The organism is Micromonospora sp. WMMD754 (assembly GCF_049315235.1).
Lineage (GTDB): Bacteria > Actinomycetota > Actinomycetes > Mycobacteriales > Micromonosporaceae > Micromonospora > Micromonospora sediminicola.
Genome location: NZ_CP186058.1, coordinates 2,974,623 through 3,031,261 on the forward strand (window position 1 = coordinate 2,974,623; position 56,639 = coordinate 3,031,261).

Here is a 56,639-nt window from a genome sequence, read left to right on the forward strand (position 1 = left end):
GCCACGCTCAACTACGCCGAGAACGTGCTGCGCATGCCGGGCCTCGGCGACGACGACCCGGCGGTGATCGCGCACGGGCAGACCCGCGCCCCGGAGACGCTCACCGCGGCCGCGCTGCGCGAGCGGGTCCGTCGGGTGGCGGCCGGCCTGCGCCGGCTCGGCGTCGGCCCGGGCGACCGGGTGGCCGCGTACGCGCCGAACATCCCGGAGACGTACGTCCTGCTGCTCGCCACCGCCAGCCTGGGGGCGATCTTCTCCTCCTGCGCGCCCGAGTTCGGCACCCGCAGCGTCACCGACCGGTGGCAGCAGATCGAGCCCACGGTGCTGGTCGCGGTGGACGGCTACCGCTACGGCGACAAGCCGGTCGACCGGCGCGCCGAGGTGGCCGCGATCCGGGCCGCGCTGCCGTCGCTGCGGCACACCGTCGCCGTCCCGTACCTCGATCCGGCCGGCGAGATCCCGGCGGGCGCCCTGGCCTGGGCGGAGCTGGCGGCGGAGACCGACGAGCCGCTGACCTTCACCCCGGTCGCCTTCGACCACCCGCTCTACGTGCTCTACTCCTCCGGCACCACCGGCCTGCCCAAGCCGATCGTGCACGGCCACGGCGGCATCCTGCTCGAACACCTGAAGATGCTGGCGCTGCACCACGACCTGGGCCCGTCCGACCGGTTCCTCTGGTTCACCACCACCGGCTGGATGATGTGGAACTTCCTGGTCTCCGGGCCGGCGGTGGGCGCGGCGATCGTGCTCTTCGACGGCAACCCGGGCCACCCCGACCTGGGCGCGCTGTGGCGGATGGCGGCGGAGACCGGCACCACCTACTTCGGCACCTCGGCCCCGTTCCTGCTGGCCTGCCGCAAGGCGGGGCTGGTGCCCCGGGAGATCGCCGATCTGTCCGCGCTGCGCGGCCTCGGCTCGACCGGCGCGCCGCTGCCGGCCGAGGGCTTCACCTGGGTGTACGAGAACGTGGGCGACCGCCTCCAGCTCCAGTCGCTCTCCGGCGGCACCGACGTCTGCACCGGTTTCGTGGGCGGCGTGCCGCTGCTGCCGGTGCACGCGGGGGAGATCGCCTGCCGGGCGCTCGGCGCGAAGGTGGAGGCCCGCGCGGCCGACGGCTCTGCGGTGATCGGCCAGCTCGGCGAGCTGGTGATCACCGAGCCGATGCCGAGCATGCCGGTCGGGTTCTGGAACGATCCGGACGGCGCCCGCTACCGGGAGGCGTACTTCGAGGTCTATCCCGGCGTCTGGCGGCACGGCGACTGGATCACGGTGAACGAGCGCGGCGGCTGCGTGATCACCGGCCGCTCCGACGCCACCCTCAACCGGGGCGGGGTCCGCCTGGGCACGGCCGAGTTCTACTCCGTGGTGGAGGGGCTCGACGAGGTGGTCGACTCGGTGGTGGTGCACCTGGAGGACGACGAGGGCGGCGCCGGTGAGCTGCTGCTGTTCGTGGTGCTCGCCGACGGCCTGGAACTCGACGACGCGATGCGGAAGACGATCTGCCGGGAGCTGCGGACCGCGCTGTCACCCCGGCACGTGCCGGACGAGATCCACCAGGTCCGGGCCGTGCCGAGAACGTTGAGCGCGAAGAAGCTGGAGGTCCCGGTCAAGAAGATCCTGACCGGCACCCCGGTCGACTCGGCCGCGGCCAAGGGCGCCCTGGCCAACCCCGAGTCCCTGACCGCCTTCGCCACCCTGGCCCAACGCCGCGCCGGCTCCGACCACCCCACCCCAGCCTGACCCCGCCCCCGCCCCCGCCCCGCTGATCTTGCATTTTCCGCCCCGACGAAAGGGGTGAATGCCCCGAACCTGGGGCCGCAAGTGCAAGATCGCGGGGGTCAGGGGAGGGGGAGGGTGTGGGTGGTTCGTTCCGTTGTCGCGCGGTGGGCTTGGCGGGTGGGGTCGGGGTGGGCGCAGGCGACGACGGAGGCGCCGGCGGTCAGGGGGGCCAGCAGCCAGTCGACCGGGTCGGGGTGACGGGTCACGTCGACCAGGAGGCGGTCACCGGCGCGCAGGCCCAGCTCCGCGGCGCGTGCCTGTGCGCGGGCCAGCAGCGCCGCGTCCGCCTCGCCCCCGGAGGGGTACGGCGTGAAGTGGTCGCCGTGTCCGCGTACCGCGCCGACGAAGTCGGCGCAGCCCGGCGGCACCTGCCGCATCGGCAGCGCGAACGGGTCCAGGGCCAGGGCGTACCGCTCGCCGGCCGGCCACCGGGCTGCCTCGTCGACCCGGTCGACGGCGGTGAACAGCACGTCCACCGGGGTCGGCCGGTCGACCACCGTCGTCTTCGCCGACCAGCAGCCGAGCAGCACCGCGGCGGTCTGCCAGTGCGGCGGCAGCAACACGCCGACCGGGTCGCCGGGCGCGGCCCCGGCCTCGTCGACGAGCAGGTTGGCCGTCTTGGCCACCCAGTTCGCCAGCGTCGCGCCGGAGAGTTCGGTGCGCTCGCCGGTGGCGTCGTCATACCAGGTGAGCAACGGTCGGGCGGGGTCGGGAGCGATCGCGTCGGCGAAGACCCGGGCAATGTTGTCGGCCATCGGCGCGAACGATACGCGCCCCCGGCGCGTACTCGATGACAACGACAAGTCGGCGTACCGTCGGGTCGCAGTCAGCGTCGGGCACCCGGCCCGGCGTAGGCTTGCCGACAGTGTTCTTCCCCACAACCGCGCCACCTGAGGAGTCGCCCCGTGACCGCCGGTCGTCCGCCCCGCGTACTCATCGACGCCACGAGTGTCCCCGCCGACCGAGGCGGCGTCGGTAGGTACGTCGACGGCCTGCTCGGCGCGCTCGGCCGGGTCTGCGGCTCCGGCGTCGACCTGGCCGTGGTGAGCCTGCGCACCGACCTGGAGCGCTACACCCGGATGCTGCCCGGCGCCGAGGTGATCCCCGCCCCGGCCGCCGTGGCGCACCGCCCGGCCCGGCTCGCCTGGGAGCAGACCGGGCTGCCGCTGCTGGCCCAGCAGGTCAACGCGGAGGTCCTGCACTCGCCGTTCTACACCTGCCCGCTGCGGGCCGGCTGTCCGGTGACGGTCACCGTGCACGACGCGACCTTCTTCACCGAGCCGGAGCACTACGACAAGTCGCGCCGGACGTTCTTCCGCAGCGCGATCAAGACGTCGCTGCGCCGGGCCAACCGGGTGATCGTGCCCAGCAAGGCCACCCGGGACGAGCTGATCCGCCTGCTGGACGCCGACCCGACCCGGATCGACGTGGCCTACCACGGCGTCGACCAGGCCGCCTTCCACGCGCCGGGCGACGAGGAGAAGGCCCGGGTCCGGGCCCGGCTCGGGCTGGGCGACAGCAGCTACATCGCGTTCCTCGGCGCCAAGGAGCCGCGCAAGAACGTGCCCAACCTGATCCGGGGCTGGGCCCGGGCGGTGGCCGACCGACCCAACCCGCCCGTGCTGGTGGTGGCCGGCGGCCAGGGGCACGACGACGACATCGACCGCGCGGTGGCCGAGGTGCCGTCGCACCTGCGGCTGCTGCGCCCCGGCTACCTGCGCTACGCCGACCTGCCCGGCTTCCTCGGCGGCGCGCTGGTCGCCGCCTACCCGTCCTACGGCGAGGGTTTCGGGCTGCCGATCCTGGAGGCGATGGCGTGCGCGGCCCCGGTGCTCACCACGCCGCGGCTCTCCCTGCCCGAGGTGGGTGGCGACGCGGTGGCCTACACCAGCGAGGACCCGGACCAGATCGCCACCGACCTGGGCGCCCTGCTCGACGACGAGCAGCGACGGCTCTCCCTGGCCAAGGCCGGGTTCGACCGGGCCAAGGAGTTCACCTGGGAGTCCAGCGCGGAGGTGCACATCGCCGCCTGGCGCCGGGCGCGTTCCTGAGCGTCCGCTGCGGGTCGTCGACGACCGACCCTGGCGCTCGCCCGCTTCGGGCATGATGTGCTGATGTTCTACGCCGTCATCCCGGCGGGCGGCAGCGGCACAAGGTTGTGGCCGCTGTCCCGCGCCGGCCATCCCAAGTTCCTCCACCCGCTGACCGGCACCTCCGCCTCACTGTTGCAGGCCACGGTCGACCGGTTGTCGCCGCTGACCACACCCGAGCGCACGCTGGTGGTCACCGGGGCCGCGCACGCCGCGGCGGTGGCCCGGCAACTGGCCGGTGTGCCGGAGGAGAACATCCTGGTCGAGCCCTCCCCGCGGGACTCCTGCGCGGCCATCGCGCTGGCCGCGGCGGTGATCGCCGAGCGGGCGCCGGACGCGGTGATGGGCTCGTTCGCCGCCGACCACCTGATCGGCGACCCGGCCCGCCTGGCCGAGGTGGTGCGGCAGGCGATCGGCGGGGCCGAGCAGGGGTTGCTGATGACGGTGGGCATCACCCCGACGCGGCCGGAGACCGGCTACGGCTACCTGGAGACCGGCGACCCGCTGGGCGACGGGCCGCTGCGCCCGGTACGCGAGTTCAAGGAGAAGCCGGCCGCCGAGGTGGCCGAGGGCTACGTCCGGTCCGGGCGGCACCTCTGGAACGCCAGCATGTTCGTCTGGCGGGTGGACGTCTTCCTGGCCGAGCTGGCCCGCCAGCAGCCGGCGTTGCACGCCGGGATCACCGCCATCGCGGCGGCGTGGGGCACCCCGGAGCAGGACGACGTGCTCGGCACGGTCTGGCCGACGCTGCCGAAGATCTCGGTCGACTACGCGGTGATGGAGGGCGCGGCGACCGCCGGCCGGGTGGCGACCGTACCGGGTGACTTCGGGTGGAACGACGTCGGCGACTTCCACACCCTGGGCGAGGTGCTGCCCGGTGACGCCGACGGCAACGTGGTGCTCGGCGGTGACGCCAAGCCGGGTGTGCTGCTGCACGACACCACCGGGACCGTGGTGGTGCCGCACTCCGGCCGTTTCGTCGCCACCGTCGGGGTGCACGACCTGATCGTGGTGGACACCCCGGACGCGCTGCTGGTCTGCCCCCGCGACCGGGCGCAGGACGTGAAGAAGGTCGTCGACCAGCTCAAGGAGCGCGGCGAGGAGAGCCTGGTCTGATCCGGCGGGTCGGTCGGCCGCCGGCGTGGGTCACCCGGCGGCGCGACGGGCCAGCGCGGCCAGCGCCGGCGCCACCAGCTGGCGGGTCCCGCCGGCCAGCGGCGTGGGCAGCCGGTCCGGCGGGAACCAGCCCAGCGCGTCGGACTCGGCGCTGACCCGTTCGGTCGCACCCGCCGGCGCGAACACCGCGAACCGGACGTCGTAGTGCAGCGATCCGCCCTGGCACGCGACCGCGTGGACGTCCACGTCGATCGGCTCCGGGCCGACGGTCAGGCCGGTGATCCCGGACTCCTCGGTGGCTTCACGTAGCGCCGCGCCGACCAGGGTCCGGTCGCCGGGCTCGCAGTGTCCACCGAGCTGCACCCACTTGTGGAACTTGCCGTGCAGGCAGAGCAGCACCCGCTCGCCGGTCGGGTCGAGGACCAGCGCGCTGGCGGTGACGTGCCCCGGCCGGTGCGTCCGCGTCAGCGCGACCGGCCCGGCGGCCAGCAGCGCCAGGGTCCGGTCCCGGTTGGCGGCGGCGGCCGGGCTGGTCGCCGTCCAGCGGCGCAACGCCGCGACGGCGTCGGCGTGCAGCTCGGCGTACGCGGTGAGGTCGGTGGGGTCGGTGTCGGGCACCCGGACACTCTACGAGCGCCGCCTCCGTACCCTGGCCCGGTGACCCTGCGACTCGTCGAGTTCCTGGTGGCCGGCAACGAGGCCAGCGATCTGCTGCCGGTGCGCTCGCCCGCGTTGCTGCGGGCGCACGGCGCGCGGCGCGGCTTCTGGACCGTGCTGGACGAGGGGCCGGTGGAGCAGTGCCTGGCCCTGCTGCTGGAACGCGACGACGGCGAGTGGGTGGCGCACCACGTGCCCGCCGACGCGGGCCGGGAGAACGGCCGCACCGAGGACGGCGAGGCGCTCGCCCACCACGACGGCTGGGTCTACGTCTTCGGCTCGCACTTCGGCTCCAAGGGCGGCCCGCTGCGCCCCCGGCGCGCCTTCGTGGCCCGCTTCCGGGAGGACGACGCGGCGACCGGCACCCTTCCCGTGCACGTGGTGCGCAACCGTTTCCGGCTGCACCGGGCGGTCAACGACGCGCTCGCCGCCGCCCCGCTGGTCCCGCTGCCACCGGGCGAGCGGGTCCGGCAGCGGTTCATCGTGGAGACGGTGGCCCGGGGGACCGCCCGGGCCAAGAGCTGGGTGACCCGGCTGGCCGAGGACGACCTCCCGCTCAACGTCGAGGCGGCGGCGTTCACGCCGGACGGGACCGTGCTGCTCGGGCTGCGCTTCCCGGTGACCGCCGACGGTGAGCCGATCTACGTCGAGCTGGCCGGGGTGGCGGAGATGTTCGACGACGCGGCGCGCTGGCCGCGGGCGCTCGGCGCGTACGCGCTCACCGGGGTGAAGCCGGCCGGGGCGTTGGCCGGCTTCCGCGCGATCACGCCGACCGACGACGGCGGCTACGCGGCGGTGATCGGGTCGATCGACGCGCTGGGCAAGGGTTCGGTGCTGCTGGACGACCACCCGCACGGCGGCGACGTGACGTCCCGGCACGTGCGGTTCCGCCACGCGGCCGGTGCCGACGCCCGGGTGGCCGCCGAGCCGGTGGCGGAGCTGGCGCCGTTCCACCACGTGGAGGGCCTGGCCGAGGTGGCGGGACGCTGGTACTTCGTCACCGACGAGGACCACCGGGTGGCGCTCTGGATCGGATGAGCGAGGGCCGGACGGCACCCCTGCGGAGCAGATCCGCAGACCCTCGTGGTGCCGTCCGGCCACGCCCGTCGGCCGGCGACCGGGTCGACACTGCGCCCCGGCGTCGGCGGGCAAGGACGAGTCTGCCGAACCGGCCCGTTACGCGTCGAGGTTTTTCACGTCACGCTTAAAGATGGAGATTAGTACCGACGGGTAAAGTGCCAGGGGTGGCGTGCGCCCCCGCCGTCCGCCCAGGAGCGCTCCATGTTGAAGATCATTTTCTCGAGTGAGGACATTCTGCGGACCCGGGTCGCCCCGGCCGCGGACCCGCTCTGGGAGCTGGTCCTCAGTGTGCACCTGCTCCAGGGTCGCGGTCGTGACCCACTGATGACGACCTGGCGACGCACCGTGGCGCACGGGCTGCGGTCCGACACCGGCGCCGAGCGCTACCGCCTGCTTCTCGCGCTCAACCCGCCACGTGGCTACTTTCCCGACTTCCTCACGCCGTCCGCCAGCCGGGACGGCTTCGAGGCCGGGCTGGAAGCCGTCCGGGGCACGCCGGCCGACATGCTCCGCCGCGACCTGACCCTGCTCGCCAGCGAGAACCCGCTACCCCCCTCGGCGACGGCGCTCGCCCGGGGCGAGCCGGAGATGCTGCACCACCTCACCGAGGCCATGGCGCGCTACCAGTCGCTGGCGGTCACCCCGTACTGGACCCGGGTGCAGGCCGCGGTCGAGGCGGACCGGGCCCGGCGCGCCCGGGCCATGCTCGACGGCGGCGCCGAGGGGCTGCTGGCCAGCCTGCGACCCAGCATGCGCTGGGGCGGCGGGGTGCTCGAGGTGCTCGACTACCCGGACACCCGGGAGCTGCACCTGGACGGCCGGGGCCTGCTGCTCGTGCCGTCGTTCTTCTGCTCCCGCACGCCCGTGGCGCTGGTCGACCCGACCCTGCCCCCGGTGCTGGTCTACCCGGTCGACCGGCTCGGCGGCCTCACGCCTGGCGGTGGCGCCGCGCGGGACGGTGGCGCCGGCCAGAGCGAGGCGCTGGCCGCCCTGCTCGGCCGCACCCGCGCCTCGGTGCTCCAGGCCGCCGACGAGGGCTGCACCACCGGCGAGATGGCCCGCCGACTGCACATCTCCGCCGCCGCGGCCAGCCAGCACACCACCGTGCTGCGCAACGCCGGGCTGCTGGTCAGCCACCGCGACCGCAACACCGTCCTGCACACGCTGACCCCGCTCGGCCGAGCCGTCCTGGAGTCCTGACCGGGCCGTGGCCCGCGGGGGCGCCGGTCAGAGCGCCAACGTGGCGCTCGCCGTGCTGCCGGCCGGCGGGGGCAGCAGGGCGGACCCGATCCCCTCGGCGGCCAGCGCGGTGCGCAGGCGTTGCAGGTCGGCGCCGAACCGGACCAGGTCGGCCCGGCCGACCGGGGTCGGCGCCGCGCCGAGCACCAGGCCGGTGGCCGAGGCGGGCCAGCCGGGCACGGTGGCGGCGAGCCCGGCGCGTACCTCGTCGTCGGTGACGTGGGTGAAGACGGTGCCGGGGACGACCACCTCGGCCACCGCGGCGACCGCCCGCGCCACCGCGTCCGGGTCGGCCGGGATGGCGCCGGTCGTGTCGGGAAGCGTGGCCGCCGCCCGCAGCCCGTCCGCGCGCGCCTCGGCCGTGCCGAGCGAGAACAGGTCCATCGAGGCGTCCCGCACCAGGGCCCGGGCGCCCTCGTCGTCGTCGCCGGTCGCGGTGAGGTAGCCACGGACGACGGCGACCGGGACCTGGTCGCACTTGCCCTTGATCAGCTCGCCGGCGGCCGCCAGCTCGTCGACCACGGCCATCTGGGTGAGCTGGAGCTCGTTGCCGTACGGGTCGACCTCGCCCCGGTGGTCGCGGATCGCCGGCATGCCGGCCACCCCGAGCGCCACGTCGGTGAGCCCGTTGCGCCACGGGCGGCCCATGGTGTCGCTGACGACGACGGCCACGTCGAGACCGTGCCGGTCGCGCAGCGCGGCCCGCAGCGCCCGGGCGGAGGCGTCCGGGTCCACCGGCAGGAGCACCAGCCGGGTCTTGTCCACGTTGGAGGCGTCGATGCCGGCGGAGGCCATCACGAACCCGTGGTGGGTCTGCACGATCCGGGTCGCGCCCCGGGCGGCGACCACCCGGACGGTCTCCCCGGCCAGCACCCGGTCGCGCGCGGCGAGCCGTTCCGGGCCGTCGGCCGGCACGTCGACCAGCCGGCCCTCCGCCTTCGACACGATCTTGCTGGTGACCACCAGCACGTCGCCGTCGCGCAGCCAGGGCGCCGCGCCGGCGATCAGGGCGGCCAGGTCGTCGCCCTCGGTCACGTGGCCGATGCCCGGCACCGGCAGGATCTCCAGCCTCACATCAACTCCAGCGCGGCGCGCACCATCGCGGCGGTCGCCGCCTCGTCGGTCATCCGCAGCGGCGCCGAGCGGACCGTCACGCCCGGCACCGTGGTGCCCTCGTCCTCCGGGGCGACCAGCCAACCATCCAGCAGGCCCCCGTCGGAGCGGGCGCCGTAGAGACCGCCCACCCCGGCCGCGCTGCACTCGACGCCGAGCACGGCCAGGCAGCGGTCGGCCATGCCGCGCACCGGCGCGCCGCCGATGACCGGGGAGACCCCGACCACCGGGGCCGGCCCGTCGACCACCGCCGCCCGCAGGCCGGGCACGGCCAGCACCGGCGCGATGCTGACCACCGGGTTGCTCGGCGCGATCAACACCACGTCCGCGGCGGCGAGCGCCTCCACCACGCCGGGGGCGGGCTTCGCCGTCTCCGCGCCGACGAACACGAACCGGTGCGTGGGTACGTCCGCCCGGTAGCGCACCCACCACTCCTGGAAGTGGACCGCCCGCCGGCCCTGCTCGTCATCGATGACCACGTGGGTCTCCAGGCGGTCGTCGGTCGCCGGCAGCAGGCGTACGCCGGGCTGCCAGCGGGTCGCCAGCGCCTCGGTGACCTGCGACAGCGGGTAGCCGGCGTTGAGCATGGTGGTGCGCACCAGGTGGGTGGCGACGTCCTTGTCGCCGAGGCCGAACCAGCTGGGCTCCGCGCCGTACGCGGCCAGCTCCGTCTTGATCGTCCAGGTCTCGCCCGCCCGGCCCCAGCCGCGCTCCCGGTCGGCGCCGCCGCCGAGCGTGTAGAGCACGCTGTCCAGGTCGGGGCAGACCTTCAACCCGTGCAGCAGCAGATCGTCGCCGACGTTGACCACGGCGGTCACCTCGGCGTCCACCTCCCGGGCGTACGCCCGCACGCCGAGCAGGAAACGGGCGCCCCCGATGCCGCCGGTCAGAACCACGATGCGCATGCCGTCCATCCTTCCGCACGTGCCGCCGTGGGTCGCCGGGTGGCCGGAGAGACTACGCTCACGTCGGCAACTGTCCGCTTTCGTCCCCTGGGGGAGTCCGTGACCAGCCCCGCCGAGCCCGCGTCCGGTGACGCCGCGCAGGCCAGCCAGCTGACCAAGCCACTGCGCGAACTGGCCGCGCTCGTCCTGCTCGGCGCGAACGCCGTGCTGCTCTTCGTCGGCCTGCTGCGCCTGCTGGTGCCGGTCGACGACTACAGCACGTTCAGCGGTCGGGCCGGAAGCACGTTCTTCGCCTTCGTCGGGCTGGAGTCGACCGTCCTGCCGGTGCTGGCGGTGCTGCTCGCCACGCACGTCCGCCCGGTGCTGCCGAAGGCGAAACTGATCACCCTGGTGGCGTTGGTCGAGTACGGCGTCGCCGCCTTCTTCGGCGCGTTGACGTTCCTGATCTGGCTGGTCGGCCGGCTCGCCGACGGCGAGGTGCTGGACGCGTTCCTCGGGCTGCTCACCCGGGTGGCCTGGCTCGCCGTCTTCGCGGTCGCCGCGTACGTGGTGTTCACGGTCTGGCGCCGGCTCTATTACGTGCCGAAGCCCAAGCCGCAGCCCGGTGTCTACGGCCAGGCCCAGCCGGGCTGGCCGCAGCAGCCCGGCCAGCCGGGCGGCTACCCGGCGCCGGGCGGCTACCCGCCGGCCGGTGTGCCGCCGCAGCCGGGTCAGCCCCCGGCCGGCTACCCGCAGGCGGGCGGCCCGCCGCAGCCCGGTGGGCCGCAGGCCGGCCCGTACGGCCCGCCGCAGTCGGCGCCGCCGTTCAACACCGCCCCGCCGCACGCCCCGCAGTCGAGCCCGCCGTTCGGCCAGCCGCCGGCCGCCCCGCAGTCGAGCCCGCCGTTCGGTGGGCCGCAGTACGGCGCCCCGCAGCCGGCCCCGCCCTTCGGCCAGCCGCCGTCGGCGGACCCGACGCAGGCGATCCCGCGTCAGCCCGCCGAGCCGGGCCAGCCCGCCTCCCCGGCCGGGGACGAGCGCACCCAGCGTTTCGACCGCGAGGACCCGAACCAGCCCCGGTGACCGTGCCGCGGGCGGCGGCGGAACGCGCCGCCCGCCGGCGGCCCGGCGTCAAGAGGGGCCCCCGCCTCTACCGGAGGCGTTGAGCGGGGGCCCCTCCTTACACTCGAGTGAACCGCGAGCGGCACCGCATAGGCTGGGCCGATGGTTGATCGCAGTGAGCCCGTCCCGACCGAGGCGAGCGTCCGGCGGGCGCTCGGTCGCGCCGCCACCGGCCGGGCGTTGGACGCGGACGAGGCGGCGGCGCTGCTGACCGCGCGCGGCCCGGCGCTGGACGAACTGCTCCGCGTCGCCGGGGACATCCGCGACGCCGGCCTGCGCGAGGCCGGCCGACCGGGGGTGGTGACCTTCTCCAAGAAGGTCTTCGTCCCGCTGACCCGGCTCTGCCGGGACCGCTGCCACTACTGCACGTTCGCCACCGTGCCGCACCGACTGCCCGCCGCCTACCTGGAACGCGACGAGGTGCTGGCGATCGCCCGCGAGGGCGCCGCACAGGGCTGCAAGGAGGCGCTGTTCACGCTCGGCGACCGCCCGGAGGAGCGCTGGCCGGCGGCCCGGCGGTGGCTGGACGAGCGGGGCTACGACTCGACACTCGACTATCTGCGCGCCTGCGCGGTGGCGGTGCTGGAGGAGACCGGCCTGCTGCCGCACCTCAACCCGGGCGTGCTCTCCTGGTCGGAGTTGCAGCGGCTCAAGCCGGTCGCGCCCAGCATGGGCATGATGCTGGAGACCACCGCGACCCGGCTCTGGTCGGAGCCGGGCGGCCCGCACTTCGGCTCGCCGGACAAGGAGCCCGCGGTGCGGTTGCGGGTGCTCGACGACGCCGGCCGGGTCGGCGTGCCGTTCACCACCGGCATCCTGATCGGCATCGGCGAGAACCGGGCCGAGCGGGTGGACGCGTTGTTCGCCATCCGCCGCGCGATGCGGGAGTACGGCCACCTCCAGGAGGTGATCGTGCAGAACTTCCGCGCCAAGCCGGACACCGCGATGCGCGGCATGCCGGACGCCGAACTGCACGACCTGGCCGCGACCGTGGCGGTGGCCCGGGTGCTGCTCGGCCCGCGGGCCCGGATCCAGGCCCCGCCGAACCTCATCGCCGGCGAGTACGACCTGCTGCTGCGCGCCGGCATCGACGACTGGGGCGGCGTCTCGCCGGTCACGCCCGACCACGTCAACCCGGAGCGTCCCTGGCCGCAGTTGGACGAGCTGGCCCGGCGCACCGCGGGCGCGGGTTTCACGCTGCGCGAGCGGCTGACCGTCTACCCGGAGTACGTGCGGGCCGGCGCGCCGTGGCTGGACCCGCGCCTGCTGCCGCACGTCACCGCGCTCGTCGACCCGGAGACCGGGCTCGCGGTCGAGGCGGCCCGCCCGGTGGGACGGCCCTGGCAGGAGCCGGAGGAGGTCTTCGGCGGCCGGACCGACCTGCACGTCACGATCGACGTCACCGGCCGCACCGAGGACCGGCGGGGCGACTTCGACAGCGTCTACGGCGACTGGTCCGAGGTGGCGAGCAAGGTCACGCGCCCGGCCGGCGTACCCGGATCCGGCGGCGTGGACGCCGATCTGCGCGCGGGCCTGCGGCTGGCCGCGGACGACCCGGCCGCGCTGCTGGAGCCGGCGCACGAGGCCATGGCGCTGGCGTTGTTCGGCACGGACGGCGCGGCGCTGGACGCGTTGTGCCGGATCGCCGACGACGTGCGCCGGGACGCGGTCGGCGACGACGTGACCTACGTGGTCAACCGGAACATCAACTTCACCAACGTCTGCTACGTGGGCTGCCGGTTCTGCGCCTTCGCCCAGCGGGAGAGCGACGCCGACGCGTTCCGGCTGCCGCTGGAGCAGGTGGCCGACCGGGCCGAGGAGGCGTGGGCGGCCGGCGCCACCGAGGTGTGCCTCCAGGGCGGGATCGACCCGAAGATGCCGGTCACCGGCTACGCCGACATCGTCCGGGCGATCAAGGCGCGGGTGCCGGGCATGCACGTGCACGCGTTCTCCCCGATGGAGATCGTCACCGCCGCGGCGAAGGCCGGGGTGCCGGTGCGGGAGTGGCTCGGCATGCTGCGCGAGGCCGGGCTGGACACCATCCCGGGCACCGCCGCCGAGATCCTCGACGACGACGTGCGCTGGGTGCTCACCAAGGGCAAGCTGCCGGCCGCCGCCTGGGTCGACGTGGTGAGCACGGCCCACGAGCTGGGCATCCGGTCCAGCTCCACGATGATGTACGGCCACGTCGACCACCCGGGCCAGTGGCTGGCCCACTTCCGGGTGCTGGCCGGCATCCAGGACCGCACCGGCGGGTTCACCGAGTTCGTGGCGCTGCCGTTCGTGCACACCAACGCGCCGATCTACCTGGCCGGCATCGCCCGCCCGGGGCCGACCTGGCGGGAGAACCGGGCGGTGCACGCGATGGCCCGGCTGCTGCTGCACGGCCGGATCGGCAACATCCAGTGCTCCTGGGTGAAGCTCGGCGACGCGGGCACGGTGGAGATGCTGCGGGGCGGCTGCAACGACCTCGGCGGCACGCTGATGGAGGAGACCATCTCCCGGATGGCCGGGTCGGGCAACGGTTCGGCGCGTACCGAGGAGCAGTTGCGGGCGATCGCCTCGGCCGCCGGGCGACCGTTCCGCAAGCGGACGACCGCGTACGGTCACACCGGCGCCTGACGTCGAACCTTTCCCCGCCGCCGGCCGTACCTGTCGATGCCGGCGGCGGTTGCGGCGAGGACCGCCGCCGGTGACCCCCAGCCCGGGGACCCGGCGGCGTCCGGGTGCCCGGCCCCCGCGGCGCCGCGGCGCCGGCCCGGAAAGGTTGCCGATGAGCACTGACGAGACCACCGACGCCCCCAAGCGGCGGCCCTGGCCGCGGCTGACCCGGCGGCAGACGTTGACCGCCGCCGCGAGCGCCACCCTGGGCGCGGCCGCGCTCACCGTGCCGGGCCTGTCCGCCGCGCAGAACGCCCCGACCCCGAGCCGGCGCGACGAGCCGATCGTGGTCCATCTCCGCGACGCCGCCACCGGCGCGATGGACGTCTTCGTCGGTACGACCCGGGTCCAGGTGCGCGACCGGGGTCTGGCCGACCGCCTGGTGCGCGCCGCCGGCCGCCGCTGATCCCGCCCCTCCCGGCGCGGGCTCCCGCCGCCGGTCCCGACTTCCGTTCACCCGACGAAGGTGTGGTCCGCCATGTCCTCTCACCGTGAGGCCCCGGAGATCGCCAAGGATCCGGTCGCCGACAGCTCCGATCTCTACGCGTTCGTCAGTCCGAGCCAGCCGGACACGGTCACGTTGATCGCCAACTACGTGCCGGTGCAGCTCCCCTCCGGCGGCCCCAACTTCTTCGAGTTCGGCGACGACGTCCGGTACGAGATTCACGTCGACAACGACGGCGACGGTTATCCGGACGTCACCTATCGTTTCGAATTCACCACCGAGATCACGAACCAGAACAGTTTTCTCTACAACACCGGGCCGATCGAGTCGCTGGAGAGCAAGAACTGGAACCGGCGCCAGTTCTACCGGCTGACCCGGATCGCGGACGGGCGTGAGCACGTGCTGGCGCACAAGCTGCCCTGCCCGCCGTGCAACGTGGGCCCGCTGTCCACGCCGAATTATCAGAACCTGGTGAAGCAGGCGACGTTCAAGCTGTCCACCGGGGAGAAGGTCTTCGCCGGCCAGCGGGCCGACGGGTTCTTCGTGGACCTGGGCGCGGTGTTCGACCTGGGCACGCTGCGGCCGTTCCAGCAGCTGCACGTGGCCGGGAAGAAGCTGTTCAAGACCGAGGGCGAGCCGGTCAACGCGCTGGACCGGCTGAACGTGCACAGCATCGCGGTGCAGGTGCCGTTGAGCAAGGTGCGCCGCCGGGCCAGCCGGTACGGCTACGCCGACCGTGCGTCCACCATCGGCGTCTGGACCAGCGCGTCGCGCCAGCAGGTCCGGGTGCTGGGCGAGCGGGTGGCCGCGGACACGGCCGCCGGCCCCTTCACCCAGGTGTCACGACTCGGCAACCCGTTGTTCAACGAGGTCATCGTGCCGATGTCCAAGAAGGACCTGTGGAACACGCTGCCGCCGTCGGAGGACAAGCGGTTCGCCGGCTTCGTCGAGCGCCCCGAGCTGGCCGCCCTGCTGCCGACGCTCTACCCGGGCGTCTTCCCCAACCTGGACGCGCTGAACAAGGCCAAGAAGCCGCGCGCCGACCTGGTGGCGATCCTGCTCACCGGCGTACCGGCCGGGCTGATCGACGGCTTCGCCAACACCACCGGCGACGTGCAGGCCGACATGCTGCGCCTGAACACGGCGATCCGGCCCAGCCGCAAGCCGGACCGGTTCGGCGTGCTCGGCGGCGACCTGGCCGGCTTCCCGAACGGCCGCCGGGTGGGCGACGACGTGGTGACCATCGCGCTGCGGGCGATCGCCGGGCTCACCGTCCCGCTGGTGGACAAGACGTTCAAGCCGGACGCCGCCGCGGCGGCGGTCAGCCCGGGGCTGGACGCGGGCGACGTGACCGCGCCGTTCCTCGGCGACTTCCCGTTCCTCGGCACGCCGTACGACGGGTTCAACAACCCGCCGGCGAAGAAGTCCTGACGGGAGCGCGGGCATGCCGCACCAGCACCACGACATGGGACCGTCGTTCAGCGGCACGGTCGTGCTCGACCTCGGCGGCGACTCCGGCGCGCTGATCATCCACACCGGCCGGGAGCTGCACGGGCGGGAGATCGAGATCAGCCGCGCGGACCGGGACGGACCCCGTACCCACTCCGCCGTCCGGGAGCGGCACGTGCGCGACGGCGTCTTCCACAGTGCCGTCTACCCAGACCTGGAGGCCGGCCCTTATACCGTCTGGTGGGACGATGTCACGCCCGCCGGCGCGATCTCCGTCACCGGTGGAGCGATCACCGAATTCGCCTGGCCGAGCAGTTCACCGCCCCGGTTGGACTGACCGACCGCCGCGCCGGCCCCCCGCGCCCCGTCCACATGATGGACGGGGCGCGGTCGGCGTTGACCGGCTCGACGGGCGGTACCGCGACGGGCGCGTTACCCTTTGGCCCACCAATTCTGATCTTGGAACGGCGGCCGGCGGGGGCGTCCGGCCGGCCCACCCGAGGGCGCGCCACGGCAGAAAACTTGGGGCAACTCGCCGGGGAGGGCGTTACTCGTCCGGGGTCTGAATCGATAGGGCAGGTTGCGAGGCTACGGGCGGCCGCAGCGGTCGTCCCGGTCGTGTCGGGAGGGCGACTCCATTATCAAGTTTGGCTTGACGGCGCACGCATTACACGCGTGTAATTTGAATGGGGTTGTTCGCACGGAACGCAACAAAACAGGTCCGTACGGACAGGCACGCCTTTCGCGTGGGGGGTTGCAGCGGCGAATGACGCCGGTGCGCGACAAGGAGGCAATCGATGGACGGCCAGCTCGAGGTGGCCGACCTGCTCGGGAACGCGCCGGAGTGGCAGGAGCGGGCGCTCTGCTCGCAGACCGACCCGGAGGCGTTCTTTCCCGAGAAGGGCGGCTCGACCCGCGAGGCGAAGCGCATCTGCTCGCGGTGTGAAGTGAAGACGGAATGTCTGGAGTACGCGCTCGGCCACGACGAGCGGTTCGGGATCTGGGGCGGCCTCTCCGAACGGGAGCGGCGCAAGCTCAAGCGGCGGGTCGCCGCCTGAGGAGCGTACGGACCGGGCGGTGGGGGCCGCCCGGGTCCGCGCGGTCGGCGTCCGGCCGGTCAGGCCAGTTCGTCGGGGTCGACGCCGAGCAGGTTCGCCACCTGCTCGATGATCACGTCGTGCACGAGGTCGGCGAGGTCCTCCCGGTCCATCGCGCGGAACTCCAGCGGCCGCCGGTAGAGCACGATCCGGGGCGGCACCTCCTGGCGGCCGGGCCGGCCCGGCAGCAGCCGGGCGAGCGGTACCTCGCCGTCCTCGAGCACGTCGGAGTCGTAGACGTTCAGATCCGGCGGGACGTCCTCGACCGCGAACTCGACCCCGGCCAGCTCCTTGGCGAACCGGCGTTCGAGCGTCTCCACCGTGTCGAGCACCAGGTCGTCGAAGACCTCGGCCTTGGTCCGGGCCAACGGCACGGTGGCCGGCACCAGACGCCCGCGCAGCCCCCGACCGTGCCGGTCGCGGTGGGTACGCCGGCCGGAGCCGGGGCGGCGGTTCTGCGGGCTGGTCATGAGGCACAGGGTAGCCCGGCCACCGGGCCGGACCGCCGTGGTGCGGTCGACCGGCGTGCCGGTGCGCCGACCGGACGAATTGTGATCACCATGACGGGCGTGTCGTAACGCGAAGCGGTGCGCCGGACCCGGTAATGGGGATACCCTGCCGCCGTGAGGTCACCACGGCGCTGCTCCCGTAACGGCTGCCCCCGGCAAGCGGTCGCCACATTGACCTATGTCTACAACGAGTCGACGGCGGTGGTGGGCCCGCTCGCGGCGTTCGCCGAACCGCACACGTACGACCTCTGTGAGCCGCACGCCCGCAACCTGACCGCCCCGCGCGGCTGGGACGTGGTCCGGCACGAGGGTGAGTTCGAGCCGCCGCCACCCACCACGGACGACCTGGTGGCGCTGGCCGAGGCGGTCCGTGAGGCCGCCCGCCCGGCCCCGCCCCGCCCTCCGTCCGACGACCAGCCCTCCCCCCAGCCCCCGCACCAGCAGGGCCGCCGGGGCCACCTCCGGGTCATCCCGCCCAACCACTGACCCGCGCCCCCTGGGCGCCGGCCGCCCGCGAGGGCGGGGTCAGTGGCCGAGGAAGCGGCTGAAGAGGGCGGCCCGGCGGGCGGGGCGGTGGGTGCGGAGTTCGGTCTCGTCGGCGGACGACATGACTCTCAGGCCGGCGTTCATCGCGAGCCAGCGCAGCGGCTCGGGCTCCCAGCGCGGGGAGCGGTGCCCGACCCAGGGCAGCGCGGTCAGGCCGCTCTCCCGGCCCGTGATCAGGTCGGCCAGCGTACGGCCGGCCAGGTTGCTGGTGCCGACGCCGTCGCCGACGTAGCCCCCGGCCCAGGCCAGCCCGGTGCGGCGGTCCAGCCCCACCGAGGCGGCCCAGTCCCGGGCCACCCCGAGCGGACCGCCCCAGGCGTGCGTCACCGGCACGTCCGGCCCGAGCACCGGGAACAGTTCACCGAGCGCCCGGCGCAACGCCGCGAACACCCGGGGCTCCCGGTCGAAGTCGGGCCGCACCCGGGAGCCGTAGTGGTAGGGGGCGCCCCGGCCGCCGAAGGCGAGCCGCCCGTCGGCGGTGCGCTGGCCGTAGACGATGACGTGCCGGTGGTCGGAGAACGTCTCCCGTTCGGCCAGGCCGATCCGGGCCCACGTCTCCTCCGGCAGCGGCGGCGTGGCCACCATCAGCGAGTAGACCGGCGCGACCGACCGCCGGTGCCCGGGCAGCGCCGGGGTGAAGCCCTCGGTCGCGCGGACCACCACCGGCGCCCGCACCACGCCCGCCGGGGTCACCGCCGCCCCGGGCCGCAGCGCGGTCACCGGGGTGCGCTCGTGCAGCCGTACGCCCCGGCGCTCCACCGCCCGGGCCAGCCCCCGGACCAGCTTCGCCGGGTGCAGGGCCGCGCAGTGCGGGGTGTACGTGCCGCCGCGTACCCCGTCGGCGGCGCAACGGGCGGCGGCCTCGGCGGCGTCGAGCAGCACCAGGTCGTCGTCGGTCAGCCCGTACGCGTGGGCCTCGGCCACCGCGGCCCGGGCCCGGTCGAGTTGCGGCCCGGTGCGGGCCAGCACCACCGTGCCGCCGGCCCGCCAGTCGCAGTCGACGCCCTCGGCGGCCACCACCCGGCCCACCTCGCGGACCGTGTCGTGCATGGCCCGCTGCATGGCGAGCGCCCGGTCCCGCCCGTGCCGGCGGGCCAGCGCCGGCAGTGAGGTGGGGAAGAGCGCCGAGCACCAGCCGCCGTTGCGGCCGGAGGCGCCGTACCCGGCGATCTCCCGCTCCAGCACCACGATCCGTAGCGTCGGGTCGGCCTCGGCCAGGTAGAAGGCCGTCCACAGCCCGGTGTACCCGGCGCCCACGATCGCCACGTCGGCGTCCGTGTCGCCGGGCAACCCGGCTCGCGGCGTCAGCGGCTCGTCCAGGCTGGACAGCCAGTACGACAGGTCCTGGTAGCCCACGGTCTACAGCCGCGACCACGCCTCGGTCAGCACCGCGCGCAGGATCTGCTCGATCTCGTCGAACTGCTGCTGCTCGGCGATCAGCGGCGGGGCGAGCTGCACCACCGGGTCGCCCCGGTCGTCGGCCCGGCAGTAGAGCCCGGCGTCGAACAGCGCGGTGGAGAGGAAACCGCGCAGCAGCCGCTCGGACTCGGCCTCGTCGAACGTCTCCCGGGTCGTCCTGTCCTTGACCAGTTCGATGCCGTAGAAGTAGCCGTCCCCCCGCACGTCACCCACGATCGGCAGGTCGTGCAGCTTCTCCAGGGTGGACCGGAACGCGTCCTCGTTGGCCCGGACGTGCCCGACCAGGTCCTCCCGGGCGAACACCTCCAGGTTGGCCAGGGCCACCGCGCAGGAGACCGGGTGGCCGCCGAACGTCACGCCGTGGGCGAACATGCCGGTCTCGGTGAGGAACGGCTCCATCAGCCGGTCGCTGGCGATCATCGCGCCGAGCGGGGCGTAGCCGGAGGTGATGCCCTTGGCCGTGGTGATGATGTCCGGCTGGTAGCCGTACCGGGTGGCGCCGAAGTACTCGCCGAGCCGGCCCCAGGAGCAGATCACCTCGTCGCTGACCAGCAGCACGTCGTACGTGTCGCAGATCTCGCGCACCCGCTCGAAGTAGCCGGGCGGCGGCGGGAAGCAGCCGCCGGAATTCTGCACCGGCTCCAGGAAGACCGCGGCGACCGTGTCCGGCCCCTCCCGCTCGATCGCCCGGCCGATCTCCTCGGCGGCCCAGCGGCCGAACGCCTCGGCGTCGTCGCCGTGCTCCGGCGCCCGGTAGAAGTTGGTGTTCGGCACCTTGATGCCGCCGGGTACCAGCGGCTCGAAGTCGCTCTTGATGCCGGGGAGACCGGTGATCGACAGCGCGCCCATCGAGGTGCCGTGATAGGCGATGTAACGGCTGACCACCTTGTGCTTGTTCGGCTTGCCGGTGCGCTTGAAGTAGGCCCGGGCCAGCTTCCAGGCCGCCTCGACGGCCTCCGAGCCGCCGGTGGTGAAGAAGACCCGGTTCAGGTCACCCGGGGTCAGCGTGGCGATCTTCTCGGCCAGCTCGACCGCGGTCGGGTGGGCGTACGACCAGAGCGGGAAGTAGGCCAGCTCGCCGGCCTGCTTGGCGGCGGCCTCGGCCAGCTCGGTCCGGCCGTGGCCGGCGTTGACGACGAAGAGCCCGGCGAGCCCGTCCAGGTAGCGGCGGCCCTGCGCGTCCCAGACGTAGGCGCCCTCGCCGCGCACGATGGTCGGGACCTCGCCGGCGGAGTAGCTGGCCATCCGGGTGAAGTGCATCCAGAGGTGGTCGGTGGCGTTGGCCATGTCAGCCCCATCGGGTCTCGGGCCGGTAAGGGGTGACACCGGCCGCTCTGCCCACGGTTATCCCACAGTCATTGCTGATAACGCAACTGTCGACGGATGGAAGCAACGGATTCAGCGATCTGTGTACGCGTAGGCGACGGATTTCGCGGCTGTCCCGGGTGGCTCGGTAGCGGGTCGAGCGCCTTTCGAGCTGAGTCGTTGGTGATATCGCCCCCGACGCACGCACGCACGCAGGCACGCACTCATGCACGGCCGGCCGGCCACCCACGTGCGCCGCGGTGAGCAGGTGCGTCGGCCCGGCGAGGAAGCGGGCCCGCCGGGCTGCTGGGCCGGCTCAGCGAGGTCTCCGCCGACGTGGTGCCGGACGACGCGATCGCCGCTCCGGCGCCACGTGCCGCCGCGCGGCGCCCTTCTCCGCGCCTCGCGCTCCCCGCTCTGAGTCGTCGGTGATATCAGCTCGAAAGGCTCACTGCGGGGGACTCCGGCCGGTGGGGACCGGACAGCTGGGGGGCCTTCCCCGGGGCGCCGCCGCGCGACAGCAGGGACCGCGCGGCCTGACTTCACCGGCTCAGGCGGTGCCCCAGCTGTAGGTCTGCTTGCGCAACTTGAGGTAGACGAACGCCTCGGTGGAGACCACCCCGGCCACCCCGCGCAGCTTCTGCAGGATCTCCAGCAGGTGCGCGTCGTTGCGGCAGACCACCTCGGCCAGCAGGTCGAACGAGCCGGCGGTGATCACCACGTAGTCGATCTCCTCGAACTCGGCCAGCCGGTCGGCGACCGTCTCCAGGTCGCCGTCGGTGCGCAGTCCGATCATGGCCTGGCGCGGGAAGCCGAGCTGGAGCGGATCGGTCACCGCGACGATCTGCATGACGCCGGCGTCGAGCAGCCGCTGCACGCGCTGGCGTACCGCCGCCTCGGAGAGGCCGACCGCCTTGCCGATGCTCGCGTACGGGCGTCGCCCGTCCTCCTGGAGCTGTTCGATGATCTGCTTTGCCACGTCGTCGAGCAGAGCGTGGCTGGCGCCGTCACGCACCGTCACGCGACGGTTGCCGTTGCCGTTCTCCAGGTGCCGGTTGGCCATCGCCGCTCCCCATGTCCGAATCTCCGTGCTGAGCGTAGTGCCCCGGCGCAGTCTGGCGTATTTCGTGGTGCATGGCTATTCCGGCAACGGAATCCCTTGTAAGGGAGGGGTTCTCATGTCAGGATCAGGCCTCCATCGCCACTGACCCCTCCGCCGGCGAGCCAACCCCCGTCCCGCCGCCGACGATGCCCCCCAAGGAGTCGTCACATGCGTAGTCCCCTCCGGACCCTCACCCGGCGTGGTCTGCTCACCGGGACCCTCGGCTCGGCCGCCCTGCTCGCCACCGCGGGCACCCTCGCGGGCTGCGGCACCAAGGGCGCCCAGCAGACCGAAGCCGGTTGCCAGAGCGACGACGTTTCCGCCACCGAGAAGAAGCTCGCCTTCTCGAACTGGCCGCAGTACATGGACACCGACGAGAAGGACGAGTCGAAGCGGCCCACCCTGGACGCGTTCGTGGCCGCCTCCGGCATCCAGGTGACCTACACCGAGGACGTCAACGACAACAACGAGTTCTTCGGCAAGGTGCAGAACCAGTTGGCCGGCTGCCAGAGCACCGGCCGGGACATCATGGTGCTCACCGACTGGATGGCCGCCCGGATGATCCGGCTCGGCTGGATCCAGAAGCTGGACAAGGCCAAGATCCCCAACGTCGAGGCGAACCTGCTGCCGTCGCTGCGCGGCCGGTCGTTCGACAAGGACACCCAGCTGGCGATCCCGTGGCAGTCCGGGCTGGCCGGCCTGGCCTACAACGCCAAGGTCACCAAGGAGATCCGCACCGTCGACGAGCTGCTCACCCGCCCCGACCTCAAGGGCAAGGTGACCGTGCTGTCGGAGATGCGCGACACCATGGGCCTGCTGCTCCAGGCCGGCGGCCACGACCCGGCCAACTTCACCCCGGCCCAGTTCGACGACGCGTTGACCAAGCTGAAGAAGGCCGTGGACAGCAAGCAGATCCGGCGCTTCACCGGCAACGACTACGCCCCCGACCTGGCCAAGGGCGACATCGCTGCCTGCATCGGCTGGTCCGGCGACGTGATCCAGCTCGGCTTCGAGGACGAGAAGATCAAGTTCGTGGTGCCCGAGTCCGGCGTGATGCTCTGGTCGGACAACATGCTGGTGCCCAACAAGGCCACCCACAAGGCCAACGCCGAGGCGCTGATGAACCACTACTACGACCCGGCGGTGGCGGCGAAGCTGGCCGCGTACGTCAACTACATCTGCCCGGTGCAGGGCGCGCAGGCCGAGATGGAGAAGATCGACCCCGACCTGGCCAAGAATCCGCTCATCTTCCCGGACGACGCGATGCTGGCGAAGTCGAAGGTCTTCATGGCCCTCGACGAGCAGCGCGAGAAGGAGTACGAGACCAAGTTCCAGCAGGTCATCGGGGCGTGAGGCAGATGGCGCAGGAAACCCCGGCCGGCGATCTGCGACTGGCCGACCTGACCAAGCGGTTCGGTGTCTTCACCGCCGTCGACGACCTCAGCCTGACCGTCCCGCAGGGGTCGTTCTTCGCCCTGCTCGGCGCGTCCGGCTGCGGCAAGACCACCACGCTGCGGATGATCGCCGGGCTGGAAGCGCCGACCAGCGGGCAGGTGCTGCTCGGCGACCGGGACATCACCGGGCTGCGGCCGTACCGGCGGCCGGTCAACACGGTCTTCCAGAGCTACGCGCTCTTCCCGCACCTGGACATCCACGAGAACGTGGCCTTCGGGCTGCGCCGCCGGGGCATCCGCAAGGTGGGCGACCAGGTCGAGCGGATGCTCGCGCTCGTCCAGCTCCAGGGGTACGGCCGGCGCCGGCCGGCCCAGCTCTCCGGCGGCCAGCAGCAGCGCGTCGCGTTGGCCCGGGCGCTCATCAACCACCCACAGGTGCTGCTGCTCGACGAGCCGCTCGGCGCGCTCGACCTGAAGCTGCGCCGGCAGATGCAGATCGAGCTGAAGCGGATCCAGACCGAGGTCGGCATCACGTTCGTGCACGTCACCCACGACCAGGAGGAGGCCATGACCATGGCCGACACGGTCGCGGTGATGAACGCCGGCCGGATCGAGCAACTCGGCGCCCCGGCCGACATCTACGAGTACCCGGCCACCGCGTTCGTGGCCAACTTCCTCGGCCAGTCCAACCTGCTCGCCGGTGAGGCCGGCGGCCGCGCCGGGGACGACGTGCTGGTCACCGCGCACGGCGCGCGCTTCTCCGTGCCCGCCGACCGGGCCCGGGTCGTCGACGGGCCGACCTTCCTCGGCGTACGGCCGGAGAAGCTGCACCTGGCCGGCGGCCCCGACGACGTGCCCGCCGGGCACCAGCACGTCGGCGGCGTGGTCACCGACGCCTCCTACGTCGGGGTGAGCACCCAGTACCTGGTGCGCACCGCGTGGGGCAGCGAGCTGTCCGCGTTCGCCGCGAACAGCGGGCTGGGCGGGCGGCTGGCCGTCGGCACGCCGGTGACCGCGCACTGGGACCCCCGGCACGCGTTCCTGCTGCCCCGGGCGGGCGGCGAGGACGACCAGACCGCGCCGCTGCTCGACGAGCCGCCGGTCGGTGCGCTCTCATGACCGCGCTGGCCCACGTACCGACCGCCGGCGGGAAACCGGCGCCACCGCCGGTGCGGCGCGGGCGCGCCCGGCTGCTGCCGTACCTGCTGCTGTTGCCCGGCGCGGCCTGGCTGCTGGTCTTCTTCGCGCTGCCGCTGCTCCAGCTCGCCGCCGCCAGCCTCTACGACCCGGCCGGCTCGCTCTCCACCGGCTACGCGATGACCTGGGCGGTCGGCAACTATCCGGACGCGTTGCAGGCGTACTGGCCGCAGTTCCTGCGCTCGTTCCTCTACTCCGCGATCGCGCTCGTGCTGGCGCTGCTGATGGGCTACCCGCTGGCCTACGCGATCGCGCAGAAGGCCGGCCGGTGGAAGAACCTGCTGCTGGTCGCCGTGGTCGCGCCGATGTTCACCAGCTTCCTGGTGCGCACGCTGGCCTGGAAGACCATCCTGTCGGACAATGGCGCGCTGGTCGGACTGCTGCGCGACGTGCACCTGCTCGGCCCGGACGGCCGGCTGCTCGCCACGCCGATCGCCGTGGTGCTCGGCCTGACGTACAACTTCCTGCCGTTCCTGGTGCTACCGCTGTACGCGAGCCTGGAGCGGCTCGACCCCCGGCTGCTGGAGGCGGCCAGCGACCTGTACGCGAGCCCGCTGCGCGCGTTCGGCAGGGTCACCCTGCCGCTGTCGATGCCGGGCCTGATCGCGGGCACGCTGCTCTTCTTCATCCCCGCCACCGGCGACTACATCAACGCCGAGCTGCTCGGCACGCCGAACGAGTACATGATCGGCAACGTCATCGACTCGGCGTTCCTGGTCCGGCTGGACTACCCACAGGGCGCGGCGCTGTCCTTCCTGCTGATGGCCGCGATCCTGGCCATCGTCTTCGTCTACCTGCGTCGGGCCGGCACGGAGGAGGTCCTCTGATGAGACTCAGGCGCTGGCTCGCCGACCGGTGGGTGATGGGCGTGGCCCTGCTCGTCCTCGGCTACCTCACGCTGCCGATCATGGTGGTGGCCGGACTCTCCTTCAACCGGCCGTCCAGCCGGCTCTCCTACGACTTCAACGAGTTCACGCTGGACAACTGGGCCCGCCCATGCGCCACCGCCGACATGTGCGACGCGGTGGTGCGCAGCATGGAGATCGGCCTGATCGCCACCGTCGTCTCCACCGTGCTCGGCACGCTGATGGCGTTCGCCCTGGTGCGGCACGGCTTCCGCGGGCGGTCCGGCATCAACGGGCTGATCTTCCTGCCGATGGCCACCCCGGAACTGGTGATGGGCACCTCGCTGCTCGCCCTCTTCGTCGCCGCCGGGGTGCCGCAGGGCTTCTGGACCATCGTCATCGCGCACGTGATGTTCTGCGTGTCGTTCGTGGTGGTCACCGTGAAGGCCCGGCTCGCCGGCATGGACCGGCGGTTGGAGGAGGCCGCCATGGATCTCTACGCCAGCGAGTGGCAGACGTTCCGCCGGATCACCCTCCCGCTGGTGCTGCCCGGCATCGTGGCCGCCGCGCTGCTCGCCTTCTCGCTCAGCTTCGACGACTTCATCATCACCAACTTCAACGCCGGCACCACCGTCACGTTCCCGATGTACGTCTGGGGCGCCGCCCAGCGGGGCATCCCGCCGCAGGTCAACGTCATCGGCACGGCCATGTTCGGGATAGCGCTGCTGCTGGTCGGGGCGAGCTCGCTGCGCGGCCGGCGGTCCCGACGGGCCGCCCTCGCGGTGATCGCCACCCCGGCGGGGAAGCCATGACGCTCCCGCATACCGGCCGGGCGCTGGCCGATGCCGCGCCCGTCCCGTACTGGTTGGACCGCCCGGAACGCCCCGACCCGCTGCCGCCGCTGTCCGGCGCGCACGCCGCCGACCTGCTGGTGGTCGGCGGCGGGTACGCCGGACTGTGGACCGCGCTGCTGGCCAAGGAGGCCGATCCGGACCGCGACGTGCTGCTCGTCGACGCCGGCACCTGCGGCTGGGCGGCGTCCGGGCGCAACGGCGGTTTCTGCGCCGCGTCGCTGACCCACGGGCTGGCCAACGGCATCGAGCGGTTCCCCGGCGAGATCGGTGAGCTGGAACGGCTCGGCCGGGAGAACCTGGACGCCATCGCCGCCACCGTGGCGAGGTACGACATCGACTGCGACCTCGAACGGACCGGCGAACTGGCGGTGGCGGTCGAGCCGTACCAGCTCGACGGGCTCGCCGCCGACGCCGAGCTGGGCCGCCGGTACGGCCACGACGTGCGGCTGCTCGACCGCGACGAGGTCCGCGCCGAGGTGGCGTCGCCGACGTACCTCGGTGGGATGTGGGACCGGGACCGGACGGCGCTGCTCGACCCGGCGAAGCTCGCCTGGGGACTGCGCCGCGCCGCGCTCGACCTGGGCGTACGCGTGCACGAGCACACCCGCGTCACCGGCCTGGCCGGCGACGGCGCGGCACTGCTCGCCAGCACGGCGGGCGGCGTGGACGCGGCGCCCGGCGCGGTACGGGCACGCCAGGTCGTGCTCGCCACCAACGCGTTCCCGCCGCTGCTGCGCCGGCTGCGCTCCTGGGTCGTCCCGGTCTACGACTACGCGCTGATGACCGAGCCGTTGAGCCCGGCCCAGCGGGACGCGATCGGCTGGCGCCACCGGCAGGGGCTGGCGGACACCGGCAACCAGTTCCACTACTACCGGCTCACCGCCGACGGCCGGATCCTGTTCGGCGGCTACGACGCCATCTACCACTACGGCAACCGGGTGGCACCGGCGCTGGAGCAGCGCGAGGCCACCTTCACCACGCTCGCCTCGCACTTCTTCACGACGTTCCCGCAGCTCGCCGATGTGCGCTTCAGTCACCGCTGGGGTGGCGTCATCGACACCTGCACCCGGTTCTGCGCGTTCTTCGGCACCGCGTACTCCGGACGCCTGGCCTATGCGGCCGGGTTCACCGGGCTCGGCGTCGGCGCCACCCGCTTCGGCGCGCGCGTCACCCTCGACCTGCTCGCCGGCGCGGACACCCCGCTGACCCGACTTGACCTGGTGCGCCGCAAGCCGCTGCCGTTCCCGCCGGAACCGGCCCGGTCCGCCGGTATCAACCTCACCCGCTGGTCGCTCGCCCGCGCCGACGCGCGGGACGGGCGGCGCAACCTCTGGCTCCGTACTCTCGACCGCTTTGGACTGGGGTTCGACTCCTGATGCGTATCCTGCTCGTCGGCGCCGGTGGCGTCGGCTCCGCCGCCGTATCCATCGCCGCCCGCCGTTCCTTCTTCGAGACCATGGTGGTCGCCGACCACGACCCGGCGCGCGCCGCCCGGGCGGTCGCCGGCCACGGTGACCGGTTCGTCGCCGCCACCGTCGACGCGTCGTCCGCCGACGCGGTCGCCGCGCTCTGCCGGGAGCACCGGATCACCCACGTGTTCAACGCGGTCGACCCGCGCTTCGTCATGCCGATCTTCGACGGCGCGTTCGCGGCCGGGGCCGACTACCTCGACATGGCGATGTCGCTGTCCCGGCCGCACCCCGAGCGCCCCTACGCGGAAACCGGGGTCAAGCTCGGCGACGAGCAGTTCGCCGTCGCGGACCGGTGGGCCGCCGCCGGCCGGCTGGCGCTGTGCGGGATCGGCGTCGAACCGGGCCTGTCCGACGTCTTCGCCCGCTACGCCGCCGACGAGCTGTTCACCGAGATCGACGAGATCGGGGTACGCGACGGCGCGAACCTCACCGTCGCCGGCTACGAGTTCGCTCCCTCCTTCTCCATCTGGACCACCATCGAGGAGTGCCTCAACCCGCCGGTGATCTGGGAGGCCGGGCGCGGCTGGTTCACCACCGAGCCGTTCAGCGAACCGGAGGTCTTCGACTTCCCGGCCGGCATCGGCCCGGTCGAGTGCGTCAACGTGGAACACGAGGAGGTGCTGCTCATCCCGCGCTGGGTGCCGGCGAAGCGGGTCACCTTCAAGTACGGCCTCGGCGCGGAGTTCATCGAGGTGCTGCGGACGCTGCACAAGCTCGGGCTGGACGCGACCGAACCGGTGCGCGTGCGCGGGGTCGACGTGTCGCCGCGCGACCTGGTGGCCGCCGCGCTGCCCGACCCGGCCACGCTCGGCGACCGGATGAGCGGGAAGACGTGCGCCGGGACGTACGTCACCGGCACCGGGCCGGACGGCCGGCCCCGGCGGGTCTACCTCTACCACGTGGTCGACAACGCGTGGTCGATGGCCGAGTACGGGCACCAGGCGGTGGTCTGGCAGACCGCGGTCAACCCGGTCGTCGCGCTGGAGCTGCTGGCCACCGGCGCCTGGGCCGGCGCGGGCGTGCTCGGGCCCGAGGCGTTGCCACCGCGGCCCTTCCTGGACCTGCTCAGCGACTACGGTTCACCGTGGGGGATGGAGGAGCGATGACCCGCTACGGCCCGATGTACGGCCCCGACGTGACGTTCCTCGGCGTGCCGCCGTGCACCGTCGAGGAGCCGGTCACCTACGCCGACGCGGACGTGGTGGTCATCGGCGCGCCCTTCGACGGCGGCACCTCGCACCGGCCGGGCACCCGCTTCGGCCCGTCCGCCATCCGGCAGGCCTGCTACCTGCCGCACGACGGCTCCCGCCCGTCCCTGGCGCTGCGCGTCGACGCGCTGAAGGACCTGTGCGTCTACGACGCCGGTGACGTGGAGATGTTCGGCGGCGACATCGAACGTTCGCTGGCCGCGCTGGAGACCGCCGTGCACGCGGTCGCCGCCGCCGGGGCGATCCCGGTGGTGCTCGGCGGCGACCACTCGATCGCGTTGCCGGACGCCACCGGGGTGGCCCGACACCACGGGCTGGGCCGGGTGTCGCTCGTGCACTTCGACGCGCACGCCGACACCGGCGACGTCGAGTTCGGGTCCCTGCACGGCCACGGCCAGCCGATGCGCCGGCTCATCGAGTCCGGCGCGGTGCGCGGCGACCGCTTCCTCCAGATCGGCCTGCGCGGCTACTGGCCGGGCCCGGAGACGCTGGCGTGGATGGCCGAGCAGCGGATGCGCTCGTACGAGATGACCGAGATCGTGGCCCGGGGCCTGGACACCTGCCTCACCGAGGCGTTCGGCATCGCGACCGACGAGTGCGAGGGCGTGTTCCTCTCCGTCGACGTGGACGTGGTCGACCCCGGCATGGCCCCCGGCACCGGCACGCCCGAACCCGGCGGGTTCACCTCGCGGCAACTGCTCGACGCGGTCCGCCGGGTCTGTTACGAGCTGCCGGTGGTCGGCCTGGACGTGGTCGAGGTCGCGCCGCCCTACGACCACGCCGACATCACCGCCTACCTGGGCAACCGCGTGGTCCTGGAGGCGCTGTCCGCGATAGCCCGCCGCCGCCGAGACGCCGAAACCGGAACCCCGTGGAACCCCACCCAGCCACTGTTGGACGACCGCTGACTGCTAGCCCGGCATGTTTAGCTCGGGCTATAGTCGAAGCATGGGTGCGGACGGGAAGCGCTGGTCGGTCCGGGTCACCGGAGAGGTCCGGCACTGGCTGCGCGACCTGCGGGACCACGACCCGGCGTCGTACGAGAGCGTCCGGGTGGCGGTGGACAAGCTGGCCGAGGTCGGGCCAGGGCTCGGTCGCCCGCTCGTGGACACGCTGCGCGGAAGCAGTCTCCGTAATCTGAAGGAGCTGCGGCCCCGCTCCGGGCGGGACGTGGCGATCCGGGTGCTGTTCGTCTTCGATCCGTGGTCTCAGGCCGTCCTGCTGGTCGCCGGCAACAAGGCGGGCGACTGGACCCGCTGGTACCGGCAGCACATCCCGGCGGCGGAGGTTGCCTACAAGGCTTGGCTCGACAGCGAGCGCGAGCGAAGGGGGGAATCGTGACTGAGTTCTATCACTGGGACGAGGTCCGCGCCGAACTCGGCGGTGACGACAAGGCGTACGAGGCGGAGCGTGCCCGGACCGACGCGTGGGTGAGCGCGTTCCATCTGGCCGAGGAGCGCAAGCGACTGGGGCTCACCCAGCGGCAGGTAGCCGAGATCATGGGGGTCACCCCCGGCCGGGTGAGCCAGATCGAGAACGGCGACCTCGACGTCAACGAGGTGGCCACGCTGAGCCGCTACGCCAACGCCCTCGGCGCCCGGCTGCGGATCATCTTCGACTACGGCGACGACCTCCGGCAGATCGCCTGACCGGAGGCCGTCGGCCGGTCAGTGGCGGGTGCAGTGGGGGCGCAGGCGCAGGGGTTCGGTGGTCTCGGTCAGGGAGTTGGGTTCCACCACCAGACGCGCGATGGCAGTGGCCGGGCCCGGGCGGAATCTGCTCTGGTCGGCGGGGATCGTGGCGGTCCACGTACCGGCGGTGCGGTCGTCGGTGCACGCGCCGATCACGCCGAACCCGAAGCCGGTGACCGACCCGCGACGTACCCGCTGGTCGAGGTGCACCTCGATGTAGGCCAGGCCGCGCTCGGCGCCGCAGTCGAACCGGCCGCCGACGGTGGCGGTGTGCGACCGCACGTCGGCCGCGCCGAACCAGTTGACGGAGATGCGGGGCGAGGCCGCCGGGGCGGCGACCGCGGCGCCCGGCGCGAGCCCGAGCGTGGCGATGGTGGCGGCCGTGGTGAGGCCGGCGGCGAGCAGGGCGTGTCGGGCCGGGGGCATGGGCGGGCTCCTGTCGGGCGGTGGCGGGATGCTGCTCCGATGTGGACGGCGTCAGCATCCCACCGCCGCGATGCCCGCGAGCTGCAAGATCTCGGACAGATCAGCCGGCCAGGTGGGAGCGGATGAGGAAGCGGACCCCCTCCGGCGCCTCCAGCGAGAATCCGCTGCCCCGGCCGGGCACCACGTCGACAGTGAGCCGGGTGTGCTGCCACAGGTCCCACTGGGCCCGCGACATCCAGAACTCCACCGGCTCGGGCACGCCGTCGACGGCCAGCGCGGCGAGCAGCACGTCCGAGCCGCCGGTGCGGAACTCACCGGCCGGGTAGCACATCGGGGCGCTGCCGTCGCAGCAGCCGCCGGACTGGTGGAACATCAGCGGACCGTGCCGCCCCCGCAGCGACCGGATCAGGTCGGCCGCCGCGGGGGTCACTGTCACCGGGTCACCCATCAGAAGAAGCCCAGCTTCTGGGGCGAGTAGCTGACCAGCAGGTTCTTGGTCTGCTGGTAGTGCTCCAGCATCATCTTGTGGTTCTCCCGGCCGATGCCGGACTGCTTGTAGCCGCCGAACGCCGCGTGCGCCGGGTAGGCGTGGTAGCAGTTGGTCCACACCCGGCCGGCCTGGATCGCCCGCCCGGCCCGGTACGCGGTGGTCATGTCCCGGGTCCAGACGCCGGCGCCGAGCCCGTAGAGCGTGTCGTTGGCGATCTTCACGGCGTCGTCCAGGTCGGCGAAGGAGGTCACCGACACCACCGGGCCGAAGATCTCCTCCTGGAAGATCCGCATCGAGTTGTCGCCCTCGAAGATGGTCGGCTGCACGTAGTAGCCGCCGGACAGTTCGCCGCCCAGGTCGGCCCGCTCGCCGCCGGTGAGCACCTTCGCGCCCTCCTGCCGCCCGATGTCCAGGTAGGACAGGATCTTCTCCAGCTGGTCGTTGGACGCCTGCGCGCCGATCATCGTGTCGGTGTCCAGCGGGTGCCCCTGGCGCACCTGACGGGTCCGGTCCACGGCGGCGGCCAGGAAGTCGGCGTAGTGGCCCTGCTGGATCAGCGCCCGGGACGGGCAGGTGCACACCTCGCCCTGGTTGAGGGCGAACATGGTGAAGCCTTCCAGGGCCTTGTCCCGGAAGTCGTCGGAGGCGGCGCTGACGTCGTCGAAGAAGATGTTCGGGCTCTTGCCGCCCAGCTCCAGCGTGACCGGTTTGATGTTCTCGCTGGCGTACTGCATGATCAGCCGCCCGGTGGTGGTCTCGCCGGTGAACGCCACCTTGGCCACCCGGGGTGAGGACGCCAGCGGCTTGCCGGCCTCGACGCCGAAGCCGTTGACCACGTTGAGCACGCCCGGCGGCAGCAGGTCGCCGACCAGCGACAGCAGGTGGTGGATCGAGGCGGGCGTCTGCTCGGCCGGCTTGAGCACCACCGCGTTGCCGGCGGCCAGCGCCGGGGCGAGCTTCCAGACCGCCATGAGGATCGGGAAGTTCCACGGGATGATCTGCCCGACCACGCCCAGCGGCTCGTGGAAGTGGTAGGCCACGGTGTCGTCGTCGATCTCGCCGAGCGAGCCCTCCTGGGCCCGGATCGCACCGGCGAAGTAGCGGAAGTGGTCGATCGCCAGCGGGATGTCGGCGGCCAGCGTCTCGCGTACCGGCTTGCCGTTCTCCCACGTCTCGGCGACGGCGAGGGACTCCAGGTTGTCCTGCATCCGGTCGGCGATCCGGTTGAGGATCAGCGACCGCTCGGCGACCGACGTGCGGCCCCACGCGTCGGCCGCGCCGTGCGCCGCGTCGAGCGCCTTCTCCACGTCCTCGGCGGTGCCCCGGGCCACCTCGCAGAAGGTCTGCCCGGTCACCGGGGTCGGGTTCTCGAAGTACTTCCCACCGTGCGGCTTCACGTACTCGCCGCCGATGTAGTGGTCGTAGCGGGACTGCCAGTGGGTGGGGGCGTCGTAGCGCGTCATGGGTACCTCCGCCGTCCGTCAGGGGTGGATGGCGGGAGGCTAGTTTCCGCGACGTTGCAGGAACGTTGCGCGCGGCAGCGCGTACTCCTCGGCGAGCTGGCGGGCCCGGGCGACGGCGAGCGGCCGGCGGGGCGCGCCCGGCGGCAACGCCCGGGCCAGGGCCTGCCAGGCGGCCAGGTCGTCGGCCCCGGCGGCGGTCGCGGTCCAGGCCGCGAGCAGCCCCGGGTCGTCGGCGGCCAGCACCGCCGCGCGCAGCTGGCCGTCGACCAGCCGGCGCAGTCGCGCCACTCCCGGCGCGTCCGACCCGGGCAGCAGGGGCCCGGGGTACGCGCGCAGCGCGGCCGCCGGATCGCCGCCCTCCAGCAGCTCGGTGACGGTACGGAAGTCGGCGCGTACGGGTGCCCGCAGCCGGTAGGGGCGGGAGTCGAGCAGCTCGTCGCCGAGCGCGCGGCGCAGCCGGGACAGCTCGGCGCGCAGGGTGACCGGGTGCAGCCGGTCGTCGCCGTAGAGGTCGAGGCCGAGCTGCTCCCCGGTGCGCCCCTCGGGGTGCTGGACGAGCAGCACCAGCAGCTCACTGTGCCGCCGGCCGAGCCGGACGCGCCGGCCGCCGACGCGCAGCTCCGCCTCGTCCCGGCCGAGCGCTGCCACGTGCGGCACGTCCGGCGTGGCGGGGGCGGCGGCGGCCAGGAACGCCTCGGCGGCGCGGGCGGTGGCCCGCACCAGTGCGAGGCTCTGCGGGTTGGCCAGGTGGTCGCCGCCGGTGATGTCGACGGCGCCGAGCAGCAGGCCGGTGGCCGGATCGTGGATCGGGGCGGCGGCGCAGGTCCAGCGCTGCACCGGCCGGACGAAGTGCTCGGTGGCGAAGATCTGCACGCTGTGGTCGACGGCGAGCGCGGTGCCGGGCGCGTTGGTGCCGGCGTGGGCCTCGTCCCAGCGCGCGCCGGGGACGAAGTTCATCCGCTCGGCGTGCCGGAGCACACCGGGGTGGCCCTCCACCCAGAGCAGCCGGCCGTCGGCGTCGCAGACCGCCATCAGGTGGGCGCCGTCCTGTGCGATGCCGCCGAGCAGGTCGCGGAAGAGGGGCAGGACCCGGGCCAGCGGGTGCGCCGACCGGTAACTCTCCAGCGCGTCGTCGGTGAGGTCGACCGGCGCGGTGGCCTCCGGGTCGAGCCGGGCGGACCGTTCCCAGGACCGGCGGATGACCTCGCGGACCCGGCCGGAGGCGGTGCCGGCGGTGAGGAACGCCTCGTGGGCGGCGCCGACCTGCGCGATCCGCTCCGCCGGATCCGCGCCGAACTCCAGGGCGAGCCACGGGTCAGTCACCACCGACCTCCTCCCACCCATCGTGACCCACGTCACCCCCGACCGCCAAGGGTGGAGCGGATGGAGCGCCGAACGTGATCCGGGTCACTCCTCGGCCCGCCGGGGGTCCTGCCGTCCGGACGAACGCCCCAGACGGCACGCGGACGTCCCGGGCCCGGTTGTCGGCATCCCGCCGCTGAGGAAGATGGCTGCGACGGGCGCTTACGGAACCCTTATCTCCGACCTGCGACCGTGTGCGGGACGACCAGGGAAGACACGGGGAGCGGACAACGGTGCGGGTGCTGGTGGCGGACGACGAGCGGCTGTTGGCGGACACGGTCGCCGAGGGGCTGCGGCGGTTCTCCATGGCGGTCGACGTCTGTTACGACGGCGACGGCGCGCTGGAGCGGATCGGCGTCAACCGCTACGACGTGGCGGTGCTGGACCGGGACATGCCCGGCGCCACCGGCGACGAGGTGTGCCGGAGCCTGGCCGGGTCGGACGCCGGCACCCGGGTCCTGCTGCTCACCGCCGCCGCCGGCATCCGGGACCGGGTGGCCGGCCTCGGGCTGGGCGCGGACGACTACCTGACCAAGCCGTTCGCGTTCGCCGAGCTGGTGGCCCGGGTGCAGGCCCTGGGCCGGCGGTCCACCCCGGCGGTGCCGCCGGTGCTGGAACGGCACGGCGTGGTGCTCGACGTGGCCGCGCACACGGCCACGCGGGACGGCCGCCCGCTCGGCCTGAGCCCCAAGGAGTTCGCCGTCCTGCACGTGCTGCTGCGTGCCGGCGGACGGGTGGTCAGCACCGAGGACCTGCTGGAACAGGCCTGGGACGAGTTCGCCGACCCGTTCACCAACGCGGTCCGGGTCACCGTCATGACGCTGCGCAAGAAGCTCGGCCAGCCGTCCGTCCTGCACACCGTGCCGAAGGCCGGCTACCGGATCGGCGAGCCGGCGTGAGCCCCCGCCGCCGCATCCTGCTGGTCGGGGTGCTTGCCCTGCTCGCCGGGTTCCTGCTGCCCAACCTGGTCAAGTGGCTGCTCGAACTGGTGTGGTGGCGGGCCCAGCAGTTCTGCGGGCTGGCCACGATCGGCGCGGTGTGCGAACCGGGACGGCCGTTCGTCCCGCTGCTCCCGACGCTCACCGAACTGCTGGTGCTGGTCACCGCCGGTGTCGGGGTGTGGGTCGGGGCCCGCTGGTGCCTGCGCCCGGTGCGCGACCTGGCCGACCCGGTCGCGAACCTGGGACCGCAGAACCTCGGCTACCGGATCCGCCGGGGCGGGCGGGACGAGCTGGCCCGGCTCACCCGTGCCATCGACGACATGATGGACCGGGTCACCGCCGGCTACGAGGGGCAGCGACGGTTCGCCGCCAACGCCTCGCACGAGCTGCGGACGCCGCTGGCGGTGCAGCGCACCCTGATCGAGGTCGGCATGGCCCAGTCGCTCAGCGGTGAGCAGCTGGAACTGCTGACCGCGCAACTGCTCGCCACCAACGAGCGCAACGAGCGGCTGATCGAGGGGCTGCTCGCGCTCAGCGAGAGCGACCAGGGGCTGCGATCCTCCACCCCGCAGCGTCTCGACGAGGTCGTCGCCGCCGTGCTGGCCGCGTACGCCGACCGGGCGGCCGGGGCCGGCCTGACGGTGGAGAGCCGGCTCGCCCCCCGGATCGTGCCGGGCGAGCGGGTGCTGCTGGAACGCCTGGTCAGCAACCTGGTGGAAAACGCGATCAAATACAACCGGCCGGGCGGCCGGCTCGTCGTCGCCGTCGGCGGCGACCCGGCGCTGACGGTCACCAACAGCGGTCAGGCCGTCCCCGGCGAGGCGGTCGCCGGCCTCTTCGAACCCTTCCGGCGCCTCGCCCGGGACCGCACCAACCAGGGCGGCGGCGCCGGGCTCGGCCTGGCCATCGCCCGCTCCATCACCCAGGCGCACGGCGGCCTCATCGCCGCCCGCCCGGGCGAGGACGGCGGCCTGCGGGTCGACGTCCACCTGCCCACCGTGCGCTGACCACCCCACACACGACTCCGGGAGCCGCCGTCGCGGCGTCCCGCGATGACACCTGCCCGAGAACGGGACGGCGCCGCCGCCTCGCTTCCGCGGACGGCCGGAAAGGAGACCGCAGTGCCGACCCGTACCGAGGCGAACGCGCCGCCCGACGACCGGGTGGTCTGGGCCGACGTGGCCAAGGGCGCCTGCATCGTGCTCGTGGTGCTCTGGCACGTCGTGGTCAAGGACTACCTGCGCATCGACTGGCGGGTCGGCCTGCCGGTGCCGGGCGCGTGGGGGCTGCTCGGCGAGCAGTTGCTGCCGCTGCGGATGCCGTTGTTCTTCACGCTCTCCGGCCTTTTCGCGGCGAACGCGGTGGCGCGGTCGTGGCGGGTGTCCGGGCGGCCCCGGATCGCGCGGAACCTCTACCTCTACGCGGTCTGGCTGCTGATCCACACCGCCCTGCTGGCGCTCGCGCCCGGTTTCCCGACCGACCGGGCCACCGACAGCGGTGCGCTGCTGGCCCAGCTCACCGTGACCCCCTCGAACCTGTGGTACCTGTACGCGCTGGCGCTCTACTTCGCGATCGCGAAGGCGCTGCGCCGGGTCCATCCGGCGGTGCTGCTGACCGCTGCGGGCGCGCTGTCCGCGGTGGCCGCGACCGGGCTGCTGGACAGTCCCGGGAACCGGGGGCAGGTCTACCAGAACCTGGTGTTCTTCCTGGCCGGTGTGCACCTGCGGCCGTACCTCACCCGGTGGGCGGACGGCGCGAACACCCGCCGGCTCGCCGGCACCGGCTTCGCGTACGCGATCGGGCTGGCCGCGATGGCGCTGGCCGGCGCACAGAGGTGGCCCGGCGTGTACCTGCTCGTCTCCGTGATCGCCGTGGCGTTCGGGCTGACCGCCGCCGCCGGGCTGGCCCGGCACCGCCTGGCCGGTCCGGCGCTGGCCCGGCTCGGCCGCCGCACGCTTCCCGTCTACGTGATCCACATGCCGGTGCTGGCGCTGCTGGACCGGCTGCTCGCCGCACCGATGGCCGGGCTGCCCGGACCGACCCGGGCGCTGCTGGTGACCGCCTATCCGGTCCTGGTCACCACGCTCGTGCTGGCACTCAGCCTCGCCGCGTACCGCGGCCTCACCGCGCTCGGCGCGCACCGCCTGTTCGACCTGCCGCGCCGCCGCACCCACTCCGATCCCGAAGGAGGGACCATGCCCCGAACCGATGCGCCGGCGCTGCCGGACCGGACACATGTCGAGGAGGCCGCCCGCGTGCTGTCCGGCCGGGTGGTGCGTACCCCGGTGCTGCACAGCCCGACGATCGACCGCCTGGCCGGCGCCCGGATCCTGCTCAAGGCGGAGAACCTCCAGGACGGCGGCTCCTACAAGATGCGCGGCGCGATGCTGGCGGTGGGCCGGCTCGCCGATGCCGGACACACCGGCGTGGTCGCGCAGAGCACCGGCAACCACGCGGTCGCGGTGGCGCTGGCCGCCCGCCGGCACGGGCTGGCCGCGACGGTCGTGCTGCCGGAGGACGCCGCGCCGGTCAAGGTGGACCGGGCGCGGGCGGCCGGCGCCCGGGTGGTCCGCGCCGGCACCACGGTCGAGGAGCGCCTGGCCGTCGCCCGGCGGATCGCCCACGTTGAGGGCCATCCGCTGGTCGACGCGTACGACCACCCGGACGTAGTGGCCGGGCAGGGCAGCGCGAGCCTGGAACTGATCGAGGAGGCGGCGCGGCGCGGCACGCCGCTGGACGCGCTCCTGGTGCCGGTGGGCGGGGGCGGCGGCATCGCCGGCGCCTGCCTGGCGGCGGCCGGAACCCCGATCGAGGTGTACGGCGTGGAGCCGGTCGGGTGCGACTCGCTGGCCCGCAGCCTGGCCGCCGGACGGCCCACGCCGGTGGCGCCGGCGCCGAGCCTGGCCGACGGACTCCGCCCCGGCTGCGTCGGTGACCTGCCGTTCGCGGTGGCCCGCAACCGCGTGCGCGGGGTGGTCCCGGTCGACGACGACGCGATCGTCGAGGCGTTCCGGCTGCTCCTGCTGGACCTGAAGGTGCTCGTCGAGCCGTCCGGCGCCGCCGCCCTGGCCGGCGCTCTGCGGCTGGGCGGGTCTGCCGGTCCCAGCGGCTCGGGCGGCGGACGGCAGCGGACGGTCGGCGTGGTGCTGACCGGCGGGAACGTGGAAGCGAACCTGGTGGCCCGGCTGGCGGGCGACCGGATGACGGTGGGAGTGGCGGCATGAGGGCGACAGTGCGGATCGGTGTCCTGTTCGGAGGCCCGTCGGCGGAGCACGAGGTCTCCTGCGCCTCGGCGCTCGGCGTGGCCCGGGCCCTGGCCGAACGGGGCCACCACGTGGTCGCGCTCGGGATCACCCGCACCGCCGGGCTGCGGATGGTGCCGGAGCCGGCGCTGACCCGGCACCTCACGACCGTCGCCGCCGGCCGGGCCATCGACGACCGCCTGCCGGTGACCGGGCCGGCGGTGGAGCTGCGGCGCGGCGCGGGTGCCGGCACGGTCGCGGTCAGCGCGGCCGACGCGCCCGCGACGGTGCACGCCGAGCTGGACGTGGTCTTCCCGGTGCTGCACGGCCCGTACGGCGAGGACGGCGTGGTGCAGGGCCTGCTGGAATCGCTCGGCGTGCCCTACGTCGGCTGCGGCATCCTCGCCTCCGCCGTCGGCATGGACAAGGTGGCGATGAAGCGGGCGCTGCGGGCCGAGGGCGTGCCGACCACCCCGCACGTCTGGTTCGACGAGCCCGCCTGGCGGGCGGCGGAGGACCCGGAGAAGCTGGTGGTCGGGCTGCGCCGGCCGCTGTTCGTCAAGCCGGCCCGGATGGGCTCCTCGATCGGGATCTCCCGGGTCGCTGAGGGCGACGACCTGGCGGCAGCCGTCGAGGAGGCGTTCCGGCACGACCACGTGGTGCTGGTCGAGCAGGGGGTGACCGGCCGGGAGTTGGAGTGCGGCGTGCTCGGCGGCTGGCGGCCGGAGGCGTCGGCGGTCGGCGAGGTGCGGGTCGCGGGCGGCTGGTTCGACTACCGGCAGAAGTACTTCGGCGACGCCGACCCGATGATCGTCCCGGCGTCGCTGCCCGACGAGGTCACCGAGCGGATCCGGGAGCTGTCCGTGCGGGCGTTCACCGCGATCGGCGGCTGGGGTCTGGCCCGGGTCGACTTCCTCCACGACGAGGCCACCGGCGACCTGTTCGTCAACGAGCTGAACACGCTGCCCGGTTTCACCGCGCACTCGATGTACCCGAAGGTGTGGGCCGCGTCCGGCTTGGCGTACCCGGAGGTGGTGGACCGGCTGGTCGCGCTCGCCTTCACCCGCCACGCGGCCCGGCAGTCCGGCGCGCACCCGGGGGGTACGCCGTGATCCTGCTCTCCGACCCCCGGGTCGCCGCGGTGTCCAGCCGGGACGACGGCGAACCCCTGGTCGACCTTCGGGAGGTGCCGGAGCTGCGGGTGGACGGGCGGGCCGCCGACCCCGCCGGGGCGTACGCGCGGGTGCGGCGCGGGGTCGCGGACCGGCTGCTGGCCGCGCAGCGGGCGCTGCCGCCCGGCCTGCGCCTGCTCGTGGTCGAGGGCTACCGGCCGTACCGGGCGCAGCTCGACATCTTCACCGGCTACCGGGACGAGTTGCGTCGACGGCACCCGGACTGGTCGGCCGAGCGGCTGCACCGGGAGACCACCAAGTTCGTCTCGCCGGTCGAGGTGGCCCCGCACAGCACCGGCGGCGCGGTGGACCTGACGCTCTGCGACCCCGACGGGGTCGAGGTGGCGATGGGCACGGCCCTGGACGCGACGCCGGAGGAGAGCGCGGACGCCTGCTTCACCGCGGCCCGGCACATCCCGGTCACCGCGTGGCGCAACCGGCGGATCCTGGTGTCCGCGTTGAGTGGCGCGGGGCTGGTTAACTATCCGACCGAGTGGTGGCACTGGTCCTACGGCGACCGGTACTGGGCACTCCTCACCGGAGAGTCGCACACCCGTTACGGTCCGCTGTGATTCCCGGTCGTCGCTGAACGGTTGGCCGCTCCCGTCCGTACCAGCTGTCGAACGACACCGACGACGGGAGAGAACGTGAGGGTGCAGCGCAAGCACGTGTTGGCGGCGACCGTGGCGGTGGCCGCGAGCGTGGTCGTCTCGGTGGGCACCGGAATGGGTTTCGCGGAGACCGCGCCGGCCGCACGGTCGGTCTGCGCCGGGTCGGTGACCTTCTCGGCCGAGGGTGGGGCGCCGGCGGCGACCAGCGACCGGTTCCCGGTGGGCACCCGGCTGCGGGTCACCAACCTGGACAACAACAAGGTGGCGACGGTGACCGTGACCGGGCCGTCGGGCAGTTGCGTGCTGCTCAACGCCGCCGCCATGGACCTGGTCCGGGAACCGGGCAAGAACGTCGTCCGGCGCAACGTGGTGGAGCGTCTCGACGGCGGGGCCGCGCCGGCGCCGGGCGGCGGCGCGCAGCCGGGCGAGACCCGGCCGGGCAACGCCCAGCCGATCGGCGGCAGCGTCTGCACCGGGTCGATCACGTTCTCCGCCGAGGGCGGGGCACCGGCGGCGACCAGCGGTCAGTTCCCGGTCGGCACCCGGCTTCGGGTGACCAACCTGGACAACGGCAAGGTGGTGACCGTGGCGGTGACCGGGCCGTCGGGCAGTTGCGTGCTGCTCAACGCCGCCGCCATGGACGCGATCCGCGAGCCGGGCAAGAACCTGGTCCGCCGCAACACGGTCCAACTGCTGCGCTGACGACGACGTGGCGCACCACGTTCGGACCCGGGGGTCCCGTGGTGCGCCACGATCAGCGCCGACCGGTCAGCCGAACGCGGCGTCGAGGATGTCGAGACCCCGGGCCAACTCGTCGTCGGAGATGACCAGCGGCGGCAGGAAGCGCAGCACGTTGCCGTAGGTGCCGCAGGTCAACGTGAGCAGCCCGGCCGCGTGGCAGGCCGCCGACACCGCCGCCGTGGCGGCCGGGTCCGGCGTCAGCGTGCCCGGCACGACGATCTCCACGGCCAGCATCGCGCCCCGGCCGCGTACCTCGGCGACGCGCGGATCCCGGTCGGCGATCGCGCGCAGCCGCGCGCCCATCACCGCGCCGATCCGGCGGGCGGCGGCGGCCAGGTCCAGTTCCCGCATCGTCTCCATCGCCGCCAGCGCGGCGGCGCAGGCGATCGGGTTGCCGCCGTAGGTGCCGCCGAGGCCGCCGACGTGCACCGCGTCCATCAGCTCGGCCCGCCCGGTCACCGCCGCCAGCGGCAGGCCGCCGGCGATGCCCTTGGCCAGCGTGACCAGGTCCGGCTCGACGCCCTCGTGCGCGCAGGCGAACCAGTCGCCGGTGCGGCAGAAGCCGGTCTGGATCTCGTCGGCGACGAACACCACCCCGGCCGCCGTCGCCCACTCGCGCAGCGCCGGCAGGAAACCCTCGGCGGGTACGACGAAACCGCCCTCGCCCTGGATCGGCTCGATCAGCAGCGCGGCCACGTTCTCCGCGCCCACCTGCTTCTCGATCATCTCGATCGACCGGGCCGCCGCGGTCGCCCCGTCCAGCCCGCCGTCGCGCAGCGGATACGACATCGGCACCCGGTAGACCTCACCGGCGAACGGCCCGAACCGGTGCTTGTACGGCATGTTCTTCGCGGTCAACGCCATGGTCAGGTTGGTCCGGCCGTGGTACGCGTGGTCGAACACCACCACCGCCGGCCGCCCGGTCGCGTGCCGGGCGATCTTCACCGCGTTCTCCACCGCCTCGGCGCCGGAGTTGAACAACGCCGAGCGCTTCTCGAAGCCGCCCGGGGTCAGCGCGTTCAGCTGCTCGCACACCGCCACGTACGACTCGTAGGGCGCGACCATGAAGCAGGTGTGGGTGAACCGCTCCACCTGGTCCCGGACCGCCTCGACCACCCTCGGGGCGGAGTTGCCCACGTTGGTGACCGCGATGCCGGCGGCGAAGTCGATCCACTCCCGGCCGTCCACGTCGGTGATCGTGCCGCCGCCCGCCCGGTCCACGTACGCGGGGATCGTGCTGCCCACGCCCCGCGCCACGGCCTCGACCCGGCGCTTGTGCAACTCCTCGCTGGTGGCCATCGGGGTCAGCCCTCGATGTGGTGCATGACGTGCTTGACCCGGGTGTAGTCCTCCAGGCTGTAGACCGACAGGTCCTTGCCGTGGCCGGAGTGCTTGAAGCCGCCGTGCGGCATCTCCGAGACGAACGGGATGTGCGTGTTGACCCAGACGCAGCCGAAGTCCAGCCGCCGGGTCATCCGCATGGCCCGGCCGTGGTCGCGCGTCCACACCGAGGCGGACAGGCCGTACTCCACGCCGTTGGCCCAGCGCACCGCCTCGTCCTCGTCGGAGAACCGCTGCACGGTGATCACCGGCCCGAACACCTCGTCCTGGATGATCTCGTCGGCCTGCCGGACGCCGGAGACCACCGTCGGAGCGTAGAAGAAGCCGCGCTCACCGACCCGGGACCCGCCGGTGGTGACGTTCGCGTGGTCCGGCAGGCGGTCCACGAAGCCGCTCACCCGGGCGAGCTGGTTGGCGTTGTTCAACGGGCCGTAGAGCACGTCGGCGTCGTCCGGCGCGCCGGTGCGGGTGTTGCGGGCCTGCTCGGTCAGCGCCGCCACGAAGTCCTCGTGGATGCCCGGCCCGGTGAGCACCCGGGTCGCCGCGGTGCAGTCCTGGCCGGCGTTGAAGTAGCCGCCCACCGCGATCGCCTCGGCCGCCGCCGCCACGTCCGCGTCGTCGAAGATCACCACCGGGGCCTTGCCACCCAGCTCCAGGTGGGTCCGCTTCAGGTCCGGCGCCGCCGCGGCGGCGACCTCCATGCCCGCGCGGGTCGAGCCGGTGATCGACACCAGCTGCGGGGTCGGGTGGGAGACCAGCGTACGGCCGGTGTCGCGGTCACCGCAGACCACGTTGAACACGCCCGGGGGCAGGTGCTCGGCGGCGATCTCGGCCAGCAGCAACGTCGACACCGGCGTGGTGTCCGACGGCTTCAGCACCACCGCGTTGCCCGCCGCCAGCGCCGGGGCGATCTTCCAGACCGCCATCATCAGCGGGTAGTTCCAGGGTGTGACCTGGGCGCAGACGCCGATCGGCTCGCGCCGCACGTACGAGGTGTGCCCGGCCAGGTACTCGCCGGCCGAACGCCCCTCCAGCAGGCGGGCCGCCCCGGCGAAGAAGCGCAGCTCGTCCACGGCCGGCGGCAGCTCCTCGTCGGCGGTGAGCTGCCGGGGCTTGCCGGTGTTGCGGACCTCGGCGTCGACCAGCTCGGCGGCCCGCGACTCCACCGCGTCGGCGAACCTCAGCAACGCCCGCTGCCGCTCGGCGGGGGTCGCGTCCCGCCAGCCCTCGAACGCGGCGGAGGCGGCCTTCATCGCCGCGTCCACGTCCGCCGCCCCGGACACCGGCGCCTGGGCGAAGACCTCGCCGGTGCACGGGTCGATCAGGTCGGCGTAGCCGCCGTCCACCGGGTCGACGTACTCGCCGTTGACGAAGTTGCGCAGCTGCTGCTGGTCGCTCATCAGAAGTCTCCGAGAGGGGTGGCCGGGAGGAGGGTCAGCGGAGGTTCTCGCAATCTGACTGCCATCTTGGCTACTGAATCCGAGGCAGACAAGGGTTTGAGCAACTGTTTCCGCGCGGGCGTCCGTGGTCTACGCTGCCGAGCGTGGAGCCGAGAGCCTTCTATGTCGCCGGCCGCCCCGCCCACGGCGAGCAGGAGTTGACCGTCACCCACCCGTACGACGGGCAGCCGGTGGGCCGTACCACGCTCGCCACGGCCGACCAGGTCGAGGCCGCCGTCGCGGGCGCCGCCCGGGTCGCCGCGCAGGCCGCGGCCCTGCCCGCGCACGCCCGCGCCGCCGCCCTGGACCACGTGTCCCGCCGGCTCGCCGAACGGGCCGACGAGATCGCCGCGCTGATCACCGCCGAGAACGGCAAGCCGATCAAGTGGGCGAAGGCGGAGGTGGGGCGCGCGATCTCCACGTTCCGCTGGGCCGCCGAGGAGGCCCGACGCTTCTCCGGCGAGCTGCAACGCCTCGACACCGACCCCGCCGCCAACGGGCGGATCGCCCTGATCCGGCGCGCGCCGCGCGGACCGGTGCTCGGCATCACCCCGTTCAACTTCCCGCTCAACCTGGTCGCCCACAAGGTCGCCCCGGCGCTCGCCGTCGGCGCCCCGATCGTCGTCAAACCGGCCCCGGCCACCCCGCTCACCGCGTTGCTGCTCGGCGAGATCCTGGCCGAGACCGACCTGCCCGAGGGCATGTTCTCGGTGCTGCCGCTGCCCAACGAGCGCGCCGCCGACCTGGTCGCCGACCCCCGGCTGCCGGTGGTCTCGTTCACCGGCTCCGGGCCGGTCGGCGCCGCGATCCGCCGCGCCGCCCCGGACAAGCACGTCACCCTGGAACTGGGTGGCAACGCCGCCGCGGTCATCTGCGAGGACTGGTCGGCGGACGAGGACCTGACCTTCGCCGCCCACCGGATCGCCACGTTCTCCAACTACCAGGCCGGGCAGTCGTGCATCGCGGTGCAGCGCGTCTACGTGCACGAATGGCTCTACGACGGGTTCCTGCCCCGGCTCGTCGCCGCCGTCGAGGAGTTGCGCACCGGCGACCCCCGCGCCGAGGCGACCGACGTCGGCCCGCTGGTGTCCGTCGAGGCGGCACAGCGCGTCGAGGCGTGGGTGGACGAGGCGGTCGCCGCCGGGGCCACCATCGAGGTGGGCGGCCGGCGCGACGGCGCCACCTATCCGCCGACGGTACTCAGCGGCGTGCCCGCCGACGCGAAGGTCTGCGCCGAGGAGGTGTTCGGGCCGGTGCTGGTGGTCACCCCGGTCGCTGACGACCGGGCCGCGTTCGCCGCGGTCAACGACTCCGCGTACGGGCTGCAGGCCGGCGTGTTCACCCACCGGATGGACGTGGCGTTCACCGCCGCCCGGACGCTGGAGGTCGGCGGCGTGATCGTCGGAGACGTGCCGTCCTACCGGGCCGACCAGATGCCGTACGGGGGCGTGAAGGGCTCCGGGGTCGGGCGGGAGGGGCTGCGCAGCGCCATGGAGGACTACACCGAGCAGCGCGTCACGGTGCTCACCGGGGTCGAGTTGTAGGACCGGTCACCAGGTGCCGTCGTCGCGCACCCGGGGGGCGGCGCGGCCGAGCAGCAGGGTGGTGAGAGCGGCGTCGACGTCCGCGCCGAGGAACCACTCGCCGGCCTGGTCCAGGGCGAAGACCCGGCCGTGCTCGTCGACGGCGAGGATGCTCTCCTGGCGTTCGCTGCCGAGGGGGAAGAGGCGGGCGCCGAGGACCGCGCCGAAGTCGGCGAGGGTGTCGGCGGTGTGGGCGGCACGCAGCGGATTTGTCGTGAACCGGCCGATCCACGCCTCTTCGCCGGGCCCCCGCCGTCGGCTGAGGACGGCCGGGAACGCGGTGAGCGCCTCCTGGGCGGCCCGGAAGGCCTCGTGGCGGTGGCGCTGACCCGCGACTTCCGCGGTCTCCGCGATCGCACCCATGGCGAGGGCCTCGTTGAACATGCTGATCTGCCACCCGCCGTCGAGGAGGGCATCCGCCACCTCGTCCGGGAACCGCCCCGGGGCGATGTGCTCCTGCGGCTCCGGGCGCCACTCCTCGACGAACGCGAGGTCGGACCAGGGTAGGACCGCGAATCGCACCAGAAACCGGACGCAGGAGTCGCAGGGCAGATCGGCGCGACCACCAGTGGGGTCACCCGGCTCGCGGCTGCGGTAGAACTCGATCCGGCCGGTGCCGAGAAGCTCGCGGGCCTCCTCGATGGTCAGAGGCGGAAGCCCGTCGGCGGCGCGGCGGTGGTCGTGGTCGTGCAGCGCGTCGGAGACGACGATCATCTCGGCGTGCCGCTCCCCGCCGCGCACCAGGTGGCCCGGGGGCAGCTCGTCCAGGTAGGCCCGCACGAGCGGATGGTGCCGCAGCTCGACGTCGCCCTTCGCGCCCTGCGCGACGTGCAGCCGGCCGTCCAGCGTGAGGTGCGCCGCCGCCCCCGGTGTGGGCAGCCGGACCAGTTCGCGGAGCAGTTGCGCGGCCGGGTCGACGGTGCGGGGAGCGCGGGGCTCGGCCGGCCGGCGTTGCCGGTACATCTGCTCGACCGCGACCGCCGGGATCCGGGGCCAGGTGGACACCTCGCCGGTCTCCTTGTCGATGACCGTGGTCGGCAGGTCGCCGGGCAGGGCCCGGGCGTCGGTGGACACGGTGGAGAGCACGACGTAACCCAGGTCGAACTCCTCGACCACCGGAGTGCAGGGGAAACCCAGGCGGTCGGAGTCACGCCGGGCCCACACGGAGGCGATCTGCTCGGCCTGCTGTCGCTCGATCACCACCTGAAATTACCGGACCCCACGGATTTCGTGGCACCCGGTATGGTCGGCCCTACCCACGGTGACGGAAGGGATTCGGCGGTGACTGAGAGTGCGGACCGGGATGCGAACCGTGCGCTGCGCACGCGCTTCGACGAGGTGTACGGCCAATACCAGCGACTCCGGTCCGGTCTGGAGGAACTTCAGTCCAAACTGGCCGAGTTGCGGGTGACCGAACGCTCCGACGACGGTCAGGTCACCGCGGTGGTGGGGGCGCGAGGCGAACTGATCAGCGTCGAGGTGAGCCCCGCGGTGTTCCACGACCGGGACGCCCGGGCCCTGAGCCGCAAGATCACTGAAACGGTGCTGCGGGCGTCCACGTCCGCGACCAGCGCCACCCGCGAGCTGGTCGCCGGCTACCTGCCGCCCGGTTCGCCGTCGGTCGAGTTCCTCCACACCCACGACTTCGGTGCGCTGCTCGGCCGGGCCGACACCGTGCTGTCGCGTGGGGACTGACCGGTGGCCGGGGGAGAGATCTGGCTGGACCCGGACCGGGCCCGTCGCGGTGGCGCCGACCTGAGCCTCGCCGGCAAGGCCGTGGCCGGGGCCCGCCGGGAGACCGGCGACCCGATCGCCGCGGCGAGTGGGCAACGGCCGTGGGGGCGGGACGACATCGGCGCCGCGTTCGACAAGCACTACCAGCGCTACGCCGAGACGCTGCTGCGTGCCTGGGAGCTTCTCGGCCGGTCACTCGAAGGGATCGGGTCGGACGTGGTGCGCTCGGTCGCCGCCACCGTGGAGACAGACCTGAGCAATGCCCGTGACCTCGGCAAGATCCCGCACCAGAGGCACGACCCGCACCGGCCCTGGCGCTGACCACCGGAGGATCCGCGCGTGAGCATGCTGCCCAGCCCGATCCCGCACCCGCTCGACTACTGCCCCTGGGACGTGCCCGGCTGGATCTACGAGGCGCTCGACTGGGTGGTCGGCGTCGAATGGCCGGAAGGCGACGAGCGCGCCGTCTGGGACCTGGCCGACCAGTGGTACGGCGTGGCCGGCGTCCTCGCCGGGCCGCGTGACGACGCCACCACCGCCGCCGGCGAGGTGAGAAGCGGTTACGGCGGCGTCGGCCTGGTGGCGCAGGCGTTCGACACGGCCTGGCACAAGGTGGCCGGGGGCGAGGACGCCCCGCTGCACGTCCTGGTGTCGGCCACCGACGAGCTGGGTCGGCTGGTCGACTCCTGCGGCTGCGACATCGAGGGCGCGAAGCTGGAAGCCTGGATCGAGCTGGGCATCCTGGTCGTGGAGCTGCTGTCCCTGGCGGTCGTCACCGTCCTCACCGCGGGCGCCGCGTCACCGGCGGCCGGTGCCGCGATCACGGCCACCCGGATGGCCGTGCAGCAGATCTTCAGGCGACTGGTGGCCGATCTGGCCCGCAAGGCGGTCCGGGAGGGCCTGAAGGAGGCGGGTGAACGGGCCGCCAAGGAGGTCGCGAAGAGCGGCGCCAAGGGCCTCGCGCGGCGGGCGGTGCTCGGCGGTCTCGTGGAGGCGGGGCAGGAGGCGAGCACCAGCCTCGCGACCCAGGCGTACCAGAACTCCACCGGCCGCCGCGACGGCCTGGACCTCGCCGACGTGGGCACGTCGGGGCTCGGCGGCTTCGCCGGCGGCGCCGCCGCGCCCCTGGCCGGTCTGGGGCGGCACGCCAGCGGTCGGTTCGCCGAGATCGGGGAGCGCTTCGGGCGGGAGATGGCCGGGGAGAGCCTCGCGGAGACCGCCGCAGGCCTTGCCACCGGCCACGGGCCGTCCTTGGAGGACCTGGCACGCGCCGCCGCCTCCGGGGCGACCGGCTCGGCCACCGGGCAGGCCGACACTGCGCTGCACCACCGGCTCGACGCGAAGCTGGGCGGACTCACGGCGCCACCCGTGGGCTTCGACGTGCCACCGCCACCCGACCCGGTGGGGCTGGTGCCGAGCCAGCGGACACCCGAACCGTCCCCGTCGGGTTGGGGTGCCGATCAGGCGGTCAGCCACCAACGGACGAACCCGCAGGCGGTGACGCCGCCCATGGCCGACGCCCCGCCGTCCCGGGCTCTGACCGTCGCGGACGCCGAGGCGGTCGTGTCGGCCGAACCGGCGGGCCCGGCACCGGACGTGACCGCCCGGCCGCCGTCTCATCCGGCCGACCACCCGTCACCAGGCTTCCTGACCAGCGACTCGGCGCACCCGGCCGTCGCGACGAGTCCGATGCTCTCCTCGGTCGCGGTGGAGGTACCCGCCGCCGGCACGCCGGTCACCGCTCCGACCGAGCTGCGAACCGGCCCGCCTCCAGCGGCGGTCGACGTGAGTGGTCCGTCCACCGCTGCGCCGGTGCACGCGGCGGCGCCGACGACGCTGTCCCCACTGCCGCCGGCGGCGGCGGACCCCGCGCACCCGGCCGCACCGTCGGCGCTGGACCGTCCGGCCCCGGGAGTTGGCGGCGGACACCCCGGTTCGTTGCCGGCCCCACCGGTTCACCCGCAGGTCGGGCCGCACCCGGCCACGCCCGGTGCCGGGCCGGACCCCCGGCCGGTGCCGAATCCCCGCTTCCCGTTGCTCGAGTCGTTGGCGCCACCGCGTCCCACCGCCGATTCCCCGATGCCGGGCCCGGGTCCGTTCGACGCACACCCCCCGCATCGGGAGACTTCCCAGCAGCGGGCCGCGCGCCTGGCGGCCGACCGCGAGGGCCTGGACCGGCGGCGTTACCAGGGCTACCTGCAATCGCAGCGGACCCTGCACGAGGAGAACAGGCGCCACGCGCAAATCAAGGAGTTGCGGGACCTAGCCGAGCAGCACTATGAGGCGGCGCGCTGGCTCCTGGCCCGTGGACACGAGCTTCGCCTGGCTGGTCAGCATCACCTTGCCGATCAGCATGTGCGGGAGGGCCGCCTGCGGGAACGCCTGCACTACCGGGCGGTCGACGAGGCCGAGGCGGTGCGCGCCGGCCAACGCCTGCCGGAGCGGGTGATGGTCGAGGACGACCTCGACTTCTACCGGATCAACGACGACGTGGCCGACCTGGCCCTCGGTGCGGTGGAGACGCCCGACCACTCCGCGCTCACCGGCAACCGCCATCCTCCTTCGGTCGACCAGTCCCGTCCCTACGGCATTCGTGGTGGCCTCCGGCCCCCGCTCGCCCTGCACCAGACCGATCTCGAACGGCAGATGCCGCGCAACCCGGACGGCAGCGTGGTGCGCACCGCCGACCCCCGACGTGGGGGATGGTTCCGGTTGGCGAACGACGGCGGGCCGAGCGCGGACGCCACGCGCGGGATCAACTGCCTCGACTGCACGCTCTCGTTCTACGACACCTGGGTGCACGGCCGGCCGCGGGTCGCCGCTCCGCGTACGTTCGACGGCTACCTGGCGGGAGACGTCCGCCGCCCGGTGGGCGGCGAGGTGGACGGCCCGTTGCGGGTCGAGGAGACGACCGGCGGACGCTTCCAGAACCTGACGGCGCCCGGGCGGCCGGGCGTCACCGGTGCGGCCCGGCGGACGCTGGTCGAGGGCGGCTACCGGGACCTGCACGCGCAGTTGGCGGCGGGAGGCCACGGCAGCTACGCGTTCCTCATCACCAGCTTCGAGGGTGGCGGCTCGCACGCCTGGGTGGCGCTGAACCAGAACGGCACGGTCCTCTACCTGGACCCGCAGACGGGCGCGGTGGCCGACCAACCGCTCTACCGGCACGGCGGTACGCCGTTCGCCGGCAACGTGGTCGGCGTCGACGCGCTGGTGCTCGGCCCGGACGGCCGTCCGATGCCGCTCGCCGGCCGGCCGCCCGGCACCTTCAACGTCCTGCCCGAGCCCTCGCCCCGGCCGGCGCCGCCACGCCCGCCGGACCCACTGCCGTCCGACGGGGGGAATTCACCCGACTTCAACCGGGTGCATCTGCTCGGCGAGTCCACCACCTTCCACCGTTCGACCGACACCTCGCCGCCCGGCAGCGCGCCACCGATCGAGCCGGATCCGGCTGACATCCGTCGGGCACACCGGGAGGCACACGCGGCCCGCTTCGCCGCCGGGATCTACGTCCGGGACGCGCTGGCGACGAGCGGCAACCTGGACGACGCGTTCGCGGTCGGGGTGACGCCGTTGGAGTTGGCTCAGCACGCCGACGGGCCGACGCTACGACGGCTGGTGCCGGGGTTGGAGGAGAGCGCGGCCGCCGACCTGAAGCGGCTGTTCGAGGACCCGCGCGTGCAGCGGATGCTCGACCAGAGCTGGGAGGCGCCGCCGCGGCGGGAGGAGTTGCTGGCCGAGACGCTGGTACGGCAGCTCGCGGAGCGGCCCGACCTGGTCCGGATGATCCTGGCGACACCAGAACTCGCGAACTCCCTGACCGCCCGCCCGGTGACCCTGCATCACCTGGCAAGCCACCAGCAGGCCATCGACGTGCTCGGCGAGGTCTTGCAGGAGATCGACGTGCGGGGCGCCGAAGCGGTCATCGCGCATGAACCGCTGACGCCTCTGCCGACGCCGGTGACCGCAGCGCAACGGAAGCTCTCCAAGTCGATCGCAGCTCGTGGGCAGTCGAGGTTGCAGCTCGGCTTTGATCAAGCGCGACGTCATGACGAGGCGTATCGGAGCGCCTATGTTGACCAGCTCTATCAGGATGCAGCGGTCGCCCAGCGGGAACTCAATGCGCTCGCGGTGGGGCTGGCGGATGACCAAGGGCGGCCAGCTTGGAGGAACCAACCCAAGAGCAGAGAGCGTGTGTTTGACAAGTTGGTCGAGTACGAATACGACGCAGCACAGCTCAAGGATCTTGCCGGGGCAAAGGTTCAGTTCGACACGCTCGATGGTGTCTACCGGGCCCTCGGGCGTCTGACTGGGGACCCGCGAGTGGTGATTCTGCACATCAAGGATCGGTTTCTTGAGCCGCAGGTCAGCGGTTATCGAGACATACTGTTGAACCTGCGGATGTCGAACGGCCACACAGCGGAGATCCGCCTGCACCTCACCGCGCTGGACGAGGTGGCGGAGTGGGAGCATGCGCTGTACGAGGTGAGGCGCGATCTGGAGGCCGTCTCCGAAAGTCAAGGCAGGTCCATGACGCGCACGGAGCTAGCGATTCGGGACGGCCTGCTTCGACGGGTACAAGACGCCTATTGGCTCAGGGTGCAGGAGAGTGCGGGGAAGGTGCCACCGCGATGAGGCCGTTGAGCGGCTTGCAGTTGCCGAAGTTCTTCAATTACTACGAGTCACCAGTGAAGCTCGTGCCCACCGCCGAGGGTGGTGTCGCCAGTTGGCGGCTGAGCAAGGACACGGGAGGGTGGCGCGAAGCGAACGACCTCGTCGACAAGTTGCTCTTCTTGGGTGGCGACGAGGTCTATGAGATCTCGCGTGACGAGTTCGTACAGCTCACCGAGCAGGAGCGCGGTCGCTATCTCCATGGCGAAACTCCGATCTTCGCGCTCTACCGGACGGCCCTCGCGCTGGAGGACACGATCCAGGAGGAACGCCGCTATCCGACGACGCAGGAGCAGGCGCTGATCAAGGGAATCCGGCGTCGGACCTTCGTGATGTTCGAGGAGCAGCTTCAACAGGCCGGCGACCCCGCCGCCGACCCGACCATCGCCTCGACAGCTCCTGAGACGTGACGGATCACCTCCGCTCCGACGGTTCCCGCGAAGGGGGGCGGAGCCTGCTCATGACCCACCTGGAGCACCAGCGCCGCACCCTGGAACTCGCCTGCGCCGGGCTCGCCCCGGAACAGCTCGCCCGCCGCTCGGTGCCACCGTCGACGATGTCGCTGCTCGGTCTGGTCCGACACCTCGCCGAGCTGGAGCGGCACTGGTTCCGCCGCACGCTGGCCGGCAAGGACGTGGCGCGGATCTGGCCCACGGGCGACCCGGACGAGCCCTTCACCGGCGCCGTCGCCGAGTCGGCCGTGGTCGAGGAGGCCTGGGCGGCGTGGCGGGCCGAGGTCGCGTTCGCCGAGCGGTACGTGGCCGCCGCGCCGAACCTGGAGGTGAGGGGTCACCGGGGGGACCGGATCGTGACGTTGCGGGAGGTGTTGGTGCACGCGATCGGGGAGTACGCCCGGCACAACGGGCACGCCGACCTGCTCCGCGAGCGGATCGACGGGCGTCCGGGCCGGGCTCGGACGTCGCGGCGGACCGAGCCCGGTGCGCAGCGGTCGTGACGGTGCCCTACCGGCCTCCGGCCGATGAGGAGGAGGCGCGCCGCGTACAGGAGGAGTTGCGGTCCCGGGTGGACCTGGTCGGGCCCGGCCCGGCCGCGCCCGCGACGGTCGCCGGCCTGGACGTCGCGTACGCGACCAGCGGCGACCGGCTCGCGGCGGCCGTCACGGTCCTGGACGCGACCAGCCTCGTCGTGGTGGACGAGGCGGTGGCCGTGGGACGGCCGGCGTTCCCGTACGTGCCGGGGTTGTTCGCCTTCCGCGAGATGCCGGCGTTGCTGGCGGCGCTGGACCGGCTCACCGTCCGCCCCGAACTGCTGGTCTGCGACGGACACGGGGTGGCGCACCCGCGCCGGTTCGGGTTGGCCTGCCATCTGGGTCTGGTGACCGGGTTGCCGGTGATCGGGGTCGGGAAGACCTCGCTGGTCGGCACCTGGACCGGGCCCGGGCCACGGCGGGGGGAGTGGTCGCCGCTGCGCGACCGCGACGAGGTGGTCGGGCGGGTGCTGCGGACGCGGGACGGGACCAGGCCGGTCTTCGTCAGCGTCGGGCACCGGATGGGGTTGGAGAACGCGGTGGAGCGGGTACTGGCCCTGACGCCCCGGTACCGGCTTCCGGAGACGACCCGGACGGCGGACCAGCTCTGCCGCCGGGCGCTCGCGGCGGGTGGCGACCGGGGCTGACCGTGGCGGCGTGTCGCGGCACACATGTGGAGCGCTCGATGGGCGGGTGCCCGGGTGGCCGGGTAGTAACCTCACCGGCGGATCCCGTCCGGGACGGAAACGGTGAGGTGGAGATGTCGGTGAGGCGGCACGCGGCGCGCTGGGCCACGGTCGGCGCGTTGCTGGGTGGCCTGGTGGCCGCCGCGGCTTCCCCGGCCCTGGCGGAGGGTGACCGGGTGGGGCTGCGCTCGGCGGCCAGCTTCACCGCCGGTGGGTCGCCGGGCGTGGTGGCGATCGAGGTGCGGAAGCGGACCGAGGGCTGCGTCATGCTCCGTACCGCGCTCGGGTTGCGGGTCGAGGGCCTGCGCGCGGACCAGGTCCGGGTGGAGGTGGCGGTCGGTCGCCGGTGGACGCCGGTGCCGGTCTCCGGCGGCGGGGGCGCGGTGGCCACCGCCCAGGTGGCGGCGGTCGACCGGCCGCTGTGCAAGGGCAAGGGCGCCACGGTGCGTTACCGGGTGGCCTTCGCGGACGGCGCCGTCGGTGGGCGGCTGGAGCTGGCCGGCGAGGCGAGCGCGGCGAACGGCCAGGTGCTCGGCCGGGCCGGCCGGTCGGCCCGGCTGGTGGGCGCGCAGCCCACGCCGAGCGCGAGCCCTTCCCGCAAGCCCTCGCCGACCCCCAAGCCCAGCGCGGCAGTGACCACGCCGGCCGAGACGGCGAGCACGTCGCCGGTCGTCGCCGCCGTCGACCCCGCCGCGGCGGCCGACGACTCGTCCTTCGGAGGTTCCATGATCATGTGGTTCGGCATCGGGCTGGTGCTCGTCGGCGCCGCGCTGATCGTCCTGCTGGTGCGGCGCAGCCGCGCGGACCGGTCGGACGCCGTGCCGGCGGCCGACCATCCGCCGGTTCCACTGCCGCGCAGCAGCACCACCTACCGCTCCGGGACGCCGGGGCCCGCCCCGACGGTGTACGGCGGCGCGACGCCGCCCCGGCCGGCCGGCAACGTGTACGGGGCGCCGACGGCTGCCGCCCCCACCTCTCCGGCGGCCGGGGACGTGTCCCCCGCCCCCGCCCCGCCGGCCCCCGGGGGCGCGGACGCCACCAGCGTGTTGCCCCGCATGCCGGACTGAGCCGGAACCCGACGGGTCCCCGGGGTTACCGTGACGAAGAGTGATGGTGGCGTGACCCGGTCGCGGGGCCGGTCGTCGGGTGCCGAATGGGGCCCGGTGCCGGGGCCGGTTCGCCGATAAGATCGCGTGCGCCGGACGGCACCGCCGACCGGTGAGACCACATACGTGGAAGGAGCCGCGCCGTGGCCCTGGACCCGCAGTTGCTCGAGATCCTCGCCTGCCCGGACACGCACCACGCCCCGCTCGACTACGACGCGCAGGCGCAGACGCTCACCTGCACCGAGTGCGGCCGCGTCTTCGAGGTGCGCGACGACGTCCCGGTGCTGCTCCTGGACGAGGCGCGCGGCGGTCCCGCCGCCGACGACGCGCGTGGCGGGTCGTCGCGGTGATGGAGGGTACGGCCGGGGTCAGCGGGCACCGGCACGCGGACGAGGCCCTGCTGGACGATCCGGCGCTGCTGTCCGAGCGCGATCCGGGCGGGATGCTGCGGTTCACCGCCTCGGCGGGCGCCCAGGTGCGGGAGTCGGCGGCGCTGGCGGCCGAGGCGAACCTGTCCGTGCTCGCCGACGACGGCCGCCCCCGCGCGGTGGTCATCGCCGGCATCGGCACCGCCGGGCGCACCGGGGACGTGCTGGCGACCGTGGCCGGTCCGCGCTGCCCGGTGCCGGTCATTCCGCACCGCAGCGCCGGCGTGCCCGGTTGGGTGGGCGCGGCGGACGTGGTCATCGCGGTGAGCGCGTCCGGCCGCAGCCCCGAGGCGTTGGGCGCGGCCGAGGCGGCGCACCGGCGCGGGGCCCGGCTGGTCGCCGTCGGCGCGCCGGACTCGCAACTCCAGTCGGTGGCCGAGCGGGCCCGGGCGCCGTTCATCCCGGTGCCCCGGCGCGCCCCGGCCCGGGCCAGCCTCTGGGCGCTCACCGTGCCGGTCCTGCTCGCCGCCCGTACGCTCGGGCTCGTGAAGGTCAACGAGGCGGACCTGGCCGAGACGGCGGCCCGGCTGGACGCCGACGCCGACCGGTGCCGGCCGACCGCCGAGTCCTTCGTCAACCCGGCGAAGTCGCTGGCGCTGGGCCTGTCCGGGTCGATCCCGATCGTCTGGGGCTCGTCCCCGCTGGCCACCGTGGCCGCCCGCCGGTTCGGTGACACGCTGTCCGCCAACGCCCGCTATCCGGTGGTCACCGGCGCGCTGGGCGAGGCCGGCCGGGGTCGGGTGGGCCTGCTCGACGGTGTCTTCGGTGGGCTGGCCGAGGGCGAGCGGGACATCTTCGCCGACCCGGGCGACGACGACCCCGACGGCACCCGGCTGCGGTTGGTGCTGCTGCGCGACGGCGGGCTCAACGCCGACGACGACACCGACGAGCCGCTGGCGGTGGAGGAGCGCCGGGCGGACGCGGTGCAGACGCTCGCCGAGCGGCGCGGGGTGCGCTGCGACGTGGTCACCGCCGAGGGCGGCTCCGCCCTGGAGCGGCTCGCCTCGCTGGTCGCGGTTCCCGACTTCGCCTCGATCTACCTCGCCCTGGCACACGGGCTGGACCCGATGGCCGTACCGGCCGTCACGGAAATGAAGGAGCTGGCAAACCAGTGAGCACGTGCGGCATCGAGCGAGGCGGGGAATGAGCGCAAACGGGGGCACGAAGGCGATCGTCGCCGCCCTGGCGGCGAACCTCGGCATCGCCGTCACCAAGTTCATCGCATTCCTGCTGACCGGCTCGTCGTCGATGCTGGCCGAGTCGATCCACTCGGTGGCCGACTCCGGCAACCAGGGTCTGCTGCTGATCGGCGGTCGGCGGGCCAAGCGGGAGGCCACGCCGCAGCACCCGTTCGGCTACGGCCGGGAGCGCTACATCTACGCGTTCATCGTGGCGATCGTGCTGTTCAGCCTCGGTGGCCTGTTCGCGCTCTACGAGGCCTACCACAAGGCCTCCGACCCGCACGCGATCACGGAGTGGCAGTGGGTGCCGGTGGTGGTGCTGCTGGCCGCGATCGTCATGGAGGGCTTCTCCTTCCGCACCGCGATCAAGGAGTCCAACCTGGTCCGGGGCAAGCAGACCTGGGTCCGGTTCATCCGCCGGGCCAAGGCCCCGGAGCTGCCGGTGGTCCTCCTGGAGGACTTCGGCGCCCTGGTCGGTCTGGTCTTCGCGCTGTTCGGCGTCGGCATGACGTTGATTACCGGCAACGGCATGTGGGACGCCGCCGGCACCGCGATGATCGGCGTGCTGCTGGTGATCATCGCGATCACGCTCGCGATCGAGACCAAGAGCCTGTTGCTCGGTGAGGGTGCCGAGCGCAGCGAGCTGGCCAAGATCGAGCAGGCCGTCACCGGTGGCCCGGAGGTCGAGCGGATCATCCACATGAAGACGCTCTACCTCGGCCCGGAGGAGCTGATGGTGGCCGCGAAGATCGCCGTGCCG

The 56,639-nt window shown here is 73.4% G+C and carries 53 protein-coding genes (2 of these 53 cut by a window edge); 38 read left to right on the forward strand and 15 right to left on the reverse strand.

Going from position 1 to position 56,639, the window contains the following annotated elements; genetic code table 11:
• Positions 1–1,740, forward strand: the 3' portion of a protein-coding gene (locus ACN27B_RS14545; RefSeq protein ID WP_422745428.1) for an acetoacetate--CoA ligase. Its footprint begins 249 nt before the window's first position; 1,740 of the gene's 1,989 nt are visible here — the last part of the coding sequence; its start codon lies off the left edge, out of view; it ends in the stop codon at positions 1,738–1,740.
• A 98-nt stretch (positions 1,741–1,838) separates the two neighbouring features.
• On the opposite strand, the gene ACN27B_RS14550 is transcribed toward ACN27B_RS14545, so the two are convergent.
• Positions 1,839–2,534 carry a TIGR03089 family protein gene (locus tag ACN27B_RS14550; protein WP_099162509.1) on the reverse strand — a complete coding sequence of 232 codons (696 nt, stop codon included), beginning with the start codon at positions 2,532–2,534 and terminating at the stop codon, positions 1,839–1,841.
• Positions 2,535–2,684: 150 nt separating this feature from the next.
• Between ACN27B_RS14550 and ACN27B_RS14555 the strand changes: the two genes are divergently transcribed.
• Positions 2,685–3,830, forward strand: a complete 1,146-nt coding sequence (locus tag ACN27B_RS14555) for a glycosyltransferase family 4 protein (protein WP_099162508.1) — start codon at positions 2,685–2,687, stop codon at positions 3,828–3,830.
• 63 nt (positions 3,831–3,893) lie between these two features.
• Positions 3,894–4,985, forward strand: a complete 1,092-nt coding sequence (locus tag ACN27B_RS14560) for a mannose-1-phosphate guanylyltransferase (RefSeq protein WP_098746051.1) — start codon at positions 3,894–3,896, stop codon at positions 4,983–4,985.
• A gap of 30 nt (positions 4,986–5,015) precedes the next feature.
• Here the strand turns inward: ACN27B_RS14560 and ACN27B_RS14565 are convergent, their stop codons facing one another.
• Entirely contained in the window at positions 5,016–5,603 is a 588-nt protein-coding gene (locus ACN27B_RS14565) for an NUDIX hydrolase (RefSeq protein WP_357621813.1), read from the reverse strand.
• Between the two features lie 39 nt (positions 5,604–5,642).
• Between ACN27B_RS14565 and ACN27B_RS14570 the strand changes: the two genes are divergently transcribed.
• Together ACN27B_RS14570 and ACN27B_RS14575 are read left to right on the forward strand one after the other, a co-directional pair.
• Positions 5,643–6,680, forward strand: coding sequence for a hypothetical protein (locus ACN27B_RS14570; protein ID WP_422745431.1), 1,038 nt, complete (start codon positions 5,643–5,645; stop codon positions 6,678–6,680).
• 243 nt (positions 6,681–6,923) lie between these two features.
• Positions 6,924–7,922 carry an ArsR/SmtB family transcription factor gene (locus tag ACN27B_RS14575; RefSeq protein WP_422745433.1) on the forward strand — a complete coding sequence of 333 codons (999 nt, stop codon included), beginning with the start codon at positions 6,924–6,926 and terminating at the stop codon, positions 7,920–7,922.
• A 27-nt stretch (positions 7,923–7,949) separates the two neighbouring features.
• On the opposite strand, the gene ACN27B_RS14580 is transcribed toward ACN27B_RS14575, so the two are convergent.
• Positions 7,950–9,035, reverse strand: coding sequence for a coenzyme F420-0:L-glutamate ligase (locus tag ACN27B_RS14580; protein ID WP_099162504.1), 1,086 nt, complete (start codon positions 9,033–9,035; stop codon positions 7,950–7,952).
• The gene (cofD, locus tag ACN27B_RS14585; RefSeq protein ID WP_422745435.1) at positions 9,032–9,979 is read right to left on the reverse strand and encodes a 2-phospho-L-lactate transferase; all 948 of its coding nucleotides are present in this window, start codon (positions 9,977–9,979) and stop codon (positions 9,032–9,034) included. Before cofD ends, ACN27B_RS14580 begins: the two co-directional genes overlap by 4 nt.
• Before the next feature lie 99 nt (positions 9,980–10,078).
• Between cofD and ACN27B_RS14590 the strand changes: the two genes are divergently transcribed.
• The 6 genes from ACN27B_RS14590 (at position 10,079) to ACN27B_RS14615 (ending at position 16,693) form a co-directional block, all read left to right on the forward strand.
• The gene (locus tag ACN27B_RS14590; RefSeq protein ID WP_422745437.1) at positions 10,079–11,041 is read left to right on the forward strand and encodes a hypothetical protein; all 963 of its coding nucleotides are present in this window, start codon (positions 10,079–10,081) and stop codon (positions 11,039–11,041) included.
• Positions 11,042–11,182: 141 nt separating this feature from the next.
• Positions 11,183–13,702 carry a bifunctional FO biosynthesis protein CofGH gene (locus tag ACN27B_RS14595; RefSeq protein WP_422745439.1) on the forward strand — a complete coding sequence of 840 codons (2,520 nt, stop codon included), beginning with the start codon at positions 11,183–11,185 and terminating at the stop codon, positions 13,700–13,702.
• A 151-nt stretch (positions 13,703–13,853) separates the two neighbouring features.
• A complete protein-coding gene (locus tag ACN27B_RS14600) occupies positions 13,854–14,147 on the forward strand; it encodes a hypothetical protein (protein WP_422745441.1) in 294 nt (97 codons plus the stop codon).
• Positions 14,148–14,219: 72 nt separating this feature from the next.
• On the forward strand, positions 14,220–15,617 hold the full coding sequence (locus tag ACN27B_RS14605) for a DUF4331 domain-containing protein (RefSeq protein WP_422745443.1): 1,398 nt from the start codon (positions 14,220–14,222) through the stop codon (positions 15,615–15,617).
• A 13-nt stretch (positions 15,618–15,630) separates the two neighbouring features.
• Positions 15,631–15,972, forward strand: a complete 342-nt coding sequence (locus ACN27B_RS14610; protein WP_099162501.1) for a phospholipase — start codon at positions 15,631–15,633, stop codon at positions 15,970–15,972.
• 460 nt (positions 15,973–16,432) lie between these two features.
• Entirely contained in the window at positions 16,433–16,693 is a 261-nt protein-coding gene (locus tag ACN27B_RS14615; RefSeq protein ID WP_013284161.1) for a WhiB family transcriptional regulator, read from the forward strand.
• A gap of 59 nt (positions 16,694–16,752) precedes the next feature.
• Here ACN27B_RS14615 and ACN27B_RS14620 read toward each other — a convergent pair whose 3' ends face one another.
• Positions 16,753–17,202: a metallopeptidase family protein gene (locus ACN27B_RS14620; protein ID WP_018787548.1), complete on the reverse strand. Its 450-nt coding sequence runs from the start codon at positions 17,200–17,202 to the stop codon at positions 16,753–16,755.
• Between the two features lie 153 nt (positions 17,203–17,355).
• Here ACN27B_RS14620 and ACN27B_RS14625 point away from each other — a divergent pair, with 153 nt between their 5' ends.
• Positions 17,356–17,727: a DUF3499 domain-containing protein gene (locus tag ACN27B_RS14625; protein ID WP_091581759.1), complete on the forward strand. Its 372-nt coding sequence runs from the start codon at positions 17,356–17,358 to the stop codon at positions 17,725–17,727.
• Between the two features lie 39 nt (positions 17,728–17,766).
• On the opposite strand, the gene ACN27B_RS14630 is transcribed toward ACN27B_RS14625, so the two are convergent.
• From ACN27B_RS14630 to ACN27B_RS14640, 3 genes are all read right to left on the reverse strand, one after another.
• Positions 17,767–19,143, reverse strand: coding sequence for an NAD(P)/FAD-dependent oxidoreductase (locus ACN27B_RS14630; RefSeq protein ID WP_422745447.1), 1,377 nt, complete (start codon positions 19,141–19,143; stop codon positions 17,767–17,769).
• Between the two features lie 3 nt (positions 19,144–19,146).
• A complete protein-coding gene (locus tag ACN27B_RS14635; RefSeq protein WP_422745449.1) occupies positions 19,147–20,493 on the reverse strand; it encodes an aspartate aminotransferase family protein in 1,347 nt (448 codons plus the stop codon).
• A gap of 568 nt (positions 20,494–21,061) precedes the next feature.
• The gene (locus ACN27B_RS14640) at positions 21,062–21,574 is read right to left on the reverse strand and encodes an Lrp/AsnC family transcriptional regulator (RefSeq protein WP_091581749.1); all 513 of its coding nucleotides are present in this window, start codon (positions 21,572–21,574) and stop codon (positions 21,062–21,064) included.
• A gap of 207 nt (positions 21,575–21,781) precedes the next feature.
• Between ACN27B_RS14640 and ACN27B_RS14645 the strand changes: the two genes are divergently transcribed.
• From ACN27B_RS14645 to ACN27B_RS14685, 9 genes are read left to right on the forward strand one after another with little or no spacing between them, the layout of a single operon-like run.
• Positions 21,782–22,966, forward strand: coding sequence for a polyamine ABC transporter substrate-binding protein (locus ACN27B_RS14645; RefSeq protein WP_099162498.1), 1,185 nt, complete (start codon positions 21,782–21,784; stop codon positions 22,964–22,966).
• A gap of 5 nt (positions 22,967–22,971) precedes the next feature.
• The gene (locus tag ACN27B_RS14650; RefSeq protein WP_099162497.1) at positions 22,972–24,126 is read left to right on the forward strand and encodes an ABC transporter ATP-binding protein; all 1,155 of its coding nucleotides are present in this window, start codon (positions 22,972–22,974) and stop codon (positions 24,124–24,126) included.
• Positions 24,123–25,031, forward strand: a complete 909-nt coding sequence (locus ACN27B_RS14655; RefSeq protein WP_099162496.1) for an ABC transporter permease — start codon at positions 24,123–24,125, stop codon at positions 25,029–25,031. Before ACN27B_RS14650 ends, ACN27B_RS14655 begins: the two co-directional genes overlap by 4 nt.
• A complete protein-coding gene (locus ACN27B_RS14660; protein WP_422745453.1) occupies positions 25,031–25,861 on the forward strand; it encodes an ABC transporter permease in 831 nt (276 codons plus the stop codon). The genes ACN27B_RS14655 and ACN27B_RS14660 overlap by 1 nt, the downstream gene beginning before the upstream one ends.
• Positions 25,858–27,279, forward strand: coding sequence for an NAD(P)/FAD-dependent oxidoreductase (locus ACN27B_RS14665; RefSeq protein ID WP_422745455.1), 1,422 nt, complete (start codon positions 25,858–25,860; stop codon positions 27,277–27,279). Before ACN27B_RS14660 ends, ACN27B_RS14665 begins: the two co-directional genes overlap by 4 nt.
• Positions 27,279–28,481: a saccharopine dehydrogenase family protein gene (locus tag ACN27B_RS14670; RefSeq protein WP_099162494.1), complete on the forward strand. Its 1,203-nt coding sequence runs from the start codon at positions 27,279–27,281 to the stop codon at positions 28,479–28,481. The genes ACN27B_RS14665 and ACN27B_RS14670 overlap by 1 nt, the downstream gene beginning before the upstream one ends.
• Positions 28,478–29,491 carry an agmatinase gene (speB, locus tag ACN27B_RS14675; protein ID WP_099162493.1) on the forward strand — a complete coding sequence of 338 codons (1,014 nt, stop codon included), beginning with the start codon at positions 28,478–28,480 and terminating at the stop codon, positions 29,489–29,491. Before ACN27B_RS14670 ends, speB begins: the two co-directional genes overlap by 4 nt.
• A gap of 40 nt (positions 29,492–29,531) precedes the next feature.
• The gene (locus tag ACN27B_RS14680; RefSeq protein ID WP_422745458.1) at positions 29,532–29,924 is read left to right on the forward strand and encodes a type II toxin-antitoxin system RelE/ParE family toxin; all 393 of its coding nucleotides are present in this window, start codon (positions 29,532–29,534) and stop codon (positions 29,922–29,924) included.
• Positions 29,921–30,232 carry a transcriptional regulator gene (locus tag ACN27B_RS14685; RefSeq protein ID WP_099162491.1) on the forward strand — a complete coding sequence of 104 codons (312 nt, stop codon included), beginning with the start codon at positions 29,921–29,923 and terminating at the stop codon, positions 30,230–30,232. The genes ACN27B_RS14680 and ACN27B_RS14685 overlap by 4 nt, the downstream gene beginning before the upstream one ends.
• An 18-nt stretch (positions 30,233–30,250) precedes the next feature.
• On the opposite strand, the gene ACN27B_RS14690 is transcribed toward ACN27B_RS14685, so the two are convergent.
• The 4 genes from ACN27B_RS14690 to ACN27B_RS14705 all read right to left on the reverse strand — a co-directional run bounded on the left by ACN27B_RS14690 (position 30,251) and on the right by ACN27B_RS14705 (position 33,976).
• Positions 30,251–30,700, reverse strand: a complete 450-nt coding sequence (locus tag ACN27B_RS14690; RefSeq protein ID WP_099162490.1) for a hypothetical protein — start codon at positions 30,698–30,700, stop codon at positions 30,251–30,253.
• A gap of 100 nt (positions 30,701–30,800) precedes the next feature.
• Positions 30,801–31,148 carry a DUF779 domain-containing protein gene (locus ACN27B_RS14695; protein ID WP_099162489.1) on the reverse strand — a complete coding sequence of 116 codons (348 nt, stop codon included), beginning with the start codon at positions 31,146–31,148 and terminating at the stop codon, positions 30,801–30,803.
• A complete protein-coding gene (gene adh / locus ACN27B_RS14700; RefSeq protein ID WP_099162488.1) occupies positions 31,148–32,653 on the reverse strand; it encodes an aldehyde dehydrogenase in 1,506 nt (501 codons plus the stop codon). The genes ACN27B_RS14695 and adh overlap by 1 nt, the downstream gene beginning before the upstream one ends.
• 39 nt (positions 32,654–32,692) lie before the next feature.
• Positions 32,693–33,976: a transcriptional regulator gene (locus ACN27B_RS14705; RefSeq protein WP_422745461.1), complete on the reverse strand. Its 1,284-nt coding sequence runs from the start codon at positions 33,974–33,976 to the stop codon at positions 32,693–32,695.
• 272 nt (positions 33,977–34,248) lie between these two features.
• Here ACN27B_RS14705 and ACN27B_RS14710 point away from each other — a divergent pair, with 272 nt between their 5' ends.
• The 6 genes from ACN27B_RS14710 to ACN27B_RS14735 all read left to right on the forward strand — a co-directional run bounded on the left by ACN27B_RS14710 (position 34,249) and on the right by ACN27B_RS14735 (position 40,683).
• Positions 34,249–34,914: a response regulator transcription factor gene (locus ACN27B_RS14710; RefSeq protein ID WP_098743626.1), complete on the forward strand. Its 666-nt coding sequence runs from the start codon at positions 34,249–34,251 to the stop codon at positions 34,912–34,914.
• On the forward strand, positions 34,911–35,963 hold the full coding sequence (locus ACN27B_RS14715; protein ID WP_357963813.1) for a sensor histidine kinase: 1,053 nt from the start codon (positions 34,911–34,913) through the stop codon (positions 35,961–35,963). The genes ACN27B_RS14710 and ACN27B_RS14715 overlap by 4 nt, the downstream gene beginning before the upstream one ends.
• Positions 35,964–36,077: 114 nt before the next feature.
• Entirely contained in the window at positions 36,078–38,180 is a 2,103-nt protein-coding gene (locus ACN27B_RS14720) for a pyridoxal-phosphate dependent enzyme (RefSeq protein WP_422745464.1), read from the forward strand.
• Complete coding sequence (locus tag ACN27B_RS14725) at positions 38,177–39,310, forward strand: D-alanine--D-alanine ligase family protein (RefSeq protein ID WP_422745466.1); 1,134 nt, start codon at positions 38,177–38,179, stop codon at positions 39,308–39,310. The genes ACN27B_RS14720 and ACN27B_RS14725 overlap by 4 nt, the downstream gene beginning before the upstream one ends.
• The gene (locus tag ACN27B_RS14730; protein ID WP_099162483.1) at positions 39,307–39,942 is read left to right on the forward strand and encodes a M15 family metallopeptidase; all 636 of its coding nucleotides are present in this window, start codon (positions 39,307–39,309) and stop codon (positions 39,940–39,942) included. The genes ACN27B_RS14725 and ACN27B_RS14730 overlap by 4 nt, the downstream gene beginning before the upstream one ends.
• Before the next feature lie 75 nt (positions 39,943–40,017).
• On the forward strand, positions 40,018–40,683 hold the full coding sequence (locus ACN27B_RS14735) for a hypothetical protein (protein ID WP_396822415.1): 666 nt from the start codon (positions 40,018–40,020) through the stop codon (positions 40,681–40,683).
• 66 nt (positions 40,684–40,749) lie between these two features.
• On the opposite strand, the gene gabT is transcribed toward ACN27B_RS14735, so the two are convergent.
• Positions 40,750–42,021: a 4-aminobutyrate--2-oxoglutarate transaminase gene (gene gabT / locus ACN27B_RS14740; protein ID WP_099162482.1), complete on the reverse strand. Its 1,272-nt coding sequence runs from the start codon at positions 42,019–42,021 to the stop codon at positions 40,750–40,752.
• Between the two features lie 5 nt (positions 42,022–42,026).
• A complete protein-coding gene (locus tag ACN27B_RS14745) occupies positions 42,027–43,463 on the reverse strand; it encodes a gamma-aminobutyraldehyde dehydrogenase (protein ID WP_099162481.1) in 1,437 nt (478 codons plus the stop codon).
• 143 nt (positions 43,464–43,606) lie between these two features.
• Between ACN27B_RS14745 and ACN27B_RS14750 the strand changes: the two genes are divergently transcribed.
• Positions 43,607–45,046 carry an aldehyde dehydrogenase family protein gene (locus tag ACN27B_RS14750; RefSeq protein WP_422745469.1) on the forward strand — a complete coding sequence of 480 codons (1,440 nt, stop codon included), beginning with the start codon at positions 43,607–43,609 and terminating at the stop codon, positions 45,044–45,046.
• Between the two features lie 6 nt (positions 45,047–45,052).
• On the opposite strand, the gene ACN27B_RS14755 is transcribed toward ACN27B_RS14750, so the two are convergent.
• Positions 45,053–46,288 carry an SUKH-3 domain-containing protein gene (locus ACN27B_RS14755; protein WP_099162479.1) on the reverse strand — a complete coding sequence of 412 codons (1,236 nt, stop codon included), beginning with the start codon at positions 46,286–46,288 and terminating at the stop codon, positions 45,053–45,055.
• Positions 46,289–46,366: 78 nt separating this feature from the next.
• On the opposite strand from ACN27B_RS14755, the gene ACN27B_RS14760 reads away from it, so the two are divergent.
• The 10 genes from ACN27B_RS14760 to ACN27B_RS14805 form a co-directional block, all read left to right on the forward strand.
• Positions 46,367–46,780: a YbaB/EbfC family nucleoid-associated protein gene (locus tag ACN27B_RS14760; protein WP_099162478.1), complete on the forward strand. Its 414-nt coding sequence runs from the start codon at positions 46,367–46,369 to the stop codon at positions 46,778–46,780.
• Positions 46,781–46,783: 3 nt separating this feature from the next.
• Entirely contained in the window at positions 46,784–47,140 is a 357-nt protein-coding gene (locus tag ACN27B_RS14765; protein WP_281590732.1) for a hypothetical protein, read from the forward strand.
• 174 nt (positions 47,141–47,314) lie between these two features.
• The gene (locus ACN27B_RS14770; protein ID WP_422745472.1) at positions 47,315–51,454 is read left to right on the forward strand and encodes a toxin glutamine deamidase domain-containing protein; all 4,140 of its coding nucleotides are present in this window, start codon (positions 47,315–47,317) and stop codon (positions 51,452–51,454) included.
• Complete coding sequence (locus ACN27B_RS14775; RefSeq protein WP_422745474.1) at positions 51,451–51,900, forward strand: hypothetical protein; 450 nt, start codon at positions 51,451–51,453, stop codon at positions 51,898–51,900. The genes ACN27B_RS14770 and ACN27B_RS14775 overlap by 4 nt, the downstream gene beginning before the upstream one ends.
• Before the next feature lie 50 nt (positions 51,901–51,950).
• On the forward strand, positions 51,951–52,445 hold the full coding sequence (locus ACN27B_RS14780; protein ID WP_422745476.1) for a DinB family protein: 495 nt from the start codon (positions 51,951–51,953) through the stop codon (positions 52,443–52,445).
• Positions 52,442–53,125 (forward strand): deoxyribonuclease V, encoded by a 684-nt coding sequence (gene nfi / locus ACN27B_RS14785; RefSeq protein WP_422745478.1) that lies wholly within the window; start codon positions 52,442–52,444, stop codon positions 53,123–53,125. The genes ACN27B_RS14780 and nfi overlap by 4 nt, the downstream gene beginning before the upstream one ends.
• Before the next feature lie 113 nt (positions 53,126–53,238).
• Positions 53,239–54,231, forward strand: a complete 993-nt coding sequence (locus ACN27B_RS14790) for a hypothetical protein (protein ID WP_099164768.1) — start codon at positions 53,239–53,241, stop codon at positions 54,229–54,231.
• A 182-nt stretch (positions 54,232–54,413) separates the two neighbouring features.
• Positions 54,414–54,620 (forward strand): Trm112 family protein, encoded by a 207-nt coding sequence (locus tag ACN27B_RS14795; RefSeq protein ID WP_357621896.1) that lies wholly within the window; start codon positions 54,414–54,416, stop codon positions 54,618–54,620.
• Positions 54,617–55,813, forward strand: coding sequence for an SIS domain-containing protein (locus ACN27B_RS14800; RefSeq protein WP_091581640.1), 1,197 nt, complete (start codon positions 54,617–54,619; stop codon positions 55,811–55,813). The genes ACN27B_RS14795 and ACN27B_RS14800 overlap by 4 nt, the downstream gene beginning before the upstream one ends.
• A 28-nt stretch (positions 55,814–55,841) precedes the next feature.
• Positions 55,842–56,639: the 5' portion of a cation diffusion facilitator family transporter gene (locus ACN27B_RS14805; RefSeq protein ID WP_099162474.1), read on the forward strand. Its footprint extends 222 nt past the window's final position; only the first 798 of its 1,020 coding nucleotides appear in the window; the start codon lies at positions 55,842–55,844; its stop codon lies off the right edge, out of view.

What these genes read in the sequence shown, in the direction of transcription:
- ACN27B_RS14650 (WP_099162497.1), top strand. Translation starts at nt 22,972, where the DNA reads ATGGCGCAGGAAACCCCGGCCGGCGATCTGCGACTGGCCGACCTGACC.
- ACN27B_RS14620 (WP_018787548.1), bottom strand. Translation starts at nt 17,202, where the DNA reads ATGACCAGCCCGCAGAACCGCCGCCCCGGCTCCGGCCGGCGTACCCAC.
- ACN27B_RS14775 (WP_422745474.1), top strand. Translation starts at nt 51,451, where the DNA reads ATGAGGCCGTTGAGCGGCTTGCAGTTGCCGAAGTTCTTCAATTACTAC.
- ACN27B_RS14610 (WP_099162501.1), top strand. Translation starts at nt 15,631, where the DNA reads ATGCCGCACCAGCACCACGACATGGGACCGTCGTTCAGCGGCACGGTC.
- ACN27B_RS14745 (WP_099162481.1), bottom strand. Translation starts at nt 43,463, where the DNA reads ATGAGCGACCAGCAGCAGCTGCGCAACTTCGTCAACGGCGAGTACGTC.
- ACN27B_RS14665 (WP_422745455.1), top strand. Translation starts at nt 25,858, where the DNA reads ATGACGCTCCCGCATACCGGCCGGGCGCTGGCCGATGCCGCGCCCGTC.
- ACN27B_RS14670 (WP_099162494.1), top strand. Translation starts at nt 27,279, where the DNA reads ATGCGTATCCTGCTCGTCGGCGCCGGTGGCGTCGGCTCCGCCGCCGTA.
- ACN27B_RS14680 (WP_422745458.1), top strand. Translation starts at nt 29,532, where the DNA reads ATGGGTGCGGACGGGAAGCGCTGGTCGGTCCGGGTCACCGGAGAGGTC.
- ACN27B_RS14655 (WP_099162496.1), top strand. Translation starts at nt 24,123, where the DNA reads ATGACCGCGCTGGCCCACGTACCGACCGCCGGCGGGAAACCGGCGCCA.
- ACN27B_RS14595 (WP_422745439.1), top strand. Translation starts at nt 11,183, where the DNA reads ATGGTTGATCGCAGTGAGCCCGTCCCGACCGAGGCGAGCGTCCGGCGG.
- ACN27B_RS14600 (WP_422745441.1), top strand. Translation starts at nt 13,854, where the DNA reads ATGAGCACTGACGAGACCACCGACGCCCCCAAGCGGCGGCCCTGGCCG.
- ACN27B_RS14790 (WP_099164768.1), top strand. Translation starts at nt 53,239, where the DNA reads ATGTCGGTGAGGCGGCACGCGGCGCGCTGGGCCACGGTCGGCGCGTTG.
- ACN27B_RS14635 (WP_422745449.1), bottom strand. Translation starts at nt 20,493, where the DNA reads ATGGCCAACGCCACCGACCACCTCTGGATGCACTTCACCCGGATGGCC.
- speB (WP_099162493.1), top strand. Translation starts at nt 28,478, where the DNA reads ATGACCCGCTACGGCCCGATGTACGGCCCCGACGTGACGTTCCTCGGC.
- ACN27B_RS14780 (WP_422745476.1), top strand. Translation starts at nt 51,951, where the DNA reads ATGACCCACCTGGAGCACCAGCGCCGCACCCTGGAACTCGCCTGCGCC.
- ACN27B_RS14575 (WP_422745433.1), top strand. Translation starts at nt 6,924, where the DNA reads ATGTTGAAGATCATTTTCTCGAGTGAGGACATTCTGCGGACCCGGGTC.
- ACN27B_RS14560 (WP_098746051.1), top strand. Translation starts at nt 3,894, where the DNA reads ATGTTCTACGCCGTCATCCCGGCGGGCGGCAGCGGCACAAGGTTGTGG.
- ACN27B_RS14660 (WP_422745453.1), top strand. Translation starts at nt 25,031, where the DNA reads ATGAGACTCAGGCGCTGGCTCGCCGACCGGTGGGTGATGGGCGTGGCC.
- ACN27B_RS14550 (WP_099162509.1), bottom strand. Translation starts at nt 2,534, where the DNA reads ATGGCCGACAACATTGCCCGGGTCTTCGCCGACGCGATCGCTCCCGAC.
- cofD (WP_422745435.1), bottom strand. Translation starts at nt 9,979, where the DNA reads ATGCGCATCGTGGTTCTGACCGGCGGCATCGGGGGCGCCCGTTTCCTG.
- ACN27B_RS14640 (WP_091581749.1), bottom strand. Translation starts at nt 21,574, where the DNA reads ATGGCCAACCGGCACCTGGAGAACGGCAACGGCAACCGTCGCGTGACG.
- ACN27B_RS14645 (WP_099162498.1), top strand. Translation starts at nt 21,782, where the DNA reads ATGCGTAGTCCCCTCCGGACCCTCACCCGGCGTGGTCTGCTCACCGGG.
- ACN27B_RS14690 (WP_099162490.1), bottom strand. Translation starts at nt 30,700, where the DNA reads ATGCCCCCGGCCCGACACGCCCTGCTCGCCGCCGGCCTCACCACGGCC.
- gabT (WP_099162482.1), bottom strand. Translation starts at nt 42,021, where the DNA reads ATGGCCACCAGCGAGGAGTTGCACAAGCGCCGGGTCGAGGCCGTGGCG.
- adh (WP_099162488.1), bottom strand. Translation starts at nt 32,653, where the DNA reads ATGACGCGCTACGACGCCCCCACCCACTGGCAGTCCCGCTACGACCAC.
- ACN27B_RS14605 (WP_422745443.1), top strand. Translation starts at nt 14,220, where the DNA reads ATGTCCTCTCACCGTGAGGCCCCGGAGATCGCCAAGGATCCGGTCGCC.
- ACN27B_RS14725 (WP_422745466.1), top strand. Translation starts at nt 38,177, where the DNA reads ATGAGGGCGACAGTGCGGATCGGTGTCCTGTTCGGAGGCCCGTCGGCG.
- ACN27B_RS14695 (WP_099162489.1), bottom strand. Translation starts at nt 31,148, where the DNA reads ATGGGTGACCCGGTGACAGTGACCCCCGCGGCGGCCGACCTGATCCGG.
- ACN27B_RS14615 (WP_013284161.1), top strand. Translation starts at nt 16,433, where the DNA reads ATGGACGGCCAGCTCGAGGTGGCCGACCTGCTCGGGAACGCGCCGGAG.